Source organism: Streptomyces sp. NPDC060035 (genome assembly GCF_042736635.1).
Lineage (GTDB): Bacteria > Actinomycetota > Actinomycetes > Streptomycetales > Streptomycetaceae > Streptomyces.
The window spans coordinates 55983-111945 of sequence record NZ_JBHWVO010000020.1 but is presented as its reverse complement, the minus strand read 5'-3'; the positions used below and the strand labels follow the sequence as shown (position 1 = coordinate 111945).

Here is a 55963-nt window from a genome sequence, read left to right as displayed (position 1 = left end):
CGTCATCGGGATCAACGGTGCGGCCGCCCACCTCGTGCACCCCGGCGATCTGGTCATTCTCATCAGCTATGCCCAGGTCGACGACGCCGAGGCCCGTGCGCTCACACCGAGCATCGTGCACGTCGACGCGGACAACCGCGTCGTCGCTCTGGGCACCGACGCCTCGGCACCGGTGCCGGGCACCCGCACCGAGCGCAGTCCTCACTCCGTGCCCGCGCACGGCTGACACCGCCGACCCCACCCGCGTCGTACCAGGTTCGAGGGAGCACCCGCCATGGCAGCAGGAGACACCGCAGTCGAGATCCGGGACGACCGGGAACACGGCAAGCTGGTGGCGTACGTGGGCGGCAGCGCCGCAGGGGGCATCGCGTACTTCGTGATGTATCCCGAGCCCGGTGCCCTCGTCGCTGTGCACACCGTCGTGGAGCCGGAGCACGAGGGCAAGGGCATTGCGGGTGCACTGGCCCTCGAGTTCTACACCATGGCGGCGCGCGAGGGTGTTCCCGTCGTTCCGCTCTGTCCGTACGTGGCCAAGTGGGCCCAGCGCCATCCCGAGCAGGCGCCCGAGGCCCCCGAAGAGCTGGTGCAGGGGGCACGGAGGCAGCTCGAGTCGCATCCCGAGCTGCTCTGACCGGGGACGGGCCGCACGGTCCGTACGTATGGACTCGGCAGGCGCGGGCAGCCGCACGGGGAGACGGTGGAGATGAGATCCACTCGTTCCTTTCGCTGTTGTTTGGAGGCCCGAGATGACCCACCCGTATCCCGACCCCGTACCGCCCGCGCCGACACCCCCGCCCATGCCGGGGCCGCCGACGCCGGTGCCGTCCCCGCCGCCCGTGCGGCCGGGTCCCGTACCGCCCGGCCCGGCGCCGGATCCCATTCCGCAGCCGCCGAGCCCGAATCCGGAGCCCGTACCCGAGCCGGAGCCCTCGCCGCAGCCGGCGGGGTGAGCCGCGGGCTGCGGCGTTACCCGGCGGCCAGGACCGCGTTCGCCCGCTCCGTGACTGTGGTCAGGACGCGTCCTGCCGCGGCCAGGTCCTCGGCGGGCAGGTCCGCGTAGAGACCGGCGGTGATCTCGGCGGTCCCGGTCCGGATGTCGCGCTGGAGGGCGTGGCCGCTTGTCGTGAGCGCCAGGCGGGAGCCGGTGTCCGTCAGCAGTCCGGACGTGATGAGTGCGTCGATCGCCGCCGCAGCGGTTTCCGCGTCGACCTTGAGCGTGCCGGTCATGCGGCCGGTGAGCCGGTCCCGCTCCGTCGCTCCGCCGTCGGCGGCGGTCGCGTTGAGCGCCACCGCCTGGTTGAACGTGGTCCCGGACCGGCTCAGCAGGCTTTCGAGCACGGCTCGTGTGGCGTAGTGGGCCTGACCGATGATCTGGCCGTTGACTGTGGTGGTGCCGGTCATGGCTGCTCCTTGGAGGTGGATGGCTCGTCCAGCAGCGCCGTCAGCGTCCGGGTGAACGCCTCGGTTTCCGATCCGCCCGATCCGCCCAGCGGCGCCAGGAGCCTGTTCATGAGCTCCTGGACGACCTCGACCGCGCGCAGAGCGACCGCGCTTCCCTCGTCGGTGAGGGCCAGCTGGACCGCCCGGGTGTCGTCCGGGTCGGGGGTGCGCTCCACCAGGCCGGCCGCCTCCAGGGAGCGGGCCAGCTTGGAGACGTACAGGGGTTCGAGCCCTGTGTGGTCCGCGAGGCGGCGCTGGCTGGGCCGTACGCCGGAGCGCTGCATGCCGTGGAGCGATCCCATCAGCGAGTACTGCGCGTGCGTGAGGCCCAGCGGGGCCAGCGCCCTGTCCACGGCGACACGCCACTTCATGGAGAGACGCCAGACGAGGAACCCCGGTGTCGGTCCTTCGGGTGTACTGCTGGAGCGCGTGCTGCTCGGGGGAGTGCTGCTCATGAGGAATAATGTACATGGATATTATGTACATGGCTACTATTTCTCGCGGGCTCCCGTACTCAGCGCCGTCAGCGCAGCGGCGTGGCCCAGCCCGCTCTCCGCCGCCACCGAGTCCAGCGACTGCGCGTCCCGGACCGGAGCGAAGCGCACACCGCCTCCGGCAGGGTCGAGGACGAAGCCGTACACCGCCGGCCGGGGCAGGCTGTTGTAGGCCCAGTGAGTCGAGAAGTAGTACGCGCCGGTGTCGTACAGGACAACGAAGTCGCCCTCCTGCAGTTCGGGCAGCTCCCGGGCGTGGGCCACGACGTCTCCGGCGAAGCAGCAGGGCCCCGCGACGTCCTGGACCATCGGCGGACCGTTCCGGGGGCGGCCCTCGGCGTCGAACGCGCCGACCCGCAGCGGCCAGGCCTCGGGCATGAAGACCGTGCGGGTGGCGATCTGCGCACCCGCGTGGGTGAGCGCTATACGGCGTCCGCCCGCGTCCTTCGTGTACTCGACGCGCGCCCCGATGAAGCCGTTCTTGGCGAGCAGGGACCGGCCGAACTCGGTGACCAGGGCGTAGCGGCCGTCGAACAGGCCAGGAACCTCCGCGCGGAGTGCCGCGACGTAATCGGCGAAGGAGGGGCGGACCGTGTCGTCGTCGAAGTTGACGGGCAGCCCGCCGCCGATGTCGATACCGGTGATCTGCTGGGTGCCCAGCGACTCGTTGATCTCCTCGGCCAGCCGGTACGTCTCGGCGATCCCCTCCGCGATGAGCTCGAGCGGACAGCCCTGCGAGCCGACATGGGCGTGCAGCCGAGTCAGCCAGGGGCGCTCGGCAAACGCCTGTACGACCTGCTTGCGGACGCCCGGATCACCCAGGGCGACACCGAACTTCGATGTGGCGGTAGCCGTGCTCATCGCTCCGATGGAGCCGCCTCCCACCTGCGGATTGATCCGCAGCCCGATCACGGACGCCGATCCGGGTGAACGCAGTTCCTCGATGCGGCGGAGCTCGGAGAAGCTGTCGGCGTTCACAGCCACGCCGAGGCGCAGGGCCAGCCGGAGCTCGTCGCGGGTCTTGGCGGGCGAGTCGAGGACGATCCTCGCCGGGGTGAATCCCGCCTCGACGGCGAGCCGCAGCTCGCCCGGGCTCGCCACCTCGCACCCCATGCCGCAGTCGGCGAGCAGCCGCAGTACGGGGACGAGTGATGCGGCCTTGGCCGCGAAGGTGTGCAGTACCTGCACCCCGGGGACGGCCGCGAACGCGTCGTGCAGCGCGGTGACGGAGTCGCGCACACCGTCCGCGTCGAGGAAACCGGCGACTGGCTGTTCCTCGCTGAGCAGCCCGTCCACGACCGCCTTGCGGATCGTCTCGGTGAACCTGGTGGAGGACGGGGAGCCCGTGTCGCTCACGGGAGTGGTCGGCGTCATACGGCCAGTGTCGGTCCTGCGCAGGTCCGGGGCCATGTGATTCTCCTGACCTCCGGTCACGGGCACCACGGATCAGGCGATGAGCGGAATCACGGCCTCCGGCGTCAGCATCCGGAAGGTGAAGGCCTGGTGGAAGTAGAGCCGGATGTCCGTGGCGTCGTGGTCCAGGTAGCCGATGGACAGATCCTGGCCCAGGCACAGTTCGAAGTCGCCGCCGCGGGTGGACAGCAGTACCCCGCCGGTGACGGCGGGTGCCCACAGGATCGGTTCGTCGAGCACCCGGGCCAGGTGGGTGGCCACCGGATAGCCGTGGTCGGAGGTCTCGGTGGCTTCGGTGAACGCGTCGGCACCGAGCAGCAGCCGGTACGGCCCGTCGACGCCGGCCAGCCGCAGCCGGGTCAGTGCCTGGCTCACGGCTGCCGGATAGTCCCGCGCGTCGGCGGGCAGTGCCAGAGGGGTGTGCGAGGAACCGTCCCGCAGGCCCGTGATGCCGGCCGCCGCGTACCCGTCGATGACGGCCATGTCCTCGGCGAACGCGCAGGTGCGGGCCGCGTCCTTGACGGGCTGCCAGTCGCTGTCCGCGGAGCCGCGTTCCACGTCGTCGACGGCCGCCCGGGTCACCGTGAACGGCACCCGCCACTCGATGACAGGCGTCGACGTGCGGGCGCGGGCGATCACGTCCGGTGTGGGCGGGTCGATGTCACGCAGGTGCCCGTCGCCGATGGCCGCAAGGGCGGGACCCTCCGGATCATGGACGTCCACGACACGACGGCCGGCCACATGGCGGCTGAAGGTGCGCCGGGCCTCTTCTTCGATCTGGGCCCAGGCGGCGCCGGTGACGGGGGCGAGTTCGCGGTGGAGGTTGTTCATCACTGTGGGCTTTCTTGCAGGCTGCCGATGCGCAGCGAGCCGTCACGGACCGCGGCGGCGGACGGGGACTGCGGCACCGGCGCGGACGCCCGCTCCGGCAGGGCCTCGGAACCGGCGGGGGCGGGCAACGGCGGTGGGGCGTCGAGGAAATCGGCGCGGGGGGCGTGGAAGAGCGTTCCCGTGACCGCCGTGGAGAAGTCGAGAATGCGGTCGTGGGTGCCGGGTGGGCTGCCGAGGAACATATTGCGGAGCATCTGCTCGGTCACACCGGGATCGGCGGCGTATCCGATGAAGTACGTGCCGAATTCGCCCCGCTCGAAGCTCCCGAACGGCATGTTGGCGCGCAGGATGTCGTGTTCGGTGCCGTCCGGGCCGGTGATGGTGTTCAGCGCGACGTGGGAATCGGCGGGCTTGACGTCGTCGGCGAGCTCGACATCGCTGAGCTTGGTGCGGCCGATGATCCGTTCCTGCTGCTCGGTGCCGAGTCTGTTCCAGCCGGTCAGGTCGTGAAGATACTTCTGCACGATGACGTAACTGCCGCCCGCAAAAGCGTGATCGCCCTCGCCGACCAGGGCCGCCGCCAGGGCGTCGTCGCCCACCGGGTTCTCCGTGCCGTCGACGAAGCCGAGCAGATCCCGGTGGTCGAAATAGCGGAAGCCGTGGACCTCGTCGACGACCTTCACCGCGCCGCCCAGCCTGCTGAGCAGCTGGGACGCCCACTCGTAGCAGACGTCCATCTGTTCCGCCCGGACATGGAACAGCAGATCGCCCGGCGTGGCCGGAGCATGATGCACCGGACCCCGCAACTCCTGGAACGGGTGGAGACAAGCCGGCCGGGGGCCCGAGAACAGCCGGTCCCAGGCGTCCGAGCCGAAGCCCGTCACGCACGCCAGCCCGGCGCTCGGCATCCGGAAGCCGATCGAGCGGGCGAACGCGGCGAGGTCGGGCAGCACCTCACGTACGGCCGATTCGCCACCCGGCTCGATCGTGGCGACCAGGACCAGCGCGGCGCTGGTCAGCGGGGCCACGACGGGTTGGACGGCGACGGGGTCCGGGACGGCGTCGGGCATGCGCGCACTCCGTGGGTGGTGACAGGGGCTCCCTGCCACTAATCCACAGCCCCGTCCCGGCCGCACCCCGGGCGGTCCGGCCGGGCGAAGGCAACCGTTCGGTCAGCCGGTGGCGGCCTCCGACCTGTCGCCGCCCCAGAGTGTGTGGAAGGAGCCCTCGCGGTCCGTGCGCCGGTAGGTGTGCGCCCCGAAGAAGTCCCGCTGGCCCTGCGTGAGCGCCGCGGGCAGCCGGTCGGCGCGCAGCCCGTCGTAGTACGAGAGCGCCGCGGCGAAACCGGGGGTCGGCACACCCTGGCGGACGGCCTCGGTGATCACCGCACGCCAGTCGTCCTGTGCCGCGCCGATCTCGTCCGCGAACTGCTGGTCGGAGAGCAGACTCAGCAGGTCGGCGCGGGTGTCGTACGCCGACCGGATCCGGTCCAGAAACGCGGCGCGGATGATGCACCCGGCCCGCCAGATCGCCGCCACCGCCCCGAGATCGATGTCCCAGCCGTAGGCCTCGCTGCCCGCCCTGATCTGGTGGAACCCCTGCGTGTAGGAGACGATCTTCGATGCGTACAGTGCCTGCTCGACCCGGTCGGCGAAGGCCGCTGCCTCCGCCTTGTCCAGTGGGGCGGCAGAAGGCCCCCGCAGCCCGCGGGCAGCCTCGCGCAGATCCGCGTGCCCCGACAGGGAGCGGGCGAAGACGGCCTCCGCGATCCCGGACACCGGCACACCCAGGTCGAGCGCGATCTGCACGGTCCAACGGCCTGTGCCTTTCTGCTCCGCCCGGTCCTGCACGATGTCCACGAAGGGCCTGCCCGTTGCCTCATCCGTGTGAGCGAGCACCTCGGCCGTGATCTCGATCAGATAGGAGTCGAGGCGCCCGGTGTTCCAGCTGCGGAAGGTCTCGGCGATCCGGGCGGGGGAGTAGCCCGCGACGGCCCGCAGCAGGTCGTACGCCTCCGCGATGAGCTGCATGTCCGCGTACTCGATGCCGTTGTGGACCATCTTCACGAGTGCTGGGAAGTGATGTTAGCACTGAGGCTGCTACCTGCGTTTTCCCAGGTCACGGATGGTTCGTCGCCTTGTTGACCTTGGCGCCTCTTGGCGGTTCGAGGCGGGCTTTGGCGGGGGTCGTGCTGACCTTTTGCTGAGTTCACTGACGGGGTGTCAGGGGAGGGTGTCGTGGATAGCGCCCCCTCTATTAGTGGGCGCGGGGTGCGGGACTCGAGCCGTTCGGTTCTGACTGGCCAGCTAAGGCCTGTGGTGCCTCCGCAGTGCCGGCCTGCCCTGGTTCTCCGGAGCCACGCCTGCGATCGGGATGGGACGGCAGCGACCGAGTTCCGACAGCGAACACTGAGGCTGCCTGGGTCGAGCAGTCAGGCGCCGCAGCTCGTGTCAGTGGCCCTCGCGCGGCCGGGCGCGCGGCCGCGCCCACCAGTAGAGCCCAGGCGTGGTGGCCGTGTTAACGGCCCGCCCGAACGCCGCCAGCGCCTCCTCCAGGCGAGCGGTGTTCTCCATCTCTGCCGTCGCCTGGAGCAGCTGCTCGGTGGCGAAAACGACGGCCGGATCCGACGACCACACGAGCGGGCCAGCAGCGGCTACCCGGGCGAGCGGCTCCCTGACGGCGGCGACTGCGGTCTGCTTGGTGAACCAGAGCTCCCGGCTCAGCAGCTCTGCCACTTGGCCGAACCCTACGAGCGCGCTCTGATGGTCCGTGCCGCCGGAGATCCGGGCCCGTGCGGCACCGCCGGCGAACGCGAGCACCGTCAACAGGAATGTTCGGGCGCGTTCGGCCGGCCCCTCCCACAACACCCGGTTGGCAGCCGCCGCGCCCTGTACTTCCATAACCTCCGCCACGATCGCGCTGGCGTGGACCCGCAGGGCACCGATCTCCGCCTGCTGGTCCTGGCGGTTGCGGGAACGGCTCGTCAATCACGACGCAGGAACAGCGATGACCGCCCCGGACATCAGCGAGCCAGACAGCTCGATTAACTTCTCCATCCCGCAGGCTGATCGCCCGCCCCCTCGCGGGATGCCGTTGCCCGCCTGACACGCAACCCAGACCGACCTGTTGCCTAGCTCCCGACTCCGACTCAGCCTATGAGCCCGTGTGACTGGGCGCGTAGTCAGTTACCCATCGGAGCCACGACTACCCTGAGTAGTTCTCTAGGAATGCCGGAGCGACAAGACGCTGTCTCTGCAGGGATGACTGCAAGTCTGAGGCAAGGGCCGGATGTTCCTCTGCCCAGGTTGGGGAGTGAGCAATGAACTCGCGGCTGTTGAACACTGTGAAGCGGTTCAGGGAGGCGACATCGAGTCGGGACGCATCCTGAGCAACTCGGGACACGATCAAGGCCAGATCGTCACCAAGCGGCACAGTGACTCGCCGAAAGTTTTCCAGCCCCACTCCGATGCCGTGGTCGAGGAAGGCCCGAGGGATGTCCTGCGACGTCGAGCCGGTGCTGCCAGACAGGCAGACCAGGTTGTCTCCGACAAGCAGGCCGCCCTGCTGAGGGCGGTAGCAGGACCAGTGCGTGCCCATCAAAAGCAGGGCAACCAGGGCGTTCCATCGATCCTTGAACTCTGCGTCATGATCACCGCGCAGCCGCCAAGGATGGAGTACGGCGGCGTTGAGGTGCGTCATGAGGCCGGTCTGTATCTCCTCGTCGGACAGGCCCACATCTTTCGCTCTGACCTTGCTGGCAAGGATGTGCATCAAGAACCGGCTGCGCTGGTACTGGAGGGCTATCAGCCATGCCAGTGGGCGGCGCACTTCGTCTGGCACCGCGCGGTGCCGACCAACTGCAAGCCTTTTGACTGCGGTCGCCGCTTCCCCTTCGATAGCCGCCATGGCACTTTCCATCGACGAGTGATCAGGCTCTCTGCCCGGCCAATACAGGGAGTGCCCGTACTTGCGGTGACCCACATTGATCACTGAGGAAGTGAACTGCCTGCCGTGCATGTACTGGTGAACGATGAGCTGACCGCCGGGCCCCGAGAATCGGTGCAGTAGGAACTGCGGCACGAAGTGGTGCTTCTTAGGGTGTGACGACATGGGCGCGACTGTAGCGACTTTCCTCGGTAATCAGGTCCATGGGAACGGGCTTGGCGCCGCCGCCCACCAGAGCACCGCCACCACAACAGGGGCGCCATCCGCAGCGGAGCCTCGTCGTTGGCGTCCTCTGTCCACAGGTCCGCCGGGGTGGCCTGATCACATGAGGGTGACCACGTACAGCAGGCGACCCGGACGCGCCCCGAGATCATGAACCGCCTCGCCTGTGAACCAGAGTCCATGCGCCGCCACCCGGCCGACGTCCTGCGGCACGCGGCTGGCATGTCGGCCCGGCGACAGCATACGTACGGCCCCTACACTGGTGGTTCGGTCAGGGCATCACTAACCATGCGGCAGAGCGTGTCGGCGGTTACGACGACGGCATCGAAGGTCTCGGTCCATCCGCCAGCGGGCATCCGCTCGGCTGTCAGGTGTGGGCTGTGCTCCTGAACACGCAACTGCTTAAGCACGATCTGCTCGATGCTGTAGGCGGCCGCACCTGTGTCGAACAGCCAAGTGCACACCAGAATCCACCCCGAGCCCTGAAGACGTTCGATGCGGTCCTCGCGTGTCTTGCGCCCGGTGATGCCGATCTTCACCGAGCCGAAGACCACGTGTGCCATGATATACAGACACGTTGGCGCGGTCGGGTTGAGCCCGTACTTCGCGCAGCGCTGGCAGCGCCGCCCGCGGGTTCGTACGTTGTTCAGTTTGGGCGAGACGATGGTTCCGCAGCTGTTGCACAGCGATGTCCATGCAGTACTGACGTTCTGGTACGGCTCCAGCGGTGTGAATCCTGCCGACTTCATGTCGGCCACAGCCTGCTTTGGATCGCCAGGCCCGCGGTGGATGCAGAATCGGCATCGCCCGCCGCGGAGCGTGGTTGACGTAGCGAGGAGCTACTAGGTGGCCCGCGACCGTGCACTTCGACAGCCAGGGCTTCCCTGTGCCGGGGAACGGTACGAGGGTGGCGAAGCCGTGGTCGCGCATCGCGGCCGCGGGCCGCTGCAGGGTCGACGGGCGCGTTGGGCGCACAGTGCTTGCAGGCACCCTGCCCGTTCATCACGTTGTTCCGGTTGGGATAGATGGTCTTTCCGCAGCCCTCGTTCAGAAACCGGCACATCCATGGTTTACGTGCGCCGCCGGGGTAGGGCTCAAGGGGCTCGGCATTGCCTAGCCGTCTCATGTCAGCTACCGCAACATCGTTTGTGTCACCACGGCCACGGCCTTCTCCCTTGGTGCGTGAGAAACGGCAGTCTCTCGCCCGTCACTGACACCGCGTCAACCAATGACCGAAGGGAGGACTCGCGCCCGAGCACCCGAAGGATAGAAGTCCTCGATCTTCGGTTCTGGTGACAGGAAGGAAAAAAGAGCAGTCGCGACAAGTGGTGCGCCTCGTTGGTGACAACCGAGCTGCTTCGAACGGTCCCCTTTACCAGCTCATCCTGCTCTGCCGATGCAAACTACCAAGCCTCGGCTCATCCGTGACTGCCGTCCTATTCCGTGACGATTTCGAGACTCGTGTGAGCTCCCCGAACCAGCCGCCGTCCTCGCATCCCCGCCCCCGGCGCGGCCGCACCCCGCCAGCTGGTCTACCAGGCGAAGATTGGCCGCCGCTCGGTCCGCCGGCGTGTCACCGGCATGACCGCCACCGAGACCGCGGCCGACCCCGAGGAAGCCCGGCTGCATCAGAATTTCGGCCGCGACCGCAGGCGCTCGCCACCACCGGCGGGACGTACGACGCCTCCGTCGGATCTGCCCAGGGGTCGTCAGGCTCGGCCTGGTGGCCACTCAAGTCGGTGCTTCTTCCTTGTTCTGGAGTTCAGCAGAACGGCGGTTCAGGGCAGCTGCAGGATCGCTTCGACGACGCTGTCGCCCGACGCGGCCGTCGCGAGCAGTCGGCGTGCCTGATTCAGGGCTCGTACCCAGTTCACCGTGACCGCGCCGCAGGCGACGCCCTGCGCATCGGTGTGGATCACGGCCGCCCTGCTGCCCGTCTGCAGGTCGCCGATGACGGTCGAGCTGCCCGCGGGATCGCGCCGGCCGAAGGCGTTCACCTTCCAGTCGTACTGGTCGGACCAGACGTAGTCCGTCGGCTCGTAGCCCGCCTCGGCACCCTGCGTGAGGGCGGTGGCGACGTACATCGCCTGGTCGCTCGCGTTGGTCCAGTGCTCGGCCCGGACGTCGACACCTCGTCCCGGGTGCGGCCAGCGGGCGACGTCGCCGATCGCGTACACGTTGTCGGCTCCGCCCGCCCGCAGGAAGCGGTCGGTCACGACGCCGTTGTCGAGCTTGAGACCGGACCCGGCGAGCCAGTCGGTCGACGGCACCGAGCCGATGCCCACCACGGCGGTGGACGCCGCCAGGCGCTCTCCGCTGTCGAGTTCGACCGTGAGATCGCCGGCCCTGCCCTCGACGGCGACGACACCGGTCCCGAACCGGGTTCGGACGCCGTGGCGGCGGTGGAGTTCGACGAGGCTGCCCGCGATCTCGGGGCCGACCAGTCGCGTCATTGGCTCCGGGAGTGGGTCGACGATCGTGACGGGGCAGCCGTGTCCGACCGCCGCGGCCGCGATCTCGGTGCCTATGAATCCGCCTCCGACGACGACGACGGGCTCACCGAGCGCGAGCCGTGCGGCGATCGCGCGTGAGTCGTTCAGCGTCCTGAGCTGGTACACGCCCGACGCCGGGCGCCAGGGGGAGGGCCGGGCCGCAGCTCCGGTGGCTATGACGAGCACGTCGTACGGTACGGCCGTGCCGTCGGCCAGCTGAACAAGACGGGCCGCAGGGTCCAGGCCCACCGCTGCCGCGCCGAGGCGAAGTTCGACGTCACGCTCGTCGAGCTCCCCCTGGGTGGCCAGCCGGATCTCCTCCACGGCCGCCTCCGACCACTCTCCCTGCAGTAGCTTCTTCGAGAGCGGCGGACGGTCGTAAGGGAGTGCGGCGTCTGCACCGACGAGCGTGACGCGGCCGGTGTGACCGAGGACCCGCAGGTTCTGTGCGGTCCGTGTCCCGGCGAGCGAAGCGCCGATGATGACAATGTGGCGGTCTATGGCTGCTTCGATCATCGTCCGTGCCTTCTCTGTCGCAGACGGGTGGAGAGCAGCGTTCGAAGAGCTGCTGGCGAGAGCTGTGACACTGGCGCGAAGCGTGCCTTAAAGAGAACGCGCAATCGCTACAACGCAACGCTCATATTGATTGCCGCGGACTCCGGTGTCAACGGCATGCACACCGGGGCGCTCCCCACTCTCCCCAGAGCATCTGCAGGTCGAAGAACACGAGGGCCCTGCGGCAAGGCCCGACAGGCCGGACGACCTCACCCCCGGCGTGCCCCGCACGCGGACGGTCACCCGGACGCGTCCGTGGTGTCCGCAGCAGATCCAGAACCGGGGCGTACCTCCGGGACTTGATCCCGAGTGTGATGCCGCCTCCCCATGTACAGGGGGCGATGTGCTCACGCATCTGTTGTCGCCCGACAGTCAGTCCCTCCTCGTCCTCACTGTCAGGAGCTTGCAGTCCGGAAGTGCGCAGCGGGGGCAGCTCGGGCGCCCGTCGTGCCCGGCCACTCCAGCGCGGACGCGAAGATCTCCTTGGAGGCCTCGGGCAAGTAGAGAGTGGAGTGGGCTGTCAGCCCTCGCAGAGCTTGGCCGCAAGCTCGTAAAGCAAGGCCTCGCCGGGTCCGTACGCCGGCCGCCGTGCCGACGGGCCCGTGGCGACATGGCCGCAGGTAAGGCCACCTCGACGCGACTGCTGGCCTTGCGCGAGACGGATATGTAACATCCGCACACCGTGCAAGATGCGCTTTCATTGCGCACTACACATCGACGCGACGGCGTCCCGGGCACCCTGGGACAGGGTGGCGCACCGAACGGAGAGGCAGCGGGTCATGGTCAGACCTACCGATTCAGTCGAATTCGAGCAGATGGTGCTGAGCCGCTACGTGCTGCAGCAGTCGCCCGGCGACCGGATCGCGAGCCGGGCCCTGGAGAGGAGTGCGTACCTCCTGCTGAGCCGCATTGGACTGCAAGGCCCCATGTCGATCGGCGAGTTGAGCGAAGCCTTCGACCTTGACGCCTCCACTCTCAACCGGCAGACGAAGGCCGCGATGTGTGCCGGCCTGGTGGAGCGCATCGTCGACCCGTGTGGCGGCATGGCCCGCAAGTTCCGCATCACCCCGCTGGGTGAGGAGAAGCTGGAGCAGGACCGCACTCGGAACATCCGATCCCTGGACGCCATCATGGCCGACTGGTCCGACGCCGAGATCGCCGGCTTCGCCGGACTGCTCCGGCGGTTCAATTCGGGGATCGAGCGACTCTGCGGCAGGACCTGGCCGCGATCGGCGTCGAACGCGGCACAGCCCTCTCTCCGCGCGACGGCACCGGGCACCTACGGCGTGCTCCAGCAAGGAGCAGGCCGAATCTGATTGTCGGGCCGCATCGGCCCGACGATCAGAGGCCGCTGCGGCCTCGACATCAGTCCGCCGAACGAGGCGCGACCGGCACCGATGTCGCGAGCGCCCCCGACTCAGGGGCAGAACTCTCGGCTCCCGCCGGCTGCGGCGTAACAACCCACGGTGTCGCCCGCCATGAATGCCGATACCGGCCGAGAATATGCCGACGACGTGACGGCGGCGAGGGCGGGCGGGTTTGGGGGCCGCCGCCCGGCCGCCGTCAGCGGCTGCCGCGACGGATGGCATCCGCGACGACCTCACCCACGAGCACGGCTGTGGCCGCCGGTCCGCGCTGCGGGGCGTCCGGCAGGATCGAAGTGTCTGCCACTCTCAACCCGGGCACGCCGTGCACCCGGCCGAACTCGTCGACTACCGCATCCGGATGGTCCTCGGGGCCCATCGGGGCCGTCCCGCACGTGTGCTGTGCGGTTCCGAGGTGGTCACCGATCCAGGCATCCAGGGCACGGTCGTCGTTCAGGACCCGCGACAGCGGCGCGAGCAGGCCTGCGCCACGTCCGGTGAAGGCCGGGGTGTCGACCAGGGAGGCTGTGGCCCGCACCGCTGCCCGCAGCCGTCGACGGTCCTGCGCGGTCGCCAGGTAGTTGAGGTCGACGGTCGGGGGAGTCCCCGGGTCGGCGGACTGCAGGCACAGGCGGCCGACCGGCCGGGGGGCCAGCGAAGAGACCAGGAACGCCATGGGGGCTCCGGGTACACCTGTCTCCCCGCCGATGAGCCCGGCCAGGGGCACCAGTGACTGCAGAATCTCCACGTCCCCGAGGTCGTCGTCCAGCGTGAGGTGGAGGCAGCCGCCCAGCCAGGTGTCATCCGGCTCGCCCCAGTCGCCCTGGGCCCCCCATTCCAAGGCGAGCTGGGGATGGTCGCTGAACCGGGTCCCGACTCCGGGAGCGTCACGGACCACCGGGATACTGAGGCGCTCCAGGCCCGCGCGCGGGCCTATGCCGGAGAGCAGCAACAGCTGGGCCGAGGCCAGGGCGCCGGCACTCGCGACGACCAACGCGGCGTCCAGGCGCAGCTGCCGACCCTCATGCTCGACCAGGACTCCTGTAGCGCGTCCGCGTTCCGTCAGGATCCGCAGTACATTGCAGTCGCCCAAGACGTGGAGGTTGGGCCGGTCGAGCACTTCGGCGGTGAGGTAGCTCAATGCGGCGTTCCTGCGTATCCCGTCCACTGCGTTGGATGGGACGGGGCCGAATCCCGGACGACCCTGGTCGTTCTTGTCGGGGTCGGCGGGATGGCCGAGGGCTGCGGCGGCGTCCCGGAACGCAGCCTCGGCCGGATGTCGCAGGCGGCCGCGGCGGACCAGTACCGGGCCGTCGTCGCCGTGCACCGCGCTTGCGCCGAGGTCCAGGTCGTTCTCCAGGGCCTTCATGAAGGGCAGCACCCGGTCCCACGCCCACGCAGGGTTTCCTGCGGCAGACCAACGGTCGAAGTCTTCGCGCCGCGCCCGGATGAAGTAGCCGCCGTTGACCGTGGTCGAGCCACCAGCCACCCGGCCGCGCGGCAACGCCCAAGGGCGCCGGGGCGTGAGGCGGGCCGGCCAGGCGGTGACGGCAGGGTGCCCGGGCTGGGCCCCGGGCACGAGTCGGGCATCGAGGAGTGCGGGGCCGAAGCCGTTGGCGTCCCTGGGGACCGGGCCCGCCTCAAGGAGCAGCACCTGCCGGTCGCCGTCCTCGCTGAGCCGTGCGGCGAGTGTGACCCCGGCCGCCCCCGCCCCCACCACGACAACGTCGGGAGGGCGGCGCCCGAACCGGTCGGCTTCCTCGGGAGTGCTTGGCTTTTGATCCATGTCTTCGGCATCTAAGTCCGCCCGCGGACGTGCACACAAGAGCACGACCCCAAGATCGCGAAATTCGCCGGCCCGCGGCATCTAGATTTATGGCACTCCATGCCAATACTCTGGCCGCGCATCCAAGTTCCCTGCATTCCGTTGGCGTTGCGCGAGGCGGGCGAGCCCTGGGCTCCTACCTGCCCGGACTGTAGGAGATACCTGTGCCCCAGACAGTGACCAGCCCCGAAGACCGCTGCGCCGACGCCGCTTTCCTCACGGTCGAGACCGAGGAGCTCGTGGAGGCGGACGACCTCGTCGAGGAGGTCTCGATCGACGACATGCGCAGCGTCTACTGACCCGGAGGACACTTATGCCCGTATCCCGCCCCGAGCCAACCGCGGCGCTGGGCCCTGGCCTCGACCGGGGCCCGGCCTCGGACCGGGCTTTTGACCTGGAGCGCGCGTGGGCGCTTCACCTCTGGGTGTCTGTCCGCGCCGACCCCTTCGACGCACTGCTGTACCGCTTCGGCACTCGGCAGCTCGCCCTAGCGCCCGGGGTACGCGGCGACCGTGCGGGCGCCTCCGCCGAGGAGGGTCGCCAGCTCCTGCACGCGCAGGCCGGGACGGTGGCCCGCCGTATCTCAGTCTTCACCGCCGACCGGAACGGTGGGCTCCTCGACCTCACGCAGGCGGTGTCCCGATGACACTGCATCAGCTCTCCGATCACGCGCCGACACCGCGCCCGGGGACATCGCCCCCTCCCGCGGGACTGGCACCGCTGCCGACTGGCTTCCGCATCGTCCTCGACCGCAACACCCGGGTCCTCGAAGGGGGCCGGGCTCTGCTCGGCGGAGCCCCGGTCACCCGCCTGCTGCGGCTGACCCCACGTGCCCGGGCACTGCTGGACGGCGACCGCAGCCTGCGAGTCGGCAACGCCGCCGGAGCCGCCCTCGCTGACCGGCTGCTGGAACTCGGCCTGGCCCACCCCGTCGCCGCCGACCTCCCGCTGCCAGTACGACCGGAGGTCACCTACGTGATCCCGGTTCGCGACCGGCCGCGGCAGCTGGACCGGTTGCTGGACAGCATCGCCCCCACCAACACCGTGATCGTGGTGGACGATGCCTCGCTCGAGCGCGAAGCCGTGGCCGCCGTCACCCGCAGACACGGCGCGCGGCTGGTCTCGCTGGACCAGAATCTGGGGCCCGCCGGCGCCCGCAACGCCGGGCTGCGTCTGGTCCGCACACCCTTCGTCGTCTTCGTGGACTCTGACATCGTCCTTGCCCCCGACACCGTGGCGACGCTGCTCCGGCACTTCGCCGATCCCCGCGTGGGCCTGGCCGCCCCCCGCATCACCGGCCTGCGCACCACCGGCTCGGACAATTGGATCGGACGGTACGAACAGGCCCGCTCCTCACTCGACCTGGGCGACCGTCCCGCCCTGGTGCGCCCCGGGTCGTACGTCTCCTGGGCCTCCACGGCCTGCGTCGTCGCCCGCGTCGTCGCACTTGGCGAAGGGTTCGACGAGCGGATGCGCGTGGGCGAGGACGTGGATCTGGGCTGGCGGGCCATCGCGCGCGGCTGGCGGCTGCGGTACGAACCTTCTGCAGCGGCAGCACACGATCACCGCACCAGGTTCGCGGACTGGTTCCGTCGGAAGGCCGAGTACGGCACCGGCGCCCAGCCTCTCGCCGAACGCCACCCACGCTCCATCGCTCCCGCCGTCCTCGCGCCGTGGAGCACAGCGGCCGTACTGGCGCTCCTTGCCCAGCGGCGCTGGTCCTTGCCTGTCGCCGCCGGCCTGTGCGGGGTGACCGCGGTGCGGATCAGCCGCCGGCTCTCGGGAACGGACCGACCGCTGCTCATCGGTGCCCAGCTCACCGGCAACGGAGCCCTCGCCGCGCTCAGCCAGACCGGCGCCCTGATTACCCGACACTGGTGGCCCGCCACCGCGGCTCTGTGCCTGGTTTCCCGCCGAGCCCGTCGCGCCGCGGCGGTCGCCGCGGTCGCCGACGTTGTCCTGGAGTACCGCGGCGCCGCGGGTCTTGACCCGTTGCGCTACGCGGCGGCACGGCGGCTGGACGACCTCGCCTATGGCACCGGGATCTGGTGGTCGGCACTGCGAGGGAGGTCGGCTGCCGCGCTGATACCGAGGATTCAGAGCCCCGAGGCCAAGCGGCCGAAGGCGTCGTCCAACAGCTCCACCAGGTTCGAGCTGTCGTCGCGAAGCCACAGCTCGTAGGCCGCCACACTCGTGGCCAGGGCGACGTGACCGGTCAGGGTCGGCCCGGGATCGGTCGGCAACAGACCGGTCCGGGCGGCCGCGAAGTCGGTGACGATTCCGCGCCAGGCGGCGTAGCGGAGCGTGGAATCCGCCTGGAGCGCGGGCATATGAAGGATCAACTCCATCCGGCGGCGATGCCACGGCACCGTCGCCGGGTCGAAGCGATTGAACTCGACGATGGCAGTCCGCAGACCGGTCATCGCCGGGACGTCGACGGGGACCGCGGCGAGCAACTTCCGCAACCAGACGAGGTGGCCCTCGAAGTCCCCCCACACCAGGTCGTTTTTCGAGGCGTAGTAGCGGAAGAACGTCCGCCTGCCGATCCCGGCCGCCGTGGCTATGTCGTCCACCGTCACTGCGTCGAAGCCTCGACGCTCGAACAACTCGAAGCCGATCCGCTCCAGCTCCGCCCGCGACGTCGCCCGCGGCCGTCCGGTGCGCGCCCGCCCCTCGACGAGCCCACCCGCCCCAGGCCGCTGCACCGGCTCTCCCTCCGTCTGCCCGGTGCACTTCCGCCCGGTGCATCAGCCGCAAAGATACGCGTCCCATGAGGGTGATCGAAGTCTCGTCCCGGATAAATCCTCGTGCGACGAGCCCCCGTGGAACCCTTGTTGCTGCTCCCTGGGCACGCGCACGCTCTGGTGGCGGCCCCATCGCCATGACCAATCCCGTACCGCCAGGCGGCCGAGCAAAGTGCGGCGCTGGAGCGCGGGGAGACGGACGCCGTCGGGAGCAGGCGGGCGCAGCGAAGTCCTGACCACCGTCCGGATTTGGGCAGGCGCGCCTTCGACCCCTCATGGCGAGGGGTCGAAGGCTTCTCCGTCTCACATGAACTGGTGCTTGAGGTACTCCGCCGACCAGGCCGTTAGGTCGGAGGGCACGTAGTAGTCCGCCTCGTCGTTGATCCGAGCCCAGTTCGCGGCAACGTCCTCCACGGTCGGTGTGTCATGGCTCGGCGGATGCGCGTATCCCTGGGTCGAGGCAAGGAAGACCCGATTGAAGCGGCCGGCGCCGGCAGCGTACATCTCCCCGTTGACGGGACAGCTTTCGTGGGCGAGGAAGGCGACCATGGGTGCCACCGCCGCCGGGGGCAGGAAAGGCTGTCCGGGGACGGGCTCGGCGTCGTCGCTGATCTCGCCGCCGCCCATCCGCGTCTGCGCCGCAGGGGCGATTAGGTTGACCTTGATCCCGTGCGGCTCGCCGGCGAGCGCCGTGCTGCGGGCCAGGCCGATGACACCGCCCTTGGCGGCCGCGTACGAGAGGTTGTTGTCGAGTCCGAACACTCCGCTCGACGTCGTCAGGACGACCCGTCCGTATCCCTGCTCGACGAAGTACGGCCAGGCTGCCTGAAGTGTGGTGAACGAGCCGACGAGGTGGACGTCGAGGTGGTGCTCCAGGTTATTCAGTGTGACGTCGGGCAGGCCGCCCTGCCTTACGATGCCCGCATTGTTGATGAGGATGTCCACACGGCCGAAGTGGTCCAGTGAGGTGTCGATGATCGCCTGGCCGCCCTCCGGCGTGGACACGTCGTGGGTGTCCGCCACGGCGATGCCGCCGTCCGCCGCTATTTCCTTGGCCACCGTCTGCGCCGGTCCGTCGTCGGCGCCCTCACCGTCCTTCGAACCGCCGAGGTCGTTGACGACGACCTTCGCCCCGCGCTGCGCAAGCAGGCGCGCATGGGCCCTGCCTATCCCGCGGCCCGCGCCGGTGACAACGGCGACCCGCCCTTCGAAGCTGAACTCGCTCATGTCTGACTCCTGTTCGTACGGAGGGTTCGTCGGTCGCTACCGGGTCACCGGCAGCTCGCGGGTGCTGTAGGCGAGCGAGTCGCTCGTGAACTCGAGCTCGGCGGGATCGACCGCCGGACGCGGGGGATGCGCCACCGGCCCATGTGTGGGATGGGGGCGACCACGTCCATGGTGGTGGTGACGCAATGTCCCGCGGTGACGGACTCGCCCTCGGCGACGAGAATCCTCACGGGGATCCCTCCAGTTCAATTGACGGGAGCGGGTCCACCGACGAGCGCGTCGACCACGTCCCGGCGACGATTTTCGGCCCCCGGCACTCCGTAGCCCACGACCGTCGGGCGCGCACCGGCTGGATCCCGCAGACCGGCGAGCGTTCGTGGCCGCAGCCCCGTGGCGGCCACGAACGCGTGGGCGGCGACACCCTGGGTCACCAAGGAAGGGTGTCGTCAGAAACCCGGCCGGCCGGTGGAAGCTCCCGGACCTGATCGGCGAGGTCAACGCGGACGGCCTCGCCCCGTTCGGCTTCGCGCCGCGCGGGTGAACGGGGCGTTCGGGGTGGCCGGATACGCGCCGGCCCGGAGCGGGTCAGGGCAGGAACGTTGTGATCCGGCGCTGGAAGCGCCAACTGCCTTTGTAGAGGCGGAGGGTGTCGTCGTAGCGGCCGACGAGCTGCACCGCCCAGCCCGACTCTCCGCGCTGAAAGAAGGCCAAGTTGCTGATGGCTCTCGCCTCGTCGGCAGTCCAAGAAGTGATGACCGTGTTGCCGGCCAAGTGCAGTTGGGGCTGTTGCGTGACGAAGCCGGTGTATCCGGCGCGGAGCGCGTCGTGGCCCTCGAAGGTGGCCACGCCGGCTATCTCCGAGACGCCGTCGGGGGTGAACAGTTCGACGAGATCGTCCACGCGGCCGGTGTCCAGCGCCTGCGCGTAGGCGGCGATTGCGGCATGGACGCCGGCCGAGACAGAGGGCTCGAGGTCGGGGGCAGTGGTCATGTGGGTCTCTCCAAGATGAGGGAGGCGGCGGTGTGGGGCGTCAGGCCTGGAACGGCGTGATCCCGCGCTGGAGGCGCCGGGCTCCGTGGATGCGGTGGAGTGTGTCGTGGAAGTGGCCGACGACCTGCACTGTCCAGCCCGTCTTGCCGCGCTGCAGGAACACCACGTCGTTGACCGTTCTTGCCTCTCCCGGTGTGCGGGCGGCGACATCATCGGCGCGGACTGCGTCCTGGGCATGCGTGTGCGCGCCGATCAGCACGCGTACACAGGCCGCGACCGACGCGGCAGAAGATTCGGTCATCGTCTCTCCAGTGCATATGGGGACGTGCTGCTCACGAGCCTCGGGTGGGGCACTTCTTCATATTTCGACCAACCGGTCTATTGCTGAACGACAGAGAGGGCCCGTCGTCCTGGCATACAGCCCACGATGGCGTGCACTGCCGGAGATGCGTGCGGACGGGGGCAGTCGCCGATACGCGTCCGAACACCAGGGCCGTAGCCTGAGCGCCCAGCTCGACGAGTTGGCAGTGCACGTCACCAACCGACCCTCCGAACCTGAACGCCACCCCGGCCCCCAGGACCGTCGCTGATGACGGGCGATGACGAAACCGAATTGCCCAACTTGTGCGAAGGAAGAGACGTCTCGTCGGTCGCAGCCGGATGGTTGATCGGGCTCTTGGGCTCCGCGGACCGGGTCTCAGTCGTGGAGCGAGAGTGTTCGTCCGGGACAGACGTTCACTGCTTCCTTGGCTCGGGCGATCTCCAGGGTGCCTTGCGGATGCGGCCGCAGCACGATGACGATCCCGTCCTGGTCGTCCTGGTCGAACGCCTCGGGGTCGACCAGGACGCACTGGCCGGCCCCGACGCACCGGTCGGGGTTGGCGACAATGTGCATGCTCACCACGCGACCTTCAGTTCGTAGGCACCGTAGTTGGGACCCTTCACCTTGAAGGGGATGTCCCCGAAGGGCACAGCCAGTCGGAGCGTCGGAATGCGGCGCAGCAGGGTGGCCAGGACGATCTCGAGTTCGATACGGGCGAGGTTCTGCCCCAGGCACTGATGCGGCCCGAACCCGAAGGCGAGGTGATTCCGCGCCATGCGCGTGAAGTCCAGTTCGTCGGGGTCGTCGAACACCGAGGGGTCGCGATTTGCCGTGTTCGTCAGGCCGAGCACGCCTTGGCCGGCGCGGATCAGCACTCCGCCGATCTCGATGTCCTCGGTGGCGAGGCGAGCCGCACCGATTTCCGCGATGGTGAAGTACCTCAGCAGTTCCTCGACCGCACCCACGGTCAGCTTCGGGTCGTCGCGCAGCTCGGACAGGCGCTCCCGCTTGTCGAGCAGGGTGGCGACGCACAGCGAGATCATGTTTGCGGTCGTCTCGTGACCGGCGACGAGCAGCAGGAAGCCCAGTGCCCCGACATCTTCGGGGTCGGCGCCGGAGGCGAGCTGACGGCTGAGGAGATCATCGCCCGGAGACTTCACTTTCCCCTGTACGAGGCCGGCGATGTACGACTTGAGGCGGCCTGCCGCAGCCCCCTTCTCTTCCGGCGTGGTGTCGGAACGCACGAAGTCGGCGCTGGTCTCCTGGAAGAAGCTGTGCTCGGAGTACGGCACGCCGAGCAGCTCCGATATGACTGTGGACGGAACCGGGAGGGCGAGTGCCTCGACCAGGTCCGCCTCGGGCTGCCCGGTGAGCATCTCGTCGATGGCTCTGTCGGTGATCTCCTGGATCCTGGGGCGCAGGGCGGACAGCCGCTGCACCGTGAATTCGCCGACCACCGAGCGCCGCAGCCGCGTGTGGTCGGGCGGGTCCATCTCGATCAGCTGCGGGCGGTGGTCAGGGCCGATGTAGGGCATGTGATTCGGGTGGCGGGGGTCCCGACGGTCCGAACTGAACCGTGGGTCCCCGAGCATCGTCCTGACATCTTCGTGCCGCGTCAGGACCCAGAGCTGCCGCCCGTCCGTCAGCTCGGCCCAGCTGACCGGCGCATCCCCCCGCAGCCGCTCGTGTTCCGAGGGAGGTTTGTACGGATCGGTGCGGTCGAGAGAAATCGTAGGCGTTGCCATGTGTACTCCTGCCTAGCGATCGCCGCGAGCGGACGATCGTCCTCCGACTGTTCGGGTGTCGAGCCGGCCCCGCGGCTCCCGTTCACGATGCTGTTCAAGTCGCGGGAACCCGCGTGGTGTTGGTGCTGTGCAAGGGTTGTGCTGCAGGTGACGGGAAGACCGGGAAGCCCCCAGGCGAGACGAAGGCTTCCCCATAGGGAGCGGAGCCGTTCAGCGTTCCGTTCAGTCGAACAGTCGGTCTGTTCAACGGCTTTTAGTGTTGTGGGCGCCGTACGTGGTGTCAAGCACTCGGAAGCCGGGACAGGCGGATCTCCGTTCGTTGCGGCTGCGCACGGGGCGTCTCCCGTTGATTGCGCCGGCGGTACGTCCTGGCCTTCACCAGGGCCGGGCCACCCGCCCGGGGGTTCAGCGGGCGGCCCAGCTGATGCTCTGGGTCTGCAGATACTCGTCGAGCCCGAACTCGCCCCACTCCCGGCCGAGCCCGCTCTGCTTGTACCCACCGAACGGAGCGCGCGGATTCACCCCGGAGCCGCCCCCGTTGAGGGTGACCCCGCCGGTGCGGACGCGCGTCGCGATCTCGTAGGCGCCCGCGACATCACGGCTCCAGACCCCTCCGGACAGTCCGTACGGGCTGTCGTTGGCGATACGGACCGCCTCGTCCTTTGTCCGGAACGGGATGACAACGCCGACCGGGCCGAAGAACTCGGTCCGGGCGATCGTCATCGAGCTGTCCACATCCACGAAGAGCGTCGGCTCGACGAAGTAGCCCCGGTCGAGTCCGGCCGGACGCCCGCCGCCGGTGACGATGCGCGCGCCCTCCTCCGTGCCGGTGCGGATCAGCTTCTCGACCTTGGCGCGTTGCGCCTCGCTGATCAACGGGCCCATGGTGGTGGCCTCGTCGCTGGGGTCGCCGACCCGTACGTGGCTGAGACCCGCCAGGATCCGCTCGACCAGCTCGTCGTGCACGGACTCGTGGACGATCGTGCGGGTCAGCAGCGAACAGCCCTGGCCCGCGTGGGTGGTCATGCCCGACAGCGCCGCCCGCGCCGCGCCGTCGAGGTCGGCGTCGGCGCAGACGATGCTCGCGGACTTGCCGCCGAGTTCCAGGACGACCTTCTTCAGGGAGCCCGCCGCCTGCGCGTACACCTGGCGCCCGACCGCGTCGGACCCGGTGAAACTGACCAGGTCCACCATGGGGTTGGTGGTCAGCTCGTGACCGGCCTCCACGTCGCCGGTCACGATGTTCAGCACGCCCGGCGGCAGCCCGGCCGCCTCGGCGAAGTCACTGATCAGCAGGGATTCCAGCGGGGTGGCGGGGGCGGGCTTGAGGACCACGGTGCAGCCTGCCGCGAGGGCGGGCGCCAACTTCATCATGCTGAGGAAGAACGGGAAGTTGTACGCCGGGATCAGGGCGCAGACCCCGAACGCCTCGCGACGCAGCAGCCCCTGCGCGATGCCCGTGCCGGGCGTGATCGTGGGATCCAGCGCGCGCTGCCACGCGAAGGCTGACATCACCCTCTCGGCCATGTCGCGCAGATGCGCCACCGGGATCCCGGTCTGGATGCTCTCCGCGATCCAGCGCGCCGACCCTGCCTCGGCCATGTTCACCGCGACCAGTTCGGGCAGGCGACGCTCCATCTCCTCGGCCATGCGCAGCAGCACGGCGGCCCGCTCGGCGGGGCGCATCCGGGGCCACGGCCCCTCGTCGAAGGCGGTACGGGCGGCAGTGATCGCACGCCGCACGTCGGCTACCGAGGCCAGCGGGACCTGCGCGATCGTTTCCTCCGTCGCCGGATTGCGTACGAGGAGCCGCCCGTCCCCCTCCCCGTCGCCGTCCGTGTGGCGCCCGCCGATGTAGAGCTGGGTGGAGAAGGGGTGGGACGGGTGCGTGGGCTCAGGCATCGGTGTGCACCGTCTCGATCAGGGCGAGGCTGGAGCGGGCGTAGCCGGCCCGTCGGTGGCGGCTCACGAGATAGCTGGGTGGCGCGAAGTAGCCCACATCCCTGGGGAGTTGACCCTCGCGTCGGGACAGGGCTTCCCTGGCCTCGGTAGTGGTGCCGCAGACCGCGATGGCGGCGACCATGTCATCGGTGACGGCGGCGGCCATGGCGTCGTTGTCGCCCGCGTTGAAGGCCGCCCGTATCCGTGCGACGTGGCTCTCCCAGCCGTGGTACGCGACGAACGGGTCGTACGTCTTCACCGTGAGATAGAAGGCGATCATCCGCCGGGCGTCGGCTATCGCGCGCTCGGGGGCCGTGTCGTCGACCGCGGTGATGATCCAGCCGTGCTCGGTGGGCCGTTCACTGCGGGCTGCCTCAGTGGTGCCTTTCTCGACCGCCGGGCGTACGACGTCGTTCCACCAGTCCCCGGTGAACAGGCCGTGCCCGATGACACCATCGGCGACCCGGCCCGAGACCTTGGCCATCCGCTTGTTGAACGCGGCCAGCAGTACGGGGATGTCTAGGCGGCCGAGAACCGGTGCGCGGACATCGGCGTCGATGGTGTAGAACTCACCGCTGTAGCACACCTGTTCACCGTTCTCGGCGTGCAGCCACGCGCGGACTGCCTCGGCCGTCTCCGCGATCCGATCTACCGGACGGTCCGGGGGGACACCGAGCCAGTCACGGTTGATGCGGTACGCGCCCGCCCCCAGGCCGACGAACAGCCTGCCCGGCGCCTTCGCGTGCAGCTGGCGCAGCGCGGTCGCGTGGGCGTACGGGGTACGGGAGAACGCGTAGGCGATCGCGGGTCCGACCAGGGCACGCTCGGTGCCCGCGACCATCTCCGCGAGCGAGGTGTACGCGTCGTGGTCGACGAACTCGCCCGTGCAGAACGCCTCGACGCCGGCCGCCTCGGCCTCGCGGGCGACGTCGGCGCCGGGCCAGGGCATACCGAACCGCATGGAGCCTCCCCAGTTCTTGAGTGAGTCATGGAGTAGTCATGGAGCGTCATGCAAAAGCGGGTACTCTTTTCAGATTTCTCTGGGGAGCGTACGGGAGCGTCAGCGCAGCGTCCACCGCCGGCGCGGCACCGACGAGCGGTCCACCTCGGCCTTGCCGATCGGGTTGCCGATCTCCGTGTAGGCGAGTCCGGTGCGTAGGGCATGCGTGCGAGTCGAGTCGAGCGACTCCCAGATGGCACGGACCGTGCCCTGGATCGCCGCCGGCGGCTTGGCCGCGATGGATTCGGCTATCTCGTCGGCGCGCTGCCACAGCTCCGCTGCCGGGAGCACCTCGCTGACCAGCCCGATCTGCATCGCCCGCGTCGCGGACAGGCGCTCGTCCAGTCCAAGCAGCGCGATGCGCAGGGTCTCGCCGAGCGGGATGCGGCGGGCCAGTCCGATGGGTTCGAGGGCCGCAGTGAGGCCGTAACTGACGTGCGGGTCGAAGAAGGTGGCGTCGTCCGAGCAGATAATGATGTCGGCCTCGTTGAGCCAATAGAACGCGCCGCCCGCGGCCATCCCGTGCACCGCGCAGATCAGCGGTTTCCACACCTTGTTGAGCTTGGGTGAAAGGTACTCGCCCGGGTCGGTGCGGCTCCAGACGTTGGGTTCGCGGTCGATGCCCTCCTTGACGTCCATGCCGGTGCAGAAGGCCCGTTCGCCCGCCGCGCGCAGTACGACTACGTGCACGTCGTCGTCGGTCTTGACAGTGCGCCAGATCAGGGCGAAATCATCCAGCATCGCCTGATTGAAGCCGTTCATGACTTTCGGCCGGTTCAGGGTGATCGTCGCGACGTGGTCGGCCACGTCGTACAGGACGGTCTTCAGTTCCTTCGGATTCATTTGGCAACTCCTCCTCTTTCGGGCGGCGCTGAAAAAGAGTACAACGAATTACATGACTGAAGCTGTTGTGCTGTCCGCCTGCCGTACCGCCATCGGAACGGCCCGCAGGGGTTCATTGCGTGAGGTGAGTGCCTTCGATCTCGCCACGGTTGTGGTCCGGGAGGCCGTTCAACGGTCGGGTTTGCCACTTGAGTTGATCGACGACGTGATCCTGGGGGAGTCACTGGCCGGCGGTGGGGACATCGCCCGCTACGCCGCGCTGGAGGCGGGACTGAGCCATGTGCCCGGCCTGGCGCAGAACCGGCACTGCGCGTCCGGGCTCGCCAGTGTGGCCACGGCCGCGGCGGGCATCCGCGCCGGGATGGACCGGGTGGTCGTCGCGGGCGGCACCCAGTCGACCTCCACGGCACCGGTGTCCCGGTGGCGGGTACCGGGTACCGACGACTGGCTGGAGCCGTGGAACTCGCCGTCCCACGTGAGCACTCCACAGGCTCCCCACAACGACATGTCGATCCTCGTCGGATGGAACACCGCCCGCCTGGCCGGCGTGGAGCGGCAGGAGATGGACGCCTGGGCACTGCGCTCGCACGAGCGCGCGCTGCGGGCCATCGACGCGGGATGGTTCGCCGACGAGACGGTCCCGGTCAAGGTGACCGACCGGGGCGGAGCGGTATCGGCGTTCGAGGTCGACGAGCACCCGCGGCGCAGCACCAGCATGGAGAAGCTGGCGGCGCTCAAGGTACTGCACCCCGAGATCGAGGGATTCTCCATCACGGCCGGCAACTCCAGCGGGGCGAACGACGGTTCGGCCGCGCTTGTCGTCGCCGATGCCGCGATCGCCGCCGACCACGGCGTCACGCCTCTGGCGACGATCCACTCCTGGGCGTCCGTCGGCGTCGACCCCGCTAGGACGGGCCTCGCCCCGATCGCCGCGATCCGCAAGGCACTTGACCGCGCAGGGATCGACGTCGGCGATGTACACCTATTCGAGATCAACGAGGCGTTCGCCTCGGTCGCCGTGGCCGCCACGCGAGAGCTGGGGCTCGACCCGCAGCGGGTCAACCCATTCGGTAGCGGCTGCAGTCTCGGACACCCGATCGCCGCGACCGGCGCCCGCATGGTCACAACGCTCGCCCACGCACTGCGGCGGCGGGGCGGAGGAACGGCGGTCGCGGCGATGTGCGCCGGTGGCGGCATGGGCTCGGCACTGGTACTGACGGCCTGATGCGGCTGGTGCGGGTGATGAGCAGACAGTTCGGTATCGGCAGTGACCTGGGAGGACGGATGGACGGCATCGACGTGGCACGGTACGGGCTGCGCGCGGTGGTCGGCGGTACGATGATCGCGCATGGCCTGCGCCACGGCCGCACGCTGGACGGCACCACGCAATGGTTCCGATCCGTGGGGTTCCGCGGGCCTCGGCTGCAGGCCGCGGCCAGTGCCGCCGTCGAGGTGGGCGCGGGCGCAGCCCTGCTGGCCGGGGCGGCGACCCCGCTCGCGGCCTCGGCCGTCGTGGGCACGATGGGTGTCGCCGCCCGCTCGGTGCACCTGCCGCACGGGTTCTTTGTGACCGACGAGGGCTACGAGTACGTTCTCAACCTCGGCGCGGCGGCCGTGGCGATCGCCGCGCTCGGGCCCGGACGGCTCAGCGTGGACCGGGTGTTGGGGATCGACGGCAGACTCGGCGGCCGCCGCGGGGCCGCGTTCGCGGCGGGGTTCGGCCTCGCCGCGGCAGCCGTGCAGCTGGGTGCGTGCTGGCGCCGCCCGCGACCTGGCACGGCTGACGCCGATCCGGCCGACAGGTCTGCGAGGACCCGGGAGTGAACCGGCTGCCCGGCCGGTGCAGTGTCACAGCTCGGCCGGGCAGGCCCGCGGTGCCCGGGGCGGCCCTTTCCACGTCCGCAATGCCGAGGGGGGACACGGCCGTGATGGCCGTGTCCCCCCTCGGTACGCGTCGGACGGTGAGTTTCAGGACTGCGCGGGATCAGCGGTCGGGCCGTCGGCGGCCGGGCCGCTCATGCCCCGACTGTGGCATCGGGGCGCAGGTGGGTGGTCGACTTGGTGCCCACGTCCCATCCCAGGGCCCGTTTGCGCAGTGCACCGACCGTGGCCTGCTCGGGTGCGATGTGCGCGAACGGGTCGAACTGGTAGTGCTTCATGGCGTTGAGGTGGGTCATCTTGTTGATTTCGTCGTCTGTCACTCCGCCGAGGTAACGCATCACTTCCTCCGGAGCGTTCGGCCAGGTCGTGTCGGAGTGCGGGTAGTCGCATTCCCAGGAGATGTTGTCGAGGTTCATCCGGTGCCGGTTCTCGACGCCGACCTCGTCGTCGATGAAGCAGAGCAGGACATTCTCACTGAACAGCTCGGACGGCAGGCGGTCGCCCAGGTTCAGGCCGGTCCAGTGCTGGGTGTGCTTGTAGAGGTAGTCGATCCGCTCCAGGAAGTAGGGGATCCAGCCGATTCCCCCCTCGGACAGGGCCACCCGCAGGTGGGGGAACTTCAGGAACAGGCGGCTCCACACCAGGTCGCTGGCCGCCTCGATCGACCCGATCGGCGACAGCGAGTAGATGAGTTCAACCGGTGAGTCCGGAGATGTCGACGGCACCTTCGAGTTGGACCCGATGTGCATGCACACGACGGTGCCCTCGTCCTCGCACGCCTTCCAGAACGGATCCCAGTGGTCCTGGTAGATGCTCGGGAGTCCCAGGTCGTACGGGTTGGAGGTGAAGGTCACCGCGTGGCAGCCCTTCTTGGCGACCCGCCGCACCTCCGCGGCCGCGAGCTCGGGGTCCCACAGAATCGGGATCGCCAGGGGAATGATCCGGCCGGGATATGTGCCTGCCCACTCGTCGATGTGCCAGTCGTTGTACGCGCGGACCATCGCGGCCGACTGGTCACGGTCGCCGTTCTCCAGGAACAGCGCGCCGGAGAAGCGCACGAACGACGGGAAGCACATGGACCCCAGCATGCCGTTGGCGTCCATGTCCTTGATCCGGGCGTGGATGTCGTAGCACCCGGGCCGCATCTCCTCCAGGCAGACCGGGTCCATGCCCCACTCCGTCTTGGGGCGGCCCACCACCGCCTGCACAGCCGGGTTGGGGACGACGGCGTCCTCGTACACCCACGCCATGGTCCCGTCCTCGCGGGTGATGAAGCGGGGTGCGGCGTCGGCGTACTTCGCCGGAACGCGTCCGTCGAAGAGGTGAGCCGGCTCGATCACATGGTCGTCGACACTCACCAGGATCAAATCATTGGTCTTCACGAGAGGTAACAGCCTTTCATCGGTGATGTGGTTTCACTTCGCAGGACACGGGTGCCGGTCCTAGGAGTTGGGCTCGGGAGACATACCTCCGGTAGCGGGCTCGCGGCCGTGCTTCATCAGCCAGGCGGCGCAAACGGCGAGCAGGAAGACTCCAGTGCAGATGCCGTACGCCACCCGATAGCCCAGCTGCTGGAAGACGACGATGTTCTCGCTGGAGATCACCTTCTCGACGAACATCCCGGGTACAGCCCCGACCGCTGTGGTGGCGATGCCCGCGAAGATGCCCTGGACGGTGTAACTGAAGCCCGCCCCCACTCCCTGGACGTCGGGGGTGACCGCCTCGATGAGCAGATTGGCGGCGCCCGCGGCGGCAGCCCCCTGGCCCAAGCCCATGACCACACCGGCGAGCGCGACCGTGGCGGGGGTGTCCACCAGGTGTGCCGCGATCATCGCCGTGGCGACGCAGCCGAGCAGGGCTGCCCCGAGGACGGCTGACCGCGGTCCGATGCGACGGCTGAGCCAGCCCGCACTGAACCCGCCGGCCATGGACATGATCCCGTAGGGCAGGCCCCAGTAGAGGGCGAGCTGCGTGCCGGTCAGCCCCAGGCCGGGGTCGGGACTGCCGGAGAGCGCGGGGGAGCGGAGCATCTGGGGGATGAGCACTCCGTTGAGCCCGCCGTAGGTGAAGGCGAGGAGGGCCGCCACGGCCAGCGTGCTGAACAAGGCTGGCTGCCGCAGCAGTTCGAGTGGGATCAAAGGGTGCGTTCGCCGTGCGATGGCGAAGAAGAAGGCGACGAACGCGATCACACCGGGGATCCCCAGGAGCGCGAACCGTCCGCCCTGGAAGGACAGTGCGATCAAGCCGGCACCGGCCCCGAGGAGCAAGGCGCTGACGAGGTCGAACCGCTGCGGGGTACGGACGTCCGACTCGGGCACGAAAGCGAGGATCACCGAACCCACTACGGCGGCGTAGACGATCAGAAACCAGAAGGTCGAGCGGAACCCATGGGCGTCAAGGAGATATCCGCCAATGACCGGACCGGCGATGGCGCCGAATCCGGTGCCCACACCGATGCCGCCGACAGCCAGGGGTACCAGATTGCGCGGCAGTAGGTCGCGTACCAGACCGTAGACGATCACGGCTGCTCCGATACTGCACGCCTGCAGCCCTCTGCCCAGAAGAAACACAAAGAAGTGGGAGGTGGTCGCGCAGATGAGCGAGCCGACGATGAAGATCGCGACGACTCCTGTCAGGACGCGCTTCTTGCCGATGATGTCCGCCAGCTTGCCCAGGAGGGGCACGACGGCCGCGGCAGCCAGCAGCGGGGTGGTGAAAACCCAGGTGACGTGTGCCGTGCGGAACTCGGCGGCCATTTCCGGGATTCCGGGGGAGACCACGATGAACTCGAAGGCCGCGAGCTCGGTGATCAGGGTGAGCATCGCGACGATGAACAGGTAGTAACCAGGGGAGCGGCTAGGGGGGTTGTCGGCCGGACCGGCTGGTTCGGATCGTGTGGGCTGTACCCGGAACTGTTCTGGCATTCGATTCCCATCCGTCAGCGGTTCCGGCGGTCCAACTGTGGAGCCGCTGGGAAGGAGCAGGACAGTGCGAGATCTCTGTTCAGCCGATCGGGTCGCCGCTTCGGCCTGATGCGGGCGGGATGTCGGAAGTGCATCCCAGTCCCGGGACCCGGCCGGAATCCGTGAGACGGCCAGGGTGGAACCGCGGACGATGCACCGTGGACCGACCACCGTGAAGCCCTATTGAGGTACCTCTTTCTAGGGTTGCCTCAGCATGGCACCGCACTTGCGGCGACAGCAACCCCGCGGAGGCGGGTAATGCAGTGCCCTGATACGGCCGCTCAACGGTCGCGCCACCGTCGTGGGGTGGCCCGTCCCCCTGGGGTTCGCTCGGCCTGTGCGGGTGTCCCCAGTCGACTCACTGGTGGGGATGTCAAGAACAGAGCACTCTTCTTGAGCTTCGGCAGGTAAGGCGAGCTGGATCGCTGCGCGGGCGCGTATAAACGTATACTCTTTTGCTCTCTGGTGATCCGGGATGACTCCGTGGAGGAGCTGCGATGAAGCCACGCGTTGGACAGAAGCTGGTGAGTACCGTCGACACGACGACCGTGATAGTCGTCCGTTGGCCGGACAGGGACCTGGAGGTCACCTGCGGCGGCGCGCTGATGGTCGATGCGCGCGAGCCGGGGGCTGGTGTCGCTGGCGTACCCGATCCCGCGCAGATGGGCGGCTCGCACCTCGGCAAGCGCTATGCGGACGACGGGCACGGTGTGGAGCTGCTGTGTGCCAAGCCTGGACCCGGCACGCTCGCGGTCAATGGCACCCCGCTGCCGCTCAAGGCCGCAAAGCCGCTGCCGGCCTCCGACTGACTGGACACCGACTCAATCCGGATCGGATACGGACACCACTCATGGGTGCAGGAGGAGGGGCGGAGAAGCGATGAACATCGCGATGCTGCTGGACATGGCCGTCGATGGATTCGGCGAGAGGATCGTGACCGGGCCCGAACGGGATGGTCTTTCGGTCTCACGGCTGAGTGAACTAGCCGATGGAGGTGCCGAGTTGATCCGGGCTGTCGGCGCCGACGCGCTGGTATATCTGGCGGTCAACGGCCCGGCCTTCCCGGTGGCGCTGTTCGCCGCGGCCCGCGCCGGAGTGCCGCTCGTGCCGGTCAACTACCGCCTGGGAGACAAGCAGCTGGATGACCTCCTCGCCAACCACCCGCACGCTCTGGGCATCGCGGACCCGCAGCAGTCCCAGGCGCTGAGCCGCGCCGGGCTGCCGGTGCGCGCTCCGCAGGAGTGGCTGGTGGACGCCGCTGCCGCGGCTGTGGACTCGAAGGCGACGGAGCCCGGTAGCCCCAACACGCCGGACAACCCCGAAGCGCCCGCCGTGCTGATCTACACGAGCGGTACGACATCCGCCCCGAAGGGCGTGGTCCTCAGCCACCACAACCTTGTCTCCTATGTGCTGGGCACCGTGGAGTTCGCAGCGGCGGGGGCAGTGGAAGCGGCGCTGGTGAGCGTGCCCCCGTACCACATCGCGGCTGTCTCCAATGTCCTCACGAACGTGTACGCGGGGCGCCGCTCACTCACCCTGGAACACTTCACGCCCGACGGTTGGCTCGCACTCGTACGCGAGCAGCGGGTGACCCATGCGATGGTCGTGCCGACGATGCTCACCCGGATCATGGACGGCGAGGGGCTCGACCGGTCGGTGCCCTCGTTGCAGGCGCTCGCCTACGGTGGGGCGAAGATGCCGGTTCGGGTGATCGAGACCGCGCTGGGCACCTGGCCGGACGTGGACTTCGTCAATGCATATGGGCTGACCGAGACGTCGTCCACCATCGCGGTCCTTGGGCCCGAGGAACACCGGGCGGCCATCATGAGCGGCGATCAGCTGGTTCGGGCGCGGCTCGGCTCGGCCGGGCGGCCGGTCCCAACGGTCGAGTTGGAGATCCGGGACCCGGGCGGCGACCCGGTGGCGGCCGGCGAGGCTGGTCAAATCTGGGTGCGCGGCGAGCAGGTCTCCGCCAGGTACGCGGGGCAAGGATCAAGTGTCGACGAGCGGGGCTTCTTCCACACCCGCGACCAGGGTTTCCTCGACGCCGATGGCTACCTCTACGTCGGAGGGCGGCTGGACGACACGATCATCCGCGGCGCGGAGAACATCGCCCCCGCGGAGATCGAGGATGTTCTGCTGCGCCACCCCGAGGTGCTCGACGCCGTCGTCGTCGGCGTGCCCGACGAGGAGTGGGGGGAGCGGATCGAAGCCGTGGTGGTGCCCCGCGCCGGGAGCGAGGTCGACACCGAGGAACTGCGCGACCTGGTCCGTGCGACGCTGCGCGGCTCCAAGACCCCCGACCGTATCGCCTGCTGGCCCGAGCTTCCGAGGACACAGACGGGCAAACTCGTGCGCCGTGACGTCGTGGCAGGGCTGGTCGTCCCGGAGCCCGGGCGGCGCGCATAAGCCGCGCCGCCCGCATCCCCACCGCCCCGCCCGGGGCCCGACCGAAGGACACGGCTGTGCTGCTTCCCGCTGACCGACCGCTTCCGCTCCGGCTGCGCCGCGTACTGGCTCACGCACCGGAGACGATCGCGCTGACATTCGAGGACCGCGTCTTTTCATGGGAGTACCTGAGGCGCGGAGTCGAGGAACTCGATCGGCTGCTCGCCGCGGCCGGCGCCCCCGACGCCCATCGCGTCGGCATCGTGCTGCGCAATCGGCCAGGCCCGCTGGCCGCGCTGGTCGCGACGGTCGCCACCGGGCGCGAGGTGGTGGTGCTGAGCCCCTTCCACGGCGATGTCGCGCTCGCGCAGGACATCGCCGCGCTCTCGCCGCAGGTTGTGGTGGCCGATGCCGAGGACTGGGACCGGGATGGGATGGCCGGTGCGGTCGCCCGGCTCGCGGCGATTCCACTGGAGGCCGGTGAGGGCGAGCGGCCACTGACCGCGCGCGCGGCCCAGTGGACACCGGCTCCGCGTCCCGCCGAGCGCGGGGACGTCGCCGTTCTCATGCAGACCAGCGGTACGACGGGCCGCCCCAAACGGGTGGAACTGACCTACACCAAGCTCACTGCGGCGTTCGAGACCTCGGGTACCCCCGTAGCCACGGCGGAGGTACGACTGCGCGCACACCCTTCCATCGTGTGGACGTCCCTTGTCCACATCGGTGGCCTCTACTTCGTGCTCGCGAACGTTGCGGCCGGACTGCAAACCGCCCTCCTGGAGCGTTTCGACGTACACCAGTGGGCCGCTCTCGTACGGCGAACCAAGCCGCGGCGGATCCGGCTCGCGCCCGCCGCACTGCGCATGGTGCTCCAGTCCGACCTGTCGGCTGACCTGTTCGACGGGGTCGAATCGGTGTCCTCCGGGACGGCCCCGCTCCCCCCAGAGGATGCCGACCGGTTCACCGGGCGGTTCGGCGTCCCGGTCCTGTCGGTCTACGGAGCCACGGAGTTCGCCGGCGCGATCGTGGGCTGGGACCTGCCGTTGCACCGCGAGTGGGGCACGACAAAACGCGGGAGCGTCGGGCGGCCCTTTCGCGGGGTGACGGTGCGCGTCATCGACCGGGCGACGGGCGAACCGCTGGCGGCCGGCGCCGTGGGTGTCCTCGAAGCCAGCGGAGCGCAGCTGCCCGGTGACAGCTGGGTGCGGACCACCGACCTCGCCAGCGTCGACGAGGACGGGTTCCTCTACATCCACGGGCGCGTGGACGATGCGATCAACCGCGGCGGGTTCACGATCGTCCCGACCGTGATCGAGGACGCCCTGCGCGCGCACCCCGCCGTGCGGGACGCGTCCGCGGTCGCCATCCCGGACGAGCGGCTCGGCGAGGTGCCCGTCGTCGCCGTGACGATCCGCGACGGGGTGCGTTGCCCCGACCCAGGGCAGCTGCGTGCATGGCTGGCGCAGCGGCTCGCCCGCTATCACCTGCCCACCGAGATCAAGATCGTCGACGAGCTGCCCCGCACGCCGTCGATGAAGGTCAGCCGCCCGGCCGTACAGGCCCTGTTTGAACCTGCCCGACACACCTCCGCCTGAGGGAGCTGAACGCATCATGAGCACCGCGACCGGCAGCCAGGAGCTGCTGCGCGAACTGACCGGGCGCACCGAGGCCGCGGTCCGCGGCTGGGCCCCGCAGGCCCGGGTCGGCAGCGTCGAACCTCTAACCGGCGGCACATCGAGCCTCACGTACGTGGTCACCATGTCAGGTGCGCCGACCGGGCACGAGCGTGTCGTGCTCAAGGTGGCCCCGCCGGGTCTTGAACCGGTACGCAACCGGGACGTGCTGCGGCAGGCCCGCCTCATGCGGACTCTGGCCGGGCGGCGCGGAGTGCGGGTGCCGGCCGTCCTCTTCACCGACGAAGGCGAACCGCCTGCCGTCCCGCCCTTTGTGGCCATGGAGTTGGTGCCCGGGGAGTGCGTCGAGCCGGTGCTCACCCCACGCGGGACCGTCCCGCCTGGTCAGGTCCGTGCCCGCGCTCTGGACGCCGTACGCATGCTCGCGGACCTGCACCGCATCGACCCGCGGAGTACGGCGCTCGCGGCCGAACCGGTGATGTCGCTCGGAGCCGAGATCGACCGCTGGACCCGGGCTTTCTCGACCGTCTCCGAGGACCTGTCCACCGGACACGAGGCGGTGGCGGTGCGCCTGCACGCGACCCGGCCGACCGCCATGGAGCCGGTGTTCACACACGGCGACTACCGCCTGGGCAACACCCTGTGCGATGCGGAGTGCGTCACCTCGATCATCGACTGGGAGATCTGGTCGCTCGGCGATCCACGGGTGGACGTGACTTGGCTGACCTTCTTCACCGACGAGGCCCGACACCCTGCGTCCGTCTCGGACGAGCCCACTGGCATGCCAGGTAAGGAGGAGCTGGTCGACGCCTACCAGGAGGCGCGCCGGGAGCCGCTGCGGGACCTGGCCTGGTTCGAGGCGCTGACCAAGTACAAAGAGTCCGCCGCGACCGCGTTGCTCATCAAACGCGGGCGCAAGGGCAGGGAGTTGAACGCGATGCACCGGCGCATGCTGCCCGCACTGCCGGTGCTGCTGGACGAAGCCATGGAGTTGCTGGGCTGAGCTTGATGTTTGGCCTCGGCGGCTCTTGCCGCAAGGTTGGGTGAGCAGGTGTGCTTCGATGATGCGGGCTGCGAGTGAGCACGCGAGTGGGCACCGCTCGTCAACTCGCGTACTCAGCCCACGTGATGCCATGACGGGTTTTGAAGCCGGCCGTCTCGGAGATCCGCCGTGCGAGGCGGAATGCGCATCGAACCGTGTGTGTAACGTGCCTTCCCCGTTGGGTTCAGAGGAGGCGGGCGACGAGGCGACCGGCGACCTTGCCGGCGCGCAGGTCTTCGAGACCGGCGGGGATGTCGGCGAAGGAGATCTCCGCGGTCTGGGGGGCCAGGTCGCCGCTCTTCATCAGCTGGTAGAGGGCGGCGATGTCTTCCTTGGTGCCTCCGATCGAACCGAGGTAGTTGACGTGGCTGACGACCCTCGTCGTCGTGTCGACGGTGGCCTGTCTCTGGGCGAGTCCGACCTGGACGACGGTGCCGTCGAAGCGGACGGCCTTGATGGCCGCGTCCGTGGTGGAGCGAAGCCGGCGTAGTCGACGATGAGGTCGAAGCCCCTGCCGGCCCACTCGGTGGCGTCGGCGACCACTTCCGTGGCACCGAGTGAGCGGGCCATGTCCCAGGTGGTCTCCTTGGGTTCGGCCACGTGCACCTCGGCGCCGAGCAGGACGCCGACGCGGGCGGCGATCTGCCCCAGGCCACCGAGGCCGATGATGCCGACCTTCATGCCTACCTTGAGGGCGCCGCGGACGACGAGAGCGTGGTAGGAGGTCATGCCGGCATCGGTGGCCACGGCGCCGTAGGAGATGTCGACCTCGTCCGGGACGCGTACGAGGTCGTTGGCAGAGCCGAGGTAGTACTCGGCGAATCCGCCGTCGTGTCCGTAGCCCGGGGAGACCTCGTTGGCGGCCGGGCCGTCGGAGCCGGGGGTGCCGGCACTGGCCGTGGGGCACACACCGACACGGTCACCGGTCTTCCACTCGGTGACGCCGTCGCCGACGGCCCTGACGGTGCCGGCGATCTCGTGGCCCAGGGTGATCGGCGACTTGACCAGGCTGGCGGCCCCGTGCGCGTCGTACACGCTTCTGACGTCGGACTGGCACAGGCCGGCTGCGGCGACCTTCAGGAGAACCTGTCCGGCGCCGGGCCGGGGGATCTCCAATTCGGCCAGCTGTAGTGGCTTGCCGGTCCCGGTGAACTGCCAGGCCTTCATATGGAATTTCCCTTCGCCCTTGGTTGCGCCCGCTGCGGGGATTTTCCGCAGCGGGCAGGTCTGCAGGGGACCGTCGTGCGGTTGCCGCAGGGTCCGGACGGCTGTGCCGCACCGAGCGGCGGTCAGACGCGGGGAGCGATGCACAACGTCGCACTGACAGACCCCCGTAGGTGGTGTGTTCGGGAGCCCCACGCGGCATCGGGTCCGCCTGGCCGGGATCCAGCTGGCGACTCCCTTTCACCGTGAGTCAATTGAGTATACTCTGTTCGAAGTAGCGGTGATCTTACGTGCCTGAAAATCCGGACTGACGGGTCCTCTGAAAGGTTGCCCACGTGAGGATTCGCGGCCGCATGCCCGGCTGCTCGACGAGGCGCCCGAGACGAGCAAGCGTGACGAGGTCTGGTTGATGAGGGCGCGTCCAGGAGACCTCGAAACTCGGCGAAGGCGGTGTGATTCGTCCCGCAGATGGGGCGGCACCTTCCGCTGACCTGACAAATCCAGGCGTCGTCGTGGAGACGTTCGCCTCTGGCACGATCCGGTCCGGTGACGATCCTCGCCGACCTGTACGACGTGGTGCTCGCCGAACGCTCGCCGTCCCGAAACGCAACCACGTACCCGAACTGGCCGCCATAACCTGCGAAAAGGAAAGGGAATCCTCAATGAGGAACACGAAGAGCCTGCAGATCACTGCCGCCACTGCGGCCGCTGTCAGCGTTGCCCTGATCCCCGGCGTCGCCACCTCCGCGACGGCAGCCCAGACCCACCGGGCCACAGCCGCAGCGCTCGCCAAGATCCCCTTCACCGAGGCCACCGTCACCGCAGCCCCAGAGGAGGATGGCACGTACACCATCGCCTGGAAGGCACCCGGCATACGTCACGTCGCTATCAGGGCCAACGGCAGTACGGTGGCCGGCGGCGGCTCCGAAGGTTCGGTCACGGTCGCAGGGCTGCCCGCCGCGGACCGCCAGTGGTTCACCCTCACGCCGTCTCATGGCCGGCCGCTGCGTCTCGCCGACCGTCTGATCAAGCTCGAAGGCACGGTCAACTTCCGTGACGTGGGCGGCTATCGCACCAGCGATGGCCATTGGGTGAAGATGGCCGCGATCTACCGCTCCGACTCCCTCGACAAGCTGACCCTTGACGACCTTGCCAAGCTCGAGCGCCTCTCCGTGCACACGGTCTACGACCTCCGCATGGATAGCGAGCGCGGCGCCGCCCCGGACCGCGTCCCGGCGGGCGCCACGTACATGGTCGCCGACGTCCTGGCCGGTGCGGACGTCTTTCCCTCCATGCCGACGACCGCCGATGAGGCCGAACAGGGAATGATCGACTTGGAGAGGTTCATGGTCAGCGGCGCCACCGCGAAGACTGCCTACAAGAAGGTCTTCGACGGCCTCGAGAGCGGCGACGGCGGTGTCCTCTTCCACTGCACGTCCGGCAAGGACCGTACCGGCTGGCAGAACGCCGCCTTGCTCACCGCCCTCGGCGTCCCCCGCTCCACCGTCATGGCCGACTACCTGGCCAGCAATGCCTACCGTGCCGAGGCAAATGCTGCCTCCCTGGGGCAGTTGCCCGCCGAGCAGGCCGCGATCTACAAGCCACTGGTCTACGTACAGCCCGAGTACCTCAATGCCGGCTATCAGGAGGTCGAGGAGGAGTACGGGACCTTCCGCGGATATCTCAAGGAGGCCGTCGGGATGGATGCCCGCGACGTGCGCGCGCTCAAGCAGGAGCTGCTCGTCGGCTGAAGGCGCTCGGCCGGCGGCGATGGAAGTCCGGGGAAATCTGCGCGTGGTGGAGCGGACCGAAGAACCCTCGTAGCACAGCTACGAGGGCTCTTCGACGTCTTACGATCGCCTCACGCACCGGACGGGACCGGCGCTGGTCCGGCCCGGGACGCACCCCGGAACCGGATTCCGCGGGGCGTGTACGTCAACGCGGGGCCATCCTGATCGCACCGTCGAGGCGGACGGTCTGGCCGTTCAGATACGGGTTCTCCAGCATGTCGACGGCGAGCCGGGCGAAGTCGTCCGGCGCGCCGAGCCGCTTGGGGTGCGGCACCGTCGCGGCCAGGCCGTCGCGGATGTCGGCGCGCAGCCGGCCCAGCATCGGGGTGTCCATGATGCCGGGGGCGATGGTGTTCACCCGGATCTGCCAGCTCGCCAGGTCGCGGGCGGCGACCAGCGTCATGCCGTGCACTCCGGCCTTGGCCGCGGTGTACGAGGTCTGTCCGATCTGCCCGTCGAACGCGGCGACCGACGCGGTGAGTACGATCGCGCCGCGGTCACCTTCATCCAGGACGTCGTTCTCCGCGATGCGGGAGGCGGCCAGGCGGAGCACGTTGTATGTCCCGACCAGATTGACCCGGACGACCTCGGCGAACGTGGCGAGTTCACCGGGGGCCCGGTCCTTGCCGATGATCCGCGTACGGTCCCCGCCGCGCCCCGCGCAGTGCACCACGCACCGCAGCGGGCCCCGCTCCCGCGCCGCGTCGAGGGCGGCGGTGACTGCGGCCTCGTCGGTGACGTCCGCGTGGACGAACTTTGCCGCGTCGCCGAGGTCGGCAACGGCTTTGGCGCCCTGCTCCTCGGAGATGTCGGCGATGACCACTTGCCCGCCACCGTCGATGATCCGGCGCGCGGTGGCCAGGCCGAGCCCGGATGCACCGCCGGTGACGAGAGCGGAGGAACCGTCGATGCGCATGTGTGAAGCTCCTTACAAGCCGAGGGACTTGCTGATGATGGATTTCATGACCTCGCTGGTGCCGCCGTAGATGCGGCTCACACGGGCGTCGGCGTACAGCCGGGCGATCGGGTACTCGAGGATGTAGCCGTACCCGCCGTGCAGTTGTAGGCACCGGTCGACGACGCGCCCCAGCGCCTCGGTGCAGAACAGCTTCGTGCGTGCCGCGTCGACGCCGCTCAGCTCACCCTCGACGAGCGCCGTGATCGAGGCGTCGAGCAGCGCCTGGGCGGCTTCCAGCTCCGCGGACATCGCGGCGAGTTCGAACTTCGTGTTCTGGAAGTGGGCTACCGGTTTGCCGAACACCTTGCGGTCGCGCACGTAGGTGATGGTCATCTCAATGGCCGCACGGGCCTGGGCCACCGCGCCGACTGCGATGGCGAGTCGCTCCTGTGCGAGGTTGCGGCCGAGGAGAGAGAATGCGGAGCCCTCCGCACCGAGCAGGTTCGCGGCGGGCACGCGTACGTCGGCGAACGACAACTCGACGGTGTCCTGGGTGGTCAGCCCGATCTTCTCCAGCTTGCGGCCCACGGTGAAGCCGGGCATACCCTTCTCCACCACGAGCAGTGACAGGCCGCCGCGCCGGTTGTCCGGATCGGTGGACGTGCGGGCCACGACGATCACCAGGTCGGCGTGGTGGCCTCCGGTGATGAAGGTCTTGGAGCCGGCCAGGATGTAGTGGTCGCCGTCGCGGACCGCCGTCGTGGCGACGCCGGCGAGGTCGGAGCCCGTGCCCGGTTCGCTCATCGCTATCGCCGTGTACAGCTCGCCGGAAGCGAGGCCCGGGAACCACCGGGCCCGCTGCTCGGCGCTGGCGAAGGCGGTGAAGTACGGCAGCACCACGTCCAGATGCGTGCGCAGACCGCCCAGGGTCACGCACGCGCGGGCGCACTCCTCCTGGATGACCACGTTGTAGCGGTAGTCGTCCTGGCCGCCGCCGCCGAATTCCTCGGGCAGCGATGTGCCGATGATGCCGAGCTTGCCGAGTGAGGTGAACAGCTCGCGTGGGACGAGTCCGGCGTGCCGCCACGCCTCGTAGACCGGTACGACCTCGCGTGTGAGGAACTCGCGTACCAGGAGGCGGAAGTCCTGGTGGTCCTGGGTGAACAACGTCCGCTGCAAGGGAGTTCCTCCAGGGATGCGATGGACGGGTGGATGCGGCCGGGTCCGGCCCCGGGAAGGTGCTCTCCGTCGATGCTCACTCGAACCCGGTGACCTTGGGGACCCTGACAGTGTCGCAGAAAAGAGTAGCATTAATCGCATACCAGGAACCGGTAGTGCGGGTTATGGTCCTTGAAGAGACCGGTTGGTGACGGGGGCGCTTGCCTCTGATCCTCAAATGAGGAGGCTGATTGATGACTTCTGGAGATGCGGGCCCGTTGGCGGGTTGCCGGGTGGTCGAGCTGGGCGGCATCGGGCCCGGGCCGTTTGCCGGAATGTTCCTCGCCGACCTGGGCGCCGAGGTGGTGCGCGTCGACCGGCCCGAGTCGGTGGACGAGGAGGGCAGGGGCGGAGCCACGGACGTCCTCAACCGGGGCAAGCGGTCGGTGGCCATCGACCTGAAGGACCCTGGCGGCAGGGCGGCCCTCCTCGAACTCCTGGACCACGCCGATGTGCTGATCGAGGGCTACCGACCGGGCGTCACCGAGCGCCTCGGCGTCGGCCCCGAGACGTGCCTGGCCCGCAACCCCCGGCTGGTGTACGGGCGGATGACCGGCTGGGGCCAGGAAGGACCGTTGTCGGCCGCGGCGGGACACGACATCACCTATATCGCCCTCACGGGGGCCCTCGGCGCGATCGGCGCCGCCGGCGGGCCGCCGCAGATCCCGCTCAACCTGCTCGGCGACTTCGGCGGCGGAGGCTGCTACCTGGTGATCGGCATCCTCGCGGCGCTGCGCGTGGCGGAGCGCACCGGCGTGGGGCAGGTGGTCGACGCGGCTATCGTCGATGGAACCGCGCACTTGCTCGCGAGCACCTTCGCCAAGCTCGCCCGGGGCGCCTGGAGCGACGAGCGCGGCGTCAACCACCTGGACGGTGGGGCGCCGTTCTACTCCGTCTACGAAACGAAGGACGGTGGGTACGTCGCCGTCGGCGCGCTGGAGCCGAAGTTCTACCGGCGACTGCTCGGTCTGCTCGAACTCGACGTCGACCCGGACCGGCAGCAGGACCGCACCACCTGGCCCGAGCTGCGCGCTCTCCTGGAAGAGCGGTTCGCGCAGCGCACACGTGACGAGTGGGCGGCGCTGTTCGAGGGGACGGACGCCTGCGTGGCGCCCGTCCTCGGCCTCACTGAGGCCGCGTCGCACGCACACCTGGGGGCGCGCGGAACCGTTCTCGCCCAGGAGGGCGTCGTGCAGCCTGCCCCGGCGCCGCGCTTCTCGGTGACCCGGTCGGTTGCCGGCGCACCGGCGTCGGCCGTGGGCGCCGACACCCGTGCCGTACTGAGTGACTGGGGCGTCCACGGCATCGAGGACCTCATCGAGCGCGGTGCCGTCGGAACACGCCGGACAGGCTGGGCAGACCAGCCGGCACCACCGCATGACGACCACCGGGCCACCGTGCAGAGCGGCGGACCCAAGGACCCGAGCGAGAGGAACGGTTCATGAGGGACGCCGTCATCGTCGACGCCGTACGCACTCCGATCGGCAAGCGCAACGGCTCACTGGCGGGTATTCACGCCGCCGACCTGTCCGCCCTGGTACTCAATGCGCTGGTCCAGCGGACCGGGGTGGATCCCGCCACCATCGACGACGTGATGTGGGGGTGTGTGACCCAGATCGGTGATCAGTCGAGCAACATCGGCCGCTTCGCCGTCCTCGCGGCCGGCTGGCCCGACCATGTACCCGGCGTGACAATCAATCGGGCCTGCGGCTCCAGCCAGCAGGCCGTCGACTCGGCGGCACACGCCGTGATGGCCGGACAGTACGACCTGGTTGTCGCGGGCGGTGTGGAGACCATGACGCGGGTGCCGCTCGGTTCGCACCGCACGACCGGCCAGCCCTACGGGCCCAAAGTGCTGGCCCGCTACGAGGGTGCCGAGCTCAACCAGGGCGTCGGGGCCGAACTCATCGCCGAGCGCTGGGGGCTGAGCAGGCAGCAACTCGACGCGTATGCGGCCTCCTCGCACGAGAGGGCCGCGGCGGCCATCGACGACGGCGTCTTCGACGACCACGTCATTCCCGTCGAGGCGGACGGTGACAAGTTCTCCGTCGACGAGGGGCTGCGGCGCGGCACATCGGTCGAGACCCTGTCCAGCCTGAAGACGTCGTTCCAGACTGACGGAGTGATCCACGCCGGCAACTCCTCGCAGATATCCGACGGCGCGGCGGCCCTGCTCATCACCACGGGGGAGCGAGCCCGGGAACTGGGACTCACCCCGCTCGCCCGCTACCACTCGGGCGCGGTGAGCGGAGCGGACCCGGTCACGATGCTGACCGGTCCGATACCCGCGACGGCGAAGGTACTGGGACGGGCCGGGTTGAGTATTGACGACATCGGCGCATTCGAGGTCAACGAGGCCTTCGCGCCGGTCCCGCTGGCCTGGCTGGCCGAGACCGGTGCCGATCCGGAGCGCCTCAACCCGCTGGGCGGGGCGATCGCGGTCGGGCATCCGCTAGGCGCCTCCGGCGCCATCCTGATGACGCGGCTGCTCGCCCGGATGCGCAGCCGGAGCTTGCGGTACGGGCTGCAGACGATGTGCGAGGGCGGCGGAACCGCGAATGCGACCGTCATCGAGCTGCTGAGCCGACACGGAAGCTGACGCCAGCATCGATGCTGAAAGGCCGGTGGGTGAGATGGGGAATCCGTCTCACCCACCGGCCTCTTCGATGTGCCGACTGATCAGAACTGTGGCTGCTGAGGCCGCCGTTGCACGATGGCCCCCGCGTCCACCCGCAGCTGCTGTCCGGTGATGTACCGGGACGCGTCGGAGACGAGGAACAACACCGCCTCGGCGATGTCCTGCGGCTCCACATAGGGCAGGCCCATTGCGGTCATCACATGAAAGGCGGGGAGGGCGTCCTCGCGGGTGGGGTTCTCGAGGTCCGGCCGGAACTCCTGGTACATGGAGGCGTTGTTGAGCATGTCGGTGTTGGTGTTCGTCGGGTGCACCGCGTTCGCCCGGATCCTGCGCGGGGCGAGTGCCACGGCGAGGTCGTTGACGAACGCGGCCGCCGTTCGCTTGGAGAAGGAATAGCCGAGCTTGCCGAAGTCAGGCCTGTCGGCCATGGCTGCGGAGGGCATCAGCGCCGCGGTCGAGCCGGTCACCACGACCGCACCGCCGTCGGGTAGATGCGGCAGCGCCGCCTGCACCGCGTGCACCACACCGTGGAAGTTGACGGTGATCGCGTCGATGAAGGCGCCTGGATCGGGCCGGCCGAGCGGGGCGATCCCGGCCTGGGCCACTACGGCGTCGAGTCGGCCCAGTCGTGCCACGCCCTCGTCGGCGGCCGTCCTCAGCGCCGCCGCGTCCCGCACGTCCGCGGCCACGGCCACGATCCGGCGGCCCAGCTTCTCCACCAATCGTACGGTCTCGTCCAGATCGGCGCGGCCACCCAGGGGGTAGCCGACGCTGTCGATGTTTTCGCAGATGTCGACCGCGATGATGTCCGCGCCCTCCTCCGCCAGACGCACCGCGTGGGCGCGGCCCTGCCCACGAGCCGCGCCGGTGATGAAGACGACCTTGTCCTGTACCTGGCCCATCAGGGACCCCTTTCACATGTTCACGCGTTCACATGTCAGATCGAGCTGCGGTCACTACCAGCCGACGAGTTGATCGAGGAGCAGCGACGTGGTCGAGAAGTAGTCGCCGTAGTCGCCCTTGAAGAACAACAAGGGGGTCTTCGCCGACGCGATGTGCAGGTCTTTGACCCGCCCGACGACCAGGACGTGGTCGCCGATCGTGACGACGTCCTCGATGGCGCAGTCCACCCAGGCGACGACCCCTTCGAGCACGGGATTGCCTGCAGGGGACGTCTCCCAGGTCACGCCGGCGAACCGGTCGGCGCCCCTGGCCGCCAGCCTCCGGCTGAGGTTCTCCTGGTCGGCCGCGAGCGCGTTCGCGCAGAAGCGCCCGGCGGCCTTGATCTTCGGCAGTGTCCCGGAGGACCGGTCTGCGAGGAACGACACCAGGGGCGGGTCGAGTGAGACGGACGTGAAGGAGCCCACGACCATCCCCTCCGGGCGGTCCTCGGGGCTTGTCGTGGTGATAGCGACGACACTCGTGGGGAAATGGCCCAGCACGTCGCGAAAGCGCCGGCCGTCACTGCCCCGGCTCACGTCCGCCGCCATCTCAGATCAGCGCCTGCATCGGAGCCGGCACCTCAAGTCCCATCTGGGCAAGGGAGTCGGCGTGGTAGGTGGCACCCGGCACATGGATCATGTGGGTGAGTCCCACGTGCGCATCCCGCCACAGGCGCTGGATGGGGTTGTCGCGTCGGATCACATTCCCGCCGGACCGCGCGAAGATTTCGTCCAGGGCGGCAACGGCCCGCCATGCGCAGCGGACCTGGTTGCGCCGGATTCTGGTGCGGTCCGCGATGCTCACCGTCTCGCCAGCGTCGAGACGGTCGTACAACCGGCTGACGCCGTCGACGAGTTGGACCCGACAAGACTCGATCTCCGCAGCGGCCTCGCCGGTGGCGTAGAGCGCGTACGGATCATCGCGCACCTGGACTCCGGTCACGGCCACCCGGTCCCGCTGCAATGCCAGGTGTGCCTCCAGGGCGCCCTCGCAGATGCCGATCACGGCCGCCGTGATGCCCAGCGGGAACATCGTCGTGAACGGCAGCTTGTGCACGGTGTCGGTGGCGCCGTTGCGTTCGGCGGCCGCCCCCGACTTGATGTCCTCCTGGTCGACGGTGCGGTACTCGGGGATGAAGGCGCCTGCGACGACGACGTCCTTGCTGCCCGTGCCCGACAGGCCGATGACGTCCCAGGAGTCGTCGATGATCTCGTAGTCCGAGCGAGGAAGGACCACGTGTAGCACCTTCACCGGCATGGCCGGTTTGCCCTTGCCGTCGCCGGCCAGCGCTCCGAGGAAGACCCAGTCGCAGTGGTCGGTCCCGGACGAGAACGGCCAGCGGCCGTTGAGGACGTAGCCGCCTTCGACCGGTTCGGCGATCCCGTTGGGCATGTACGGCGAGGCGATCCAGGTGTCTTGGTTCTCCCCCCAGATCTCCTGCGCCAGCCGCGGGTCCATCTGCCCGATCTCCCAGGGATGGACCCCGACGACACCGGCCACCCAGCCTGCGGCGCCGTCGTGACGCGCCAGGGCCATCACCGCTTCAGCGAAGTCCCGCGGATGGACCGAGTGCCCACCGAACTTCGCCGGCTGCAGCAGACGCATGACACCCGCGGAGCGCATCAGAGCCACCGTCTGCTCGCTCAGCCTGCCGAGCCGCTCGTTCTCCTCGGCGAGCCCCTTCAGTTGCGGGCCCAACTCCTCGATTCTGTCGCTCACTTCATGCGCCATGTCGCGCACCTCCTGCTTCTTCCGTCGTCCGGGTGAGGAACTCGATCGTCACGCGTTCGAAATCGTTCTTCCGCTCGACCTGCACCCAGTGCCCGCACCGCGCGAACGTGTGCAGTTCGACCTCGGGGAGCTGGCGGGCCGCGAAGTGGGCCTGGTCGTAAGGGAGCATGCGGTCGTCACGGCCCCACAGGAGCAGCGTCGGTGTCGTGACCGTCGAGGCCCGCGTCCACAACGGTGTGTACTTCGCCTGGAGCTGCGGGGAGAACATCGAACCGAGGATCGCCCTGGTCCGGTCGATCACCCCGTCGGCCGTGGCGTTGCGCATGCGTTCGTCGAGCAGCTCGTCGGTGATGAGGCTCTGGTCGTGGACCATCGTGCGGATCCATCCGCGCATGCGCTCACGGGTGGGGTCGTCCAGGAACTCGAACAGACGCAGGAAGCCCTCGCTGGGCTCCGGCGCGAACATACCGACCGACAGGCCGCCCGAGCCCATCAATGCCATCCTGCGCACCCGCTCGGGGTACTGGACGGCCAGCTCCGCGGCGACGGCCCCGCCCATCGAGTTCCCGACGAACACCGCCGACTCGATGCCCAGTTCGTCCATGAAGCGGGCCACCAGACGTGCCGCGACCACCGGATAGACCTCGTCCAGCTTGGGCAGGTCGCTGCCGCCGAAGCCCGGCAGGTCAGGCATGACCGTACGGAAGCGCTCGGCGAACACCGGAAGGTTGTGGCGGAAGTTGGACCAGGCGGTGACCCCGGGACCCGATCCGTGGAGCAGCAGCAGCGGTTCGCCCTCGCCGGCCTCGTGGTAGGCGAAGGTGAGGCCGTCGACGTCCTGGGTCGACCGCGCCGCCTCGTAGCTGGTGGCCTGCTGCGTCGTGTCTGTCGTGCTCATTGAGCTTGTGGTGCTTGTCATGCGCGGACCTCTCAGCTCGGGTTGGTTCGCAGGCGCTGTGAGCTGCGCGGCCTCAGGATCCGCCGCCGCGCAGAATCAGGGCGATGTCGGTGAGCATGTCCTCCTGCCCGCCCACGAGCCGGCGCCTTCCGGCCTCGAGGAGGATGTCGCGGGTATCGACGCCGTAGAGCAGGGCTGCCTGCTCCGCGTGGCGCAGGAAGCTGCCGTACACGCCCGCGTAGCCGATCGTGAGCGTCTCACGGTCGACGCGCACGGGGCGGTCCTGCAGTGGGCGGGCGAGGTCCTCTGCCGCGTCCTGCAAGGCGAACAGATCGCAACCGGTCTCCCATTCGAGGAGGTTGGCGACCGCGACGAAGGGCTCGATCGGTACATTGCCCGCCGCCGCGCCCTGCCCTGCGAGGGAGGCGTCGACGCGTACGGCGCCTTCCTCCACCGCGGCGAGGGAGTTGGCAACCGATAGGGAGAGGTTCTCGTGGGCGTGGATGCCGATCTGGGTCTCGGGGGCGAGGACATCGCGGTAGGCGCGGACGCGTGCCCTCACGTCGTCGACCGTCAGACGGCCTGCCGAGTCGGTGATGTACACGCAGTGCGCACCGTAGGACTCCATGAGCCGTGCCTGGGCAGCCAGTTCGGCCGGTTCGGCCAGGTGGCTCATCATCAGGAAGCCTGCTACGTCCATCCCGAGCTCGCGCGCCTCGGCGATGTGCTGCGCCGCGACGTCCGCCTCCGTGCAGTGGGTGGCGATGCGGACCGAGCGCACCCCGAGCTCGTAAGCCTTGCGCAGTTCGGTGACCGTGCCGACACCCGGGAGCAGGAGTGTGGTGATGGTCGCGCGCGTGCTGTTCGCGACCGCGGCCTCGATCCACTCCCAGTCGGTGTTGCTGCCGGGCCCGTAGTTCAGGCTCGCCCCCGCCAGGCCGTCGCCGTGACTGACCTCGATGGCCGCGACGCCGGCCGCGTCGAGCGCGGCGACGATCCGGCCGACCTGTTCGGGCGTGATGCGGTGCCGGATGGCGTGCATGCCGTCTCTGAGCGTGACGTCCTGGACGTAGATCTGCTTCTTCGCCTGCGTCTTCGTCATGCCGCCCTCCGCGTCACGCGCTCGGCGATCTTCTCCGCGACCCGCTGGGCGGCGGACGTCATGATGTCGAGGTTCCCGGCGTACGCGGGCAGATAGTGTGCCGCGCCCTCGACCTCGAGGAACACGGACACCTTGGTGTCCACGGGACCGGGCCGGTCCGGCAGGAGCGTCGTGGCCTCGCCCGCCTCGATGGGCGTGAACTGCACCTCCTGTACGAGCCGGTAGCCGGGCACATAGGCCGCAACCTCGGCGACCATTCGCTCGATGGAGGAACGCACCTTGTCGTGGTCGGCCCCGCCGATCAGGCAGAACACCGTGTCCCGCATGATCAGCGGCGGCTCGGCCGGATTGAGGATGATGATTGCCTTGCCGCGCCGGGCGCCGCCGACGCTCTCGATCGCGCGGGCCGTGGTCTCGGTGAACTCGTCGATGTTGGCCCGGGTGCCGGGACCGGCCGAGCGGGAGGCCACCGAGGCGACGATCTCCGCGTACGGCACGTCGGTCACCTGGGAGATCGCCGCGACGACGGGGATGGTGGCCTGACCGCCGCAGGTGACCATGTTGATGTTCGGGGCGTCGAGGTGCTCCTCCAGGTTCACCGGGGGGATCACATACGGCCCGAGCGCCGCCGGGGTCAGGTCCACGAGTCGTCGGCCATGGGGCGCGAGAAGTCGCGCGTTGGCTTCGTGCGCGGCCGCGCTGGTGGCGTCGAGCACGATCTGTACATCCTTGAACTCGGCCATCTCGATCAGCCCCGCCACCCCGCCCGACGTCGTCGCGACCTTCATCCGGGAGGCGCGGGCGAGGCCGTCGGAGGCAGGGTCGATTCCCACCATCGCGATCACCTCGAGGTTCGGCGAGGTTCGTTTGATCTTGATGAGCAGGTCGGTTCCGATGTTGCCGGAGCCGACGATCGCCACTCCCACGCGATCCGTCATCCGTTGTCCTTTCCTGCCCGCCCTGCGGGTCCTGGGTTGTCCGAGAAGTGCGCGGTGACCGTGCCCAGCGGTTCGATGGACACCTCGAAGACATCGCCCGGCCCAGCCGTCACCATCGGTCCGAGGGCACCGGAGAGCACCAAGTCCCCGGCGCGCAAAGGGGACCCGAACTCGATGGCGGTCCGGGCGAGCCACGTCAGTGCATGCAGCGGATCGCCGAGGCAGTCCTGGCCGGTGCCTTGGGAGACCACCTCGCCGCTTCGCCGCATCACCATCCGGACCCGCACCGGCTCGAATTCGTTGAGCGGACGGCCCTGGTCCCCGATCACGAAGACCCCGGACGAGGCGTTGTCGGCGACGGTGTCCGTGATGCCGATGTGCCAGTTCTCGATCCGACTGTCAACGATTTCCACCGCGGGGTAGGCCAGGTGAACTGCGGCGCGTATCCCGGCGGGATCGGACGCATCGGGGATGTCATGGCCGAGGAGGAAGGCAACCTCACCCTCCGCCTTGGGCTGCAGCAGTCGCTGGTAGGGGATGAGCTCGCCGTCCCCGTACCGCATATCGTCAAAGAGTGTACCGAAATCGGGTCGGTCGACCCCGATCTGCGCTTGCACCGCCGAGGAGGTCAGCCCGATCTTGCGGCCGATGATCCGGGCCCCTGCGGCAAGCCGGCGCTCTGTCGTGACCTGCTGGACTGCGTACGCGCGAGCGATGTCGCTCGGGCCGATCAGGTCGGCCACTGGGGGGCAGGGCATGCCCGTACTGCCGGCTCGCGCCAGGCGGTTGGCCGCGGCGGTCACCGACGGTGCCGCGGGGGCTTCGTCCGTCTTCATGGCCCTCATGATGCTCTTCGATTCGCGAAATGAGTACCCCTAATACATATTGACAGCGGTCTCGGGTGCGACCACCATCCGTGCAAGTGCTCGTTGGCGGTCGGCGGCGTCGCTCTGGAGTAGAGCCTGGGACGTCGTCGTTTTGGTGCGCCGGGTGCACCCACTGGAAGAGTCGTCGGCAATTCGCAGTGCAGTGAGGCCGTCTTACCCATTCGTCGGTGAAGTCCACTCAATGGTGGGTGTCGATGTGTACAGGGGATCGCCTGCCGCCCGGCTGCGAACCAATGAGGAGGTCAACGATGACGCTCAAGGACGAGGACGGGCAGCCCCCCGTTCAACGGCAAGGCACATCGGCGGAATCGGCGGATTCGGCGGAAGGGGGAGAAGAGGTCTACGACGTTGTCTTCGTAGGATCGGGCGGTGGCCTCGTCGGCGCCTATGTGGCGGCGTCGCGTGGACTGCGCACCCTCGTCCTGGAGAAGACCGACCGGGTCGGCGGCACCGTCGCATACTCGGGCGGCGGCGTGTGGTTCCCCGGCTCGGCTCCCCTGCGCCGGGCGGGCATCGACGACGACACCGCGAGCGCCAGGGCCTATCTGCGTGGCATCGTCGCCGACCCCTCCCGGGAGCGGCTCCAGGACGCGTATCTGAAGGCGGGCCCTCAGCTCATCGACGAGCTGGAGCAGAACGAGTGGTTCCAGTCGTTCGTATACGGGCCCGTGCCGGACTACTTCGCGTCACGTCCGGGCGGGACCACCGAAGGGCGGACGATCTTCCCCTCGGATCTGCCCGCCGAGCGGCTCGGGACACGTGCGGAACTCGTCCGCGACTCCCTCTACACCGAGCGGTGGTGGGACGCGGAGCCGGGGCAGAACCTCGGCGGCGGCCGAGCGCTCATCGGGCGGGCCCTGGGCGCGTTCCTGGACACGGGCAACGGAACGCTCAAGCTGAACACCGCACTGCAGAGTCTGGTGGTAGAGGACGGCAAGGTCGTCGGCGTCGACGCAGTGAGCGAGGGCAATTCTGTCCGATTCCGTGCCCGGCGAGGAGTGATCCTGGCGGCGGGCGGCTTCGAGCGTGATCGCGAACTGCGCGAGAAGCACCAGCCGGCGGCCCACGGCGGCCAGTGGAGCAACGGCGCCCCCGGCAACACCGGGGATGCCCTGAAAGCGGGCATCGCGATCGGCGCCGACACCGACCTGCTCGACGAGGCCTGGTACGTGCCCGGTCTTGTCCAGCCCGACGGCTTGCCGTTCTTCCACACGGGCACCCGCGGCGGGATCTGGGTCAACGGCGACGGCGAGCGCTTCGTCAACGAGACGCGCCCTTACGACCAGGCCGGACACGAGATCGCCCGCCTGCACACCAGCACCGGGGTCCGGCACGCGCCCTGCTACTGGATCCTCGACCAGCGCCAGATCGACAGGGACAGCTTCGGCGGCGCGCCCGGCCAGCCGGTTCAGGAGGAGTGGTTCACCTCGGGCGCGCTGCGCAAGGCGGAGACCCTGGAGGAGGTGGCCAAGCTCGTCGACGTACCCGTCGAGGCGCTGCGCCAGACCATCGAGCGGTACAACAGGTTCGCTCTCAGTGGCGTCGACGAGGACTTCCATCGCGGCGAGAGTGCGTGGGACCAGATGTTCCACTACACCATCGGCTTCCCCGCAGGTCCCAACTACCCGATGCAGCCCACCCCGGACTGGCCGAACTCCCTGCTGATGCCCCTGGACACTCCGCCGTACTACGTCGCGACCGTCGCCCTGTCCGACATCGGCACCAAGGGCGGCCTGAAGACCGACGAGCAAGCGCGCGTGCTGCGCCCGGACGGCAGTGCAATCCCGGGCCTGTACGCGAGCGGCAACACCGCGGCCCCGATGTCGGGACGTGTCTACCCGGGCGCCGGAACGCCGATCGGGTCGAGCATGGTCTTCGCCTACCTGGCGGTGCTCGACCTTCTCAGCGCGTCGGCGTGACCCGCAGATGGTCCACCCCGTACGAGATCAAAGGAGATCCGTCATGGAACACGCCCGGTACATGAGACTTCAACGTGCCTCCGCCTGGTGCGGGTTCATCCTGTTCGCAGGATTCCTCCTCGCCTACTCCGTCGGCAACATCCTCAGCCCGATGGACCCGACCATGGACGCCCAGGACGCCGCCGACTTCCTGATCGAGAACCAGACGCGGATTCTCGCCTGCGTAGCGATCATCGTGCTGACGGTTCCGTTCGAGTACCCCTTCGTCGTCGTCACCAGTCTGCAGATGCGCAGGATCGAAGGCGGCTGGGGCCTGCTGTCGATGACGCAGGTCCTCACGGGCGTGGTCGCACCGATCGGGTTCTTCTTCCCACTGGCGATCCTCTCCGCGGCCGCGTACCGGCCCGAGGAGCACTCGCCCGAGGTGCTGCTCGCGATGACGGACATGTTCAACCTCATGTACGTCGGCAACGCCTGCATCTTCGTGCTGCAGGTATGGTCGATCGGGTACGCGGCGCTTATCGACCGCAGGGAGAAGCCGATCTTCCCGAAGTGGTTCGGCTGGCTGAACATCGTGCTCGGGATCGTCCTCATCCCGGGGGCCTTCGTCTACCTCAACAAGACCGGCCCGCTCGCCTGGAACGGTCTCCTCGCGTACATGCTTCCCTCCGCGGCCTACTTCATCTGGAAGATAGCCACCCCGGTCATGCTGCTGCGCGCGGTCAAGCACGAGGAGGCGGAGACCGCAGAACAGGCCGCCGGGCAGGAGGCGGCCCGGGTCGCCTCCTCCTGACCGAGGGCTGCCGGGCCTCACGCCCGGCGCAACAGCATCGCCCCGGACGGCACCCCTCCACCCGAGGTCACCACCGCGACATGGGCGTCCTCCACCTGGCGCCCGTGGGCCGCGCCGCGCAGTTGCAGCATGGCCTCGCGGACGAATCCGTACCCGTGCAGGCGGCCGGCCGAGAGCTGGCCGCCGTGCGGGTTGAGGGGGAGGGCGCCGTCCAGGGCGATTGTCTTGCCTCCGGCGATGAAGTCGGTCGCCTCGCCGGGGCCGCAGAAGCCCAGACCTTCCATCCAGGAGAGCGCGTTGAACGTGAAGCCGTCGTAGAGCAGGGCGACGTCGACATCCGCCGTGGTGAGGTCGGTCCGGGACCACACATGGGTGGAGGCGCCGAAGGACTGGGGGGTGTGAGTCAGCGTGTCCTGGTCCCAGCTCAGCCGCTCCAGGATCGCCGAGCCCACCGCCTCGACCAGGACCGGGGGACGGGGCCGGTCCGCCGCGGTCTCCCGTGCCGAGACGATGACGGCCACCGCGCCGTCGCACGGCACGTCGCAGTCGTAGAGCCCGAACGGGGTGGTCACCGTACGGGCCGCGAAGTAGTCGTCCAGGGTGAGCGGTTCGCGGTACAGGGCCTCGGGGTTGCGTGCCGCGCCGGCCCGGGCCGTTATGGCGATGGCGCCCAGGGCGTCACGCCCCACGCCGTAACGGTGCATGTAGTGCGAGGCGTTGCAGCCGATCCACTGTGCGGCCGACATCGCCCCGAAAGGCGCCCGCCACTCGTACATCCCGGTGGCACGGCCGTTGTCCGTCTGCCACCGGCCGGAGCGCACCAGTGCGGTGTGCGAGGACTCCCAGACAGTACGGAAGCACAGCACGTGCCGGCACAGTCCGGAGGCGACGGCGAGCATGCCCGCGGTGATCGATCCGATCTGCCCTGGCAGCTCGCTGCCTCCGTTGATCCACGTGGGACGCAGCTGAAGTGCCTCGCACAGTGCCGTGATCCCGCCTTCGCTCATCCCGCTGGGGGACACCGCGGGGTACGTGGACAGGCCGTCGATCTCGTCCAGTTCGAGCCCCGCGTCCTCGATCGCGGCCAGGCACGCGTCCACGGTCAGCGCCACCGGGTCGACCATGAGCCTGCGGCCCACGCGGGACTGCCCGACCCCGGTGAGGGCGACCGCGTCCTCGTACTTGCGCTGCGTGGCCATGGGCCGCAGGGCGGTACGGACCGCACGCGGCTCGGGCAACGGGCCCGGACCCTCGGCGGCCTCCGCCTCCCGGTCCGACTCGAAGAGCGGCACGTACAGATCGTCGTGCTGCTCGAAGCGCACTCGAACCCGCATCCCGATGTGCACCTCGTCCGGCTCGCACCCGACGATGTTCGTCGTCAGGCGGGCCCGGTCGTCCTCGACGAGCGCGACGACGGCCACCACGTACGGCGGCGGGAACGACGGCAGCCAGGACTGTTCGGTGACGCTGAACCCGACCACGACCGCCTTGCCAGAGGTGGGCGCGAGCCCCACCGAGTGGCTGCGGCACGAGGGGCAGACGGGCAGCGGTGGGTGGAAGTGCCGGGCGCAGTCGGCGCATCGGGTGATCCGCAGGACGCCGTCGGCGCCGGATCGCCAGAACGCGGCGCTGGAGAGCGTCGGTTGAGGCAAGGGGCGCAGGGGTGGGTCCTCGGGCATGGGGTGTCCTCTCGTGTAGATAGGTGACCGCAATAGAGGGCCGAGGCGGTCGGTCCACGGCCAACTCGCGCAGGACGCGTGTAAAAGGTATACGCAATTAAGAGCCTGTTGTAGAGTCCCGACCCGGCGCATCTCTCCGAGGAAGGGGCGCGACGATGCCGTTGCAGCCATGGATGAAACTGCTGTCCACCGACGACCACCTGATCGAGCCGCCACGGTTGTGGTCGGACCGACTGCCCGCGAAGTACCGGGAGGCGGGACCGCGGATCGTGGAGCAGGCGCGGGGCGAGGGCCAGGCTCCGGCCGAGGTCTGGACGTACGAGGGTCGGATCTATCCGTACATCGGACTGAACGCGGTGGCGGGAAGGAGCCCCGAGGAGTTCGGCATGGAGCCGACCCGCTACGACGAGATGATCCCGGGTTGCTACGACCCGAAGGCCCGCCTGCGGGACATGGATCTCGACGGGGTGTGGGGGGCGCTGTGCTTCCCGTCCTTCCCGCGCTTCGCCGGCACGGTGTTTCTTGAGGGGCAGGACCCCGAACTCGCCCGCCTGTGCGTGCAGGCGTGGAACGACTTCGTGCTCGACGAATGGTGTGCCGCGGGGCCGGACAGGCTCATCCCACTGGTGATCCTGCCCCTGTGGGACGTGCAGGCGTGCGTCGCCGAGATCCACCGGACCGCCGCCAAGGGGGCCAAGGCGGTCTCGTTCCCGGAGAACCCGGCTCCGCTGGGCCTCCCGTCGTTCCACACCGACCACTGGGACCCGGTGTTCTCGGCGCTGGAAGAGACCGACATGCCGCTGTGCCTGCACTTCGGCACCTCGGGCAAGCCACCGAAGACCGCTGAGGACGCGCCGTTCGCCGTGACGATCGCGCTCTTCGGTTGCAACTCCATGTTCGCCACCGCAGACCTGCTCTTCTCGCCCGTGCTGCACAAGCACCCGAAGCTGAAGATCGGTCTGTCCGAGGGCGGCATCGGCTGGATCCCGTATCTGCTGGAGCGCAGCGACGGCACCTGGGAGCGGCACCGCTTCTACCAGAACATCAATCAGAGCGTGCGGCCCTCGGAGCTGTTCAACAAGCACTTCCACGGCTGCTTCATAGACGACCGGTTCGGCGTGGAGGTACGCCACCACATCGGGGTCGACAAGATCACCTGGGAGTGCGACTACCCGCACTCCGACTCGTACTGGCCCAAGAGCCGCGCCTACGCGGCCGAGGTACTCGCGGACGTCCCCGACGACGAGGTGCACCAGATCGTGGAGCTGAACACTCGGCGCCTCTACAACTTCCCCGCATGAGCCGCCGACCGGAGTCCGAACGTTCGGACTGGACGGATCTGGACCTGCTGACGCGCGAGGAGGCCGCGGGTCGGCTGCGTGCGGAGATCTCCGAGACGCAGGAGCGTCTCGCCGGGGCACGTGACGCGGAGCGCGTGCTGCTCGAAGCCCGGCTGCGTGCTCTGCACGAGGCGGCGGACGAACTGGCCACGCCCTGAGGGGCGTGACCGCTGAACTCACACGAACGGAGTCTGACATGGGGCGAGTTGAGGGCAAGGTCGCACTGATCACCGGGGCGGCCCGGGGACAGGGGCGCTCCCACGCCGTGCGGTTGGCGCAGGAGGGAGCGGATGTCGTCATCACCGATGTCTGCCATGGCATCAGCGACGCATTGCCCTACCCCCTGGCGACCAAGGCGGAACTCGAGGAGACGGCCGAGTTGGTCAGGGCGACGGGCCGGCGGTGCGTCGCCGTTGAGGCCGACGTCCGGTTCTTCGCCGAGATGCGATCCGCCGTCGACGCGGCGACAGTCGAGTTCGGGCGGCTCGACGTGGTGGTCGCCAACGCCGGTGTGATGAGCTCCGGCCGCGCCTGGGAATTGTCCGAGGAGGCCTGGGACGTCGTCGTCGACGTCAATCTCAAGGGCGCCTGGAACACGGTCCGGGCCGCCGCACCCGGCATGATCGACGCGCAGTCCGGCGGCTCGATCGTCATCACCAGCTCGGCGGCCGGCATCCGGGGACACGTTCCCTACGCCCACTACGTGGCCAGCAAACACGGCGTCG

General features: G+C 69.0%; 52 protein-coding genes and 2 pseudogenes (2 of these 54 only partly in view). 20 read left to right on the top strand and 34 right to left on the bottom strand.

The features are described 5' to 3' along the window. Both panD and ACFWBQ_RS27870 read left to right on the top strand, forming a co-directional pair. A protein-coding gene (gene panD / locus ACFWBQ_RS27875) for an aspartate 1-decarboxylase (RefSeq protein ID WP_385501049.1) crosses the window boundary here: on the top strand, positions 1 to 226 show its 3' portion. 200 nt of this gene lie to the left of the window's left edge; only the last 226 of its 426 coding nucleotides appear in the window; the start codon falls outside the window, past its left edge; its stop codon occupies positions 224 to 226. Positions 227 to 274: 48 nt separating this feature from the next. Further along, positions 275 to 631 carry a GNAT family N-acetyltransferase gene (locus tag ACFWBQ_RS27870; RefSeq protein ID WP_385501044.1) on the top strand — a complete coding sequence of 119 codons (357 nt, stop codon included), beginning with the start codon at positions 275 to 277 and terminating at the stop codon, positions 629 to 631. Between the two features lie 335 nt (positions 632 to 966). Here the strand turns inward: ACFWBQ_RS27870 and ACFWBQ_RS27865 are convergent, their stop codons facing one another. The 10 genes and pseudogenes from ACFWBQ_RS27865 to ACFWBQ_RS27820 form a co-directional block, all read right to left on the bottom strand. After that, positions 967 to 1401 carry a hypothetical protein gene (locus tag ACFWBQ_RS27865; protein WP_385501039.1) on the bottom strand — a complete coding sequence of 145 codons (435 nt, stop codon included), beginning with the start codon at positions 1399 to 1401 and terminating at the stop codon, positions 967 to 969. Beyond that, positions 1398 to 1895 carry a MarR family winged helix-turn-helix transcriptional regulator gene (locus ACFWBQ_RS27860; protein WP_385501034.1) on the bottom strand — a complete coding sequence of 166 codons (498 nt, stop codon included), beginning with the start codon at positions 1893 to 1895 and terminating at the stop codon, positions 1398 to 1400. Before ACFWBQ_RS27860 ends, ACFWBQ_RS27865 begins: the two co-directional genes overlap by 4 nt. Before the next feature lie 36 nt (positions 1896 to 1931). Continuing rightward, a complete protein-coding gene (locus tag ACFWBQ_RS27855; RefSeq protein ID WP_385501030.1) occupies positions 1932 to 3308 on the bottom strand; it encodes a diaminopimelate decarboxylase in 1377 nt (458 codons plus the stop codon). Between the two features lie 72 nt (positions 3309 to 3380). Then, on the bottom strand, positions 3381 to 4178 hold the full coding sequence (locus tag ACFWBQ_RS27850; RefSeq protein ID WP_385501020.1) for a family 1 encapsulin nanocompartment shell protein: 798 nt from the start codon (positions 4176 to 4178) through the stop codon (positions 3381 to 3383). After that, a complete protein-coding gene (locus ACFWBQ_RS27845; protein ID WP_385501017.1) occupies positions 4178 to 5248 on the bottom strand; it encodes a Dyp-type peroxidase in 1071 nt (356 codons plus the stop codon). The genes ACFWBQ_RS27850 and ACFWBQ_RS27845 overlap by 1 nt, the downstream gene beginning before the upstream one ends. A gap of 102 nt (positions 5249 to 5350) precedes the next feature. After that, a pseudogene (gene gndA, locus ACFWBQ_RS27840) lies at positions 5351 to 6244 on the bottom strand (NADP-dependent phosphogluconate dehydrogenase); the annotation flags it as partial. 384 nt (positions 6245 to 6628) lie between these two features. Further along, the gene (locus ACFWBQ_RS27835; RefSeq protein ID WP_385501015.1) at positions 6629 to 7165 is read right to left on the bottom strand and encodes a hypothetical protein; all 537 of its coding nucleotides are present in this window, start codon (positions 7163 to 7165) and stop codon (positions 6629 to 6631) included. 217 nt (positions 7166 to 7382) lie between these two features. Continuing rightward, on the bottom strand, positions 7383 to 8288 hold the full coding sequence (locus tag ACFWBQ_RS27830; protein ID WP_385501014.1) for a DUF4238 domain-containing protein: 906 nt from the start codon (positions 8286 to 8288) through the stop codon (positions 7383 to 7385). Between the two features lie 311 nt (positions 8289 to 8599). Continuing rightward, entirely contained in the window at positions 8600 to 9103 is a 504-nt protein-coding gene (locus tag ACFWBQ_RS27825) for a hypothetical protein (RefSeq protein WP_385501012.1), read from the bottom strand. 1020 nt (positions 9104 to 10123) lie between these two features. Next, positions 10124 to 11353: an NAD(P)/FAD-dependent oxidoreductase gene (locus tag ACFWBQ_RS27820; protein ID WP_385501010.1), complete on the bottom strand. Its 1230-nt coding sequence runs from the start codon at positions 11351 to 11353 to the stop codon at positions 10124 to 10126. 818 nt (positions 11354 to 12171) lie between these two features. On the opposite strand from ACFWBQ_RS27820, the pseudogene ACFWBQ_RS27815 reads away from it, so the two are divergent. Then, positions 12172 to 12621: pseudogene (locus ACFWBQ_RS27815) on the top strand (MarR family winged helix-turn-helix transcriptional regulator); the annotation flags it as partial. Between the two features lie 334 nt (positions 12622 to 12955). Here ACFWBQ_RS27815 and mftG read toward each other — a convergent pair. Then, complete coding sequence (mftG, locus tag ACFWBQ_RS27810; protein ID WP_385501009.1) at positions 12956 to 14542, bottom strand: mycofactocin system GMC family oxidoreductase MftG; 1587 nt, start codon at positions 14540 to 14542, stop codon at positions 12956 to 12958. Between the two features lie 203 nt (positions 14543 to 14745). On the opposite strand from mftG, the gene ACFWBQ_RS27805 reads away from it, so the two are divergent. The 3 genes from ACFWBQ_RS27805 to mftF are packed head-to-tail and all read left to right on the top strand — an operon-like array spanning position 14746 to position 16762. After that, positions 14746 to 14880 carry a mycofactocin precursor gene (locus tag ACFWBQ_RS27805; protein ID WP_385501008.1) on the top strand — a complete coding sequence of 45 codons (135 nt, stop codon included), beginning with the start codon at positions 14746 to 14748 and terminating at the stop codon, positions 14878 to 14880. A gap of 14 nt (positions 14881 to 14894) precedes the next feature. Further along, positions 14895 to 15227: a hypothetical protein gene (locus ACFWBQ_RS27800; protein ID WP_385501006.1), complete on the top strand. Its 333-nt coding sequence runs from the start codon at positions 14895 to 14897 to the stop codon at positions 15225 to 15227. Next, positions 15224 to 16762 carry a mycofactocin biosynthesis glycosyltransferase MftF gene (gene mftF / locus ACFWBQ_RS27795; protein WP_385501005.1) on the top strand — a complete coding sequence of 513 codons (1539 nt, stop codon included), beginning with the start codon at positions 15224 to 15226 and terminating at the stop codon, positions 16760 to 16762. Before ACFWBQ_RS27800 ends, mftF begins: the two co-directional genes overlap by 4 nt. Here mftF and mftR read toward each other — a convergent pair. The 10 genes from mftR to ACFWBQ_RS27745 form a co-directional block, all read right to left on the bottom strand. Further along, the gene (mftR, locus tag ACFWBQ_RS27790; protein WP_385501003.1) at positions 16678 to 17286 is read right to left on the bottom strand and encodes a mycofactocin system transcriptional regulator; all 609 of its coding nucleotides are present in this window, start codon (positions 17284 to 17286) and stop codon (positions 16678 to 16680) included. The two genes, mftF and mftR, sit on opposite strands and share 85 nt — an antisense overlap. Positions 17287 to 17628: 342 nt before the next feature. Then, a complete protein-coding gene (locus ACFWBQ_RS27785; protein WP_385501001.1) occupies positions 17629 to 18552 on the bottom strand; it encodes an SDR family NAD(P)-dependent oxidoreductase in 924 nt (307 codons plus the stop codon). 245 nt (positions 18553 to 18797) lie between these two features. Further along, on the bottom strand, positions 18798 to 18983 hold the full coding sequence (locus tag ACFWBQ_RS27780) for a hypothetical protein (RefSeq protein WP_385501000.1): 186 nt from the start codon (positions 18981 to 18983) through the stop codon (positions 18798 to 18800). Positions 18984 to 19137: 154 nt separating this feature from the next. Next, complete coding sequence (locus ACFWBQ_RS27775) at positions 19138 to 19542, bottom strand: nuclear transport factor 2 family protein (RefSeq protein WP_385500999.1); 405 nt, start codon at positions 19540 to 19542, stop codon at positions 19138 to 19140. A 40-nt stretch (positions 19543 to 19582) separates the two neighbouring features. Next, complete coding sequence (locus ACFWBQ_RS27770; protein ID WP_385500997.1) at positions 19583 to 19843, bottom strand: hypothetical protein; 261 nt, start codon at positions 19841 to 19843, stop codon at positions 19583 to 19585. A gap of 396 nt (positions 19844 to 20239) precedes the next feature. Beyond that, the gene (locus ACFWBQ_RS27765; protein ID WP_385501105.1) at positions 20240 to 20437 is read right to left on the bottom strand and encodes a ferredoxin; all 198 of its coding nucleotides are present in this window, start codon (positions 20435 to 20437) and stop codon (positions 20240 to 20242) included. A 2-nt stretch (positions 20438 to 20439) separates the two neighbouring features. Then, the gene (locus ACFWBQ_RS27760; protein WP_385500996.1) at positions 20440 to 21609 is read right to left on the bottom strand and encodes a cytochrome P450; all 1170 of its coding nucleotides are present in this window, start codon (positions 21607 to 21609) and stop codon (positions 20440 to 20442) included. Positions 21610 to 22014: 405 nt separating this feature from the next. Then, a complete protein-coding gene (locus tag ACFWBQ_RS27755) occupies positions 22015 to 23511 on the bottom strand; it encodes an aldehyde dehydrogenase family protein (protein WP_385500995.1) in 1497 nt (498 codons plus the stop codon). Further along, complete coding sequence (locus ACFWBQ_RS27750; protein ID WP_385500994.1) at positions 23504 to 24511, bottom strand: LLM class flavin-dependent oxidoreductase; 1008 nt, start codon at positions 24509 to 24511, stop codon at positions 23504 to 23506. Before ACFWBQ_RS27750 ends, ACFWBQ_RS27755 begins: the two co-directional genes overlap by 8 nt. Positions 24512 to 24610: 99 nt before the next feature. Then, positions 24611 to 25393 (bottom strand): enoyl-CoA hydratase/isomerase family protein, encoded by a 783-nt coding sequence (locus ACFWBQ_RS27745; RefSeq protein WP_385500992.1) that lies wholly within the window; start codon positions 25391 to 25393, stop codon positions 24611 to 24613. Positions 25394 to 25445: 52 nt separating this feature from the next. On the opposite strand from ACFWBQ_RS27745, the gene ACFWBQ_RS27740 reads away from it, so the two are divergent. After that, positions 25446 to 26618 carry a thiolase family protein gene (locus tag ACFWBQ_RS27740; protein WP_385500991.1) on the top strand — a complete coding sequence of 391 codons (1173 nt, stop codon included), beginning with the start codon at positions 25446 to 25448 and terminating at the stop codon, positions 26616 to 26618. A 17-nt stretch (positions 26619 to 26635) separates the two neighbouring features. Next, positions 26636 to 27217 carry a DoxX family protein gene (locus ACFWBQ_RS27735; protein WP_385500990.1) on the top strand — a complete coding sequence of 194 codons (582 nt, stop codon included), beginning with the start codon at positions 26636 to 26638 and terminating at the stop codon, positions 27215 to 27217. A gap of 191 nt (positions 27218 to 27408) precedes the next feature. Here ACFWBQ_RS27735 and ACFWBQ_RS27730 read toward each other — a convergent pair whose 3' ends face one another. After that, on the bottom strand, positions 27409 to 28656 hold the full coding sequence (locus ACFWBQ_RS27730) for an amidohydrolase family protein (protein WP_385500989.1): 1248 nt from the start codon (positions 28654 to 28656) through the stop codon (positions 27409 to 27411). A gap of 60 nt (positions 28657 to 28716) precedes the next feature. Further along, positions 28717 to 30198: an MFS transporter gene (locus ACFWBQ_RS27725; RefSeq protein ID WP_385500988.1), complete on the bottom strand. Its 1482-nt coding sequence runs from the start codon at positions 30196 to 30198 to the stop codon at positions 28717 to 28719. 536 nt (positions 30199 to 30734) lie between these two features. Between ACFWBQ_RS27725 and ACFWBQ_RS27720 the strand changes: the two genes are divergently transcribed. The 4 genes from ACFWBQ_RS27720 (at position 30735) to ACFWBQ_RS27705 (ending at position 35262) form a co-directional block, all read left to right on the top strand. Continuing rightward, positions 30735 to 31046, top strand: coding sequence for a hypothetical protein (locus ACFWBQ_RS27720; RefSeq protein WP_385500987.1), 312 nt, complete (start codon positions 30735 to 30737; stop codon positions 31044 to 31046). 70 nt (positions 31047 to 31116) lie between these two features. Further along, positions 31117 to 32646: a class I adenylate-forming enzyme family protein gene (locus tag ACFWBQ_RS27715; RefSeq protein ID WP_385500986.1), complete on the top strand. Its 1530-nt coding sequence runs from the start codon at positions 31117 to 31119 to the stop codon at positions 32644 to 32646. 56 nt (positions 32647 to 32702) lie between these two features. After that, the gene (locus ACFWBQ_RS27710; protein WP_385500984.1) at positions 32703 to 34220 is read left to right on the top strand and encodes a class I adenylate-forming enzyme family protein; all 1518 of its coding nucleotides are present in this window, start codon (positions 32703 to 32705) and stop codon (positions 34218 to 34220) included. 16 nt (positions 34221 to 34236) lie between these two features. Further along, complete coding sequence (locus ACFWBQ_RS27705) at positions 34237 to 35262, top strand: phosphotransferase family protein (protein WP_385500983.1); 1026 nt, start codon at positions 34237 to 34239, stop codon at positions 35260 to 35262. A 342-nt stretch (positions 35263 to 35604) separates the two neighbouring features. Here ACFWBQ_RS27705 and ACFWBQ_RS27700 read toward each other — a convergent pair whose 3' ends face one another. Then, positions 35605 to 36468 carry an alcohol dehydrogenase catalytic domain-containing protein gene (locus ACFWBQ_RS27700; RefSeq protein WP_385500982.1) on the bottom strand — a complete coding sequence of 288 codons (864 nt, stop codon included), beginning with the start codon at positions 36466 to 36468 and terminating at the stop codon, positions 35605 to 35607. Positions 36469 to 37127: 659 nt separating this feature from the next. Between ACFWBQ_RS27700 and ACFWBQ_RS27695 the strand changes: the two genes are divergently transcribed. Next, positions 37128 to 38216: a tyrosine-protein phosphatase gene (locus ACFWBQ_RS27695; RefSeq protein WP_385500981.1), complete on the top strand. Its 1089-nt coding sequence runs from the start codon at positions 37128 to 37130 to the stop codon at positions 38214 to 38216. A 184-nt stretch (positions 38217 to 38400) separates the two neighbouring features. Here the strand turns inward: ACFWBQ_RS27695 and ACFWBQ_RS27690 are convergent, their stop codons facing one another. Continuing rightward, positions 38401 to 39171, bottom strand: coding sequence for an SDR family NAD(P)-dependent oxidoreductase (locus ACFWBQ_RS27690; RefSeq protein ID WP_385500980.1), 771 nt, complete (start codon positions 39169 to 39171; stop codon positions 38401 to 38403). Positions 39172 to 39183: 12 nt separating this feature from the next. Beyond that, positions 39184 to 40332, bottom strand: a complete 1149-nt coding sequence (locus ACFWBQ_RS27685) for an acyl-CoA dehydrogenase family protein (protein ID WP_385500976.1) — start codon at positions 40330 to 40332, stop codon at positions 39184 to 39186. Between the two features lie 233 nt (positions 40333 to 40565). On the opposite strand from ACFWBQ_RS27685, the gene ACFWBQ_RS27680 reads away from it, so the two are divergent. Both ACFWBQ_RS27680 and ACFWBQ_RS27675 read left to right on the top strand, forming a co-directional pair. After that, positions 40566 to 41816 (top strand): CaiB/BaiF CoA transferase family protein, encoded by a 1251-nt coding sequence (locus tag ACFWBQ_RS27680; protein ID WP_385500975.1) that lies wholly within the window; start codon positions 40566 to 40568, stop codon positions 41814 to 41816. Then, entirely contained in the window at positions 41813 to 42970 is a 1158-nt protein-coding gene (locus ACFWBQ_RS27675; protein ID WP_385500973.1) for a thiolase family protein, read from the top strand. The genes ACFWBQ_RS27680 and ACFWBQ_RS27675 overlap by 4 nt, the downstream gene beginning before the upstream one ends. 80 nt (positions 42971 to 43050) lie before the next feature. Here ACFWBQ_RS27675 and ACFWBQ_RS27670 read toward each other — a convergent pair whose 3' ends face one another. The 7 genes from ACFWBQ_RS27670 to ACFWBQ_RS27640 all read right to left on the bottom strand — a co-directional run bounded on the left by ACFWBQ_RS27670 (position 43051) and on the right by ACFWBQ_RS27640 (position 49456). Next, positions 43051 to 43911 (bottom strand): mycofactocin-coupled SDR family oxidoreductase, encoded by an 861-nt coding sequence (locus ACFWBQ_RS27670; RefSeq protein ID WP_385500969.1) that lies wholly within the window; start codon positions 43909 to 43911, stop codon positions 43051 to 43053. 54 nt (positions 43912 to 43965) lie between these two features. Then, positions 43966 to 44487, bottom strand: a complete 522-nt coding sequence (locus ACFWBQ_RS27665) for a flavin reductase family protein (RefSeq protein ID WP_385500968.1) — start codon at positions 44485 to 44487, stop codon at positions 43966 to 43968. A 13-nt stretch (positions 44488 to 44500) separates the two neighbouring features. Continuing rightward, positions 44501 to 45682: a hydroxylase gene (locus ACFWBQ_RS27660; RefSeq protein WP_385500963.1), complete on the bottom strand. Its 1182-nt coding sequence runs from the start codon at positions 45680 to 45682 to the stop codon at positions 44501 to 44503. Beyond that, positions 45672 to 46580: an alpha/beta fold hydrolase gene (locus ACFWBQ_RS27655; protein ID WP_385500960.1), complete on the bottom strand. Its 909-nt coding sequence runs from the start codon at positions 46578 to 46580 to the stop codon at positions 45672 to 45674. The genes ACFWBQ_RS27660 and ACFWBQ_RS27655 overlap by 11 nt, the downstream gene beginning before the upstream one ends. A gap of 73 nt (positions 46581 to 46653) precedes the next feature. Then, positions 46654 to 47682: a 4-hydroxy-2-oxovalerate aldolase gene (dmpG, locus tag ACFWBQ_RS27650; protein WP_385500953.1), complete on the bottom strand. Its 1029-nt coding sequence runs from the start codon at positions 47680 to 47682 to the stop codon at positions 46654 to 46656. Continuing rightward, positions 47679 to 48620 carry an acetaldehyde dehydrogenase (acetylating) gene (locus tag ACFWBQ_RS27645; protein WP_385500947.1) on the bottom strand — a complete coding sequence of 314 codons (942 nt, stop codon included), beginning with the start codon at positions 48618 to 48620 and terminating at the stop codon, positions 47679 to 47681. Before ACFWBQ_RS27645 ends, dmpG begins: the two co-directional genes overlap by 4 nt. After that, complete coding sequence (locus tag ACFWBQ_RS27640; RefSeq protein ID WP_385500939.1) at positions 48617 to 49456, bottom strand: 2-keto-4-pentenoate hydratase; 840 nt, start codon at positions 49454 to 49456, stop codon at positions 48617 to 48619. Before ACFWBQ_RS27640 ends, ACFWBQ_RS27645 begins: the two co-directional genes overlap by 4 nt. A gap of 299 nt (positions 49457 to 49755) precedes the next feature. Here ACFWBQ_RS27640 and ACFWBQ_RS27635 point away from each other — a divergent pair, with 299 nt between their 5' ends. Next, a complete protein-coding gene (locus ACFWBQ_RS27635; protein ID WP_385500934.1) occupies positions 49756 to 51426 on the top strand; it encodes an FAD-binding protein in 1671 nt (556 codons plus the stop codon). A gap of 43 nt (positions 51427 to 51469) precedes the next feature. Beyond that, positions 51470 to 52219, top strand: coding sequence for a hypothetical protein (locus tag ACFWBQ_RS27630; RefSeq protein ID WP_385500928.1), 750 nt, complete (start codon positions 51470 to 51472; stop codon positions 52217 to 52219). A 17-nt stretch (positions 52220 to 52236) separates the two neighbouring features. Here the strand turns inward: ACFWBQ_RS27630 and ACFWBQ_RS27625 are convergent, their stop codons facing one another. Next, complete coding sequence (locus tag ACFWBQ_RS27625; protein WP_385500915.1) at positions 52237 to 53898, bottom strand: OB-fold domain-containing protein; 1662 nt, start codon at positions 53896 to 53898, stop codon at positions 52237 to 52239. A 155-nt stretch (positions 53899 to 54053) separates the two neighbouring features. Here ACFWBQ_RS27625 and ACFWBQ_RS27620 point away from each other — a divergent pair, with 155 nt between their 5' ends. The 3 genes in view from ACFWBQ_RS27620 to ACFWBQ_RS27610 are tightly spaced (at most 38 nt apart) and all read left to right on the top strand, a layout consistent with a single transcriptional unit that may run on beyond the window. Continuing rightward, positions 54054 to 55199, top strand: coding sequence for an amidohydrolase family protein (locus tag ACFWBQ_RS27620; RefSeq protein ID WP_385500903.1), 1146 nt, complete (start codon positions 54054 to 54056; stop codon positions 55197 to 55199). Then, entirely contained in the window at positions 55196 to 55396 is a 201-nt protein-coding gene (locus ACFWBQ_RS27615; RefSeq protein ID WP_385500898.1) for a hypothetical protein, read from the top strand. The genes ACFWBQ_RS27620 and ACFWBQ_RS27615 overlap by 4 nt, the downstream gene beginning before the upstream one ends. 38 nt (positions 55397 to 55434) lie before the next feature. Then, positions 55435 to 55963, top strand: partial view of a mycofactocin-coupled SDR family oxidoreductase gene (locus ACFWBQ_RS27610; protein WP_385500891.1) — the 5' portion only. Its footprint extends 284 nt past the window's final position; only the first 529 of its 813 coding nucleotides appear in the window; the start codon lies at positions 55435 to 55437; its stop codon lies beyond the right edge, outside the window.

Excerpts from the sequence above, each read along its gene's own strand:
- ACFWBQ_RS27870 (WP_385501044.1), top strand. The coding sequence starts at position 275 with ATGGCAGCAGGAGACACCGCAGTCGAGATCCGGGACGACCGGGAACAC.
- ACFWBQ_RS27865 (WP_385501039.1), bottom strand. The coding sequence starts at position 1,401 with ATGACCGGCACCACCACAGTCAACGGCCAGATCATCGGTCAGGCCCAC.
- ACFWBQ_RS27860 (WP_385501034.1), bottom strand. The coding sequence starts at position 1,895 with ATGAGCAGCACTCCCCCGAGCAGCACGCGCTCCAGCAGTACACCCGAA.
- ACFWBQ_RS27855 (WP_385501030.1), bottom strand. The coding sequence starts at position 3,308 with ATGACGCCGACCACTCCCGTGAGCGACACGGGCTCCCCGTCCTCCACC.
- ACFWBQ_RS27850 (WP_385501020.1), bottom strand. The coding sequence starts at position 4,178 with ATGAACAACCTCCACCGCGAACTCGCCCCCGTCACCGGCGCCGCCTGG.
- ACFWBQ_RS27845 (WP_385501017.1), bottom strand. The coding sequence starts at position 5,248 with ATGCCCGACGCCGTCCCGGACCCCGTCGCCGTCCAACCCGTCGTGGCC.
- ACFWBQ_RS27830 (WP_385501014.1), bottom strand. The coding sequence starts at position 8,288 with ATGTCGTCACACCCTAAGAAGCACCACTTCGTGCCGCAGTTCCTACTG.
- ACFWBQ_RS27820 (WP_385501010.1), bottom strand. The coding sequence starts at position 11,353 with ATGATCGAAGCAGCCATAGACCGCCACATTGTCATCATCGGCGCTTCG.
- mftG (WP_385501009.1), bottom strand. The coding sequence starts at position 14,542 with ATGGATCAAAAGCCAAGCACTCCCGAGGAAGCCGACCGGTTCGGGCGC.
- ACFWBQ_RS27800 (WP_385501006.1), top strand. The coding sequence starts at position 14,895 with ATGCCCGTATCCCGCCCCGAGCCAACCGCGGCGCTGGGCCCTGGCCTC.
- mftF (WP_385501005.1), top strand. The coding sequence starts at position 15,224 with ATGACACTGCATCAGCTCTCCGATCACGCGCCGACACCGCGCCCGGGG.
- ACFWBQ_RS27785 (WP_385501001.1), bottom strand. The coding sequence starts at position 18,552 with ATGAGCGAGTTCAGCTTCGAAGGGCGGGTCGCCGTTGTCACCGGCGCG.
- ACFWBQ_RS27775 (WP_385500999.1), bottom strand. The coding sequence starts at position 19,542 with ATGACCACTGCCCCCGACCTCGAGCCCTCTGTCTCGGCCGGCGTCCAT.
- ACFWBQ_RS27770 (WP_385500997.1), bottom strand. The coding sequence starts at position 19,843 with ATGACCGAATCTTCTGCCGCGTCGGTCGCGGCCTGTGTACGCGTGCTG.
- ACFWBQ_RS27765 (WP_385501105.1), bottom strand. The coding sequence starts at position 20,437 with ATGCACATTGTCGCCAACCCCGACCGGTGCGTCGGGGCCGGCCAGTGC.
- ACFWBQ_RS27760 (WP_385500996.1), bottom strand. The coding sequence starts at position 21,609 with ATGGCAACGCCTACGATTTCTCTCGACCGCACCGATCCGTACAAACCT.
- ACFWBQ_RS27755 (WP_385500995.1), bottom strand. The coding sequence starts at position 23,511 with ATGCCTGAGCCCACGCACCCGTCCCACCCCTTCTCCACCCAGCTCTAC.
- ACFWBQ_RS27750 (WP_385500994.1), bottom strand. The coding sequence starts at position 24,511 with ATGCGGTTCGGTATGCCCTGGCCCGGCGCCGACGTCGCCCGCGAGGCC.
- ACFWBQ_RS27745 (WP_385500992.1), bottom strand. The coding sequence starts at position 25,393 with ATGAATCCGAAGGAACTGAAGACCGTCCTGTACGACGTGGCCGACCAC.
- ACFWBQ_RS27740 (WP_385500991.1), top strand. The coding sequence starts at position 25,446 with ATGACTGAAGCTGTTGTGCTGTCCGCCTGCCGTACCGCCATCGGAACG.
- ACFWBQ_RS27735 (WP_385500990.1), top strand. The coding sequence starts at position 26,636 with ATGAGCAGACAGTTCGGTATCGGCAGTGACCTGGGAGGACGGATGGAC.
- ACFWBQ_RS27725 (WP_385500988.1), bottom strand. The coding sequence starts at position 30,198 with ATGCCAGAACAGTTCCGGGTACAGCCCACACGATCCGAACCAGCCGGT.
- ACFWBQ_RS27720 (WP_385500987.1), top strand. The coding sequence starts at position 30,735 with ATGAAGCCACGCGTTGGACAGAAGCTGGTGAGTACCGTCGACACGACG.
- ACFWBQ_RS27715 (WP_385500986.1), top strand. The coding sequence starts at position 31,117 with ATGAACATCGCGATGCTGCTGGACATGGCCGTCGATGGATTCGGCGAG.
- ACFWBQ_RS27705 (WP_385500983.1), top strand. The coding sequence starts at position 34,237 with ATGAGCACCGCGACCGGCAGCCAGGAGCTGCTGCGCGAACTGACCGGG.
- ACFWBQ_RS27700 (WP_385500982.1), bottom strand. The coding sequence starts at position 36,468 with ATGAAGGCCTGGCAGTTCACCGGGACCGGCAAGCCACTACAGCTGGCC.
- ACFWBQ_RS27695 (WP_385500981.1), top strand. The coding sequence starts at position 37,128 with ATGAGGAACACGAAGAGCCTGCAGATCACTGCCGCCACTGCGGCCGCT.
- ACFWBQ_RS27690 (WP_385500980.1), bottom strand. The coding sequence starts at position 39,171 with ATGCGCATCGACGGTTCCTCCGCTCTCGTCACCGGCGGTGCATCCGGG.
- ACFWBQ_RS27680 (WP_385500975.1), top strand. The coding sequence starts at position 40,566 with ATGACTTCTGGAGATGCGGGCCCGTTGGCGGGTTGCCGGGTGGTCGAG.
- ACFWBQ_RS27675 (WP_385500973.1), top strand. The coding sequence starts at position 41,813 with ATGAGGGACGCCGTCATCGTCGACGCCGTACGCACTCCGATCGGCAAG.
- ACFWBQ_RS27670 (WP_385500969.1), bottom strand. The coding sequence starts at position 43,911 with ATGGGCCAGGTACAGGACAAGGTCGTCTTCATCACCGGCGCGGCTCGT.
- ACFWBQ_RS27660 (WP_385500963.1), bottom strand. The coding sequence starts at position 45,682 with ATGGCGCATGAAGTGAGCGACAGAATCGAGGAGTTGGGCCCGCAACTG.
- ACFWBQ_RS27655 (WP_385500960.1), bottom strand. The coding sequence starts at position 46,580 with ATGAGCACGACAGACACGACGCAGCAGGCCACCAGCTACGAGGCGGCG.
- dmpG (WP_385500953.1), bottom strand. The coding sequence starts at position 47,682 with ATGACGAAGACGCAGGCGAAGAAGCAGATCTACGTCCAGGACGTCACG.
- ACFWBQ_RS27645 (WP_385500947.1), bottom strand. The coding sequence starts at position 48,620 with ATGACGGATCGCGTGGGAGTGGCGATCGTCGGCTCCGGCAACATCGGA.
- ACFWBQ_RS27640 (WP_385500939.1), bottom strand. The coding sequence starts at position 49,456 with ATGAAGACGGACGAAGCCCCCGCGGCACCGTCGGTGACCGCCGCGGCC.
- ACFWBQ_RS27635 (WP_385500934.1), top strand. The coding sequence starts at position 49,756 with ATGACGCTCAAGGACGAGGACGGGCAGCCCCCCGTTCAACGGCAAGGC.
- ACFWBQ_RS27630 (WP_385500928.1), top strand. The coding sequence starts at position 51,470 with ATGGAACACGCCCGGTACATGAGACTTCAACGTGCCTCCGCCTGGTGC.
- ACFWBQ_RS27625 (WP_385500915.1), bottom strand. The coding sequence starts at position 53,898 with ATGCCCGAGGACCCACCCCTGCGCCCCTTGCCTCAACCGACGCTCTCC.
- ACFWBQ_RS27620 (WP_385500903.1), top strand. The coding sequence starts at position 54,054 with ATGCCGTTGCAGCCATGGATGAAACTGCTGTCCACCGACGACCACCTG.
- ACFWBQ_RS27615 (WP_385500898.1), top strand. The coding sequence starts at position 55,196 with ATGAGCCGCCGACCGGAGTCCGAACGTTCGGACTGGACGGATCTGGAC.